The organism is Algoriella sp., assembly GCF_036647415.1.
Taxonomy (GTDB): domain Bacteria; phylum Bacteroidota; class Bacteroidia; order Flavobacteriales; family Weeksellaceae; genus Empedobacter.
Window position 1 is genome coordinate 1 of the sequence record NZ_JAVXKG010000027.1, and the last position, 51,628, is coordinate 51,628.

General features: G+C 31.2%; 56 protein-coding genes and 2 pseudogenes. 30 read left to right on the top strand and 28 right to left on the bottom strand.

Going from position 1 to position 51,628, the window contains the following annotated elements:
- Positions 1 to 53: 53 nt before the first annotated feature.
- Positions 54 to 878, bottom strand: coding sequence for a DUF5694 domain-containing protein (locus tag RSC72_RS11365; protein ID WP_332546025.1), 825 nt, complete (start codon positions 876 to 878; stop codon positions 54 to 56).
- 141 nt (positions 879 to 1,019) lie between these two features.
- Between RSC72_RS11365 and RSC72_RS11370 the strand changes: the two genes are divergently transcribed.
- Positions 1,020 to 2,093: a sensor histidine kinase gene (locus RSC72_RS11370; RefSeq protein ID WP_332546026.1), complete on the top strand. Its 1,074-nt coding sequence runs from the start codon at positions 1,020 to 1,022 to the stop codon at positions 2,091 to 2,093.
- Positions 2,080 to 2,757 (top strand): LytR/AlgR family response regulator transcription factor, encoded by a 678-nt coding sequence (locus RSC72_RS11375; protein WP_332546028.1) that lies wholly within the window; start codon positions 2,080 to 2,082, stop codon positions 2,755 to 2,757. Before RSC72_RS11370 ends, RSC72_RS11375 begins: the two co-directional genes overlap by 14 nt.
- Positions 2,758 to 2,902: 145 nt before the next feature.
- Here RSC72_RS11375 and aroC read toward each other — a convergent pair whose 3' ends face one another.
- The gene (gene aroC / locus RSC72_RS11380; protein WP_442878322.1) at positions 2,903 to 3,961 is read right to left on the bottom strand and encodes a chorismate synthase; all 1,059 of its coding nucleotides are present in this window, start codon (positions 3,959 to 3,961) and stop codon (positions 2,903 to 2,905) included.
- An 8-nt stretch (positions 3,962 to 3,969) separates the two neighbouring features.
- Positions 3,970 to 5,043, bottom strand: coding sequence for a 3-oxoacyl-ACP synthase III family protein (locus RSC72_RS11385; RefSeq protein WP_332546029.1), 1,074 nt, complete (start codon positions 5,041 to 5,043; stop codon positions 3,970 to 3,972).
- A 123-nt stretch (positions 5,044 to 5,166) separates the two neighbouring features.
- Between RSC72_RS11385 and RSC72_RS11390 the strand changes: the two genes are divergently transcribed.
- From RSC72_RS11390 to RSC72_RS11435, 10 genes are all read left to right on the top strand, one after another.
- On the top strand, positions 5,167 to 5,730 hold the full coding sequence (locus tag RSC72_RS11390) for a hypothetical protein (RefSeq protein ID WP_332546031.1): 564 nt from the start codon (positions 5,167 to 5,169) through the stop codon (positions 5,728 to 5,730).
- Positions 5,731 to 5,755: 25 nt separating this feature from the next.
- The gene (ubiE, locus tag RSC72_RS11395; RefSeq protein ID WP_332546032.1) at positions 5,756 to 6,496 is read left to right on the top strand and encodes a bifunctional demethylmenaquinone methyltransferase/2-methoxy-6-polyprenyl-1,4-benzoquinol methylase UbiE; all 741 of its coding nucleotides are present in this window, start codon (positions 5,756 to 5,758) and stop codon (positions 6,494 to 6,496) included.
- 26 nt (positions 6,497 to 6,522) lie between these two features.
- Entirely contained in the window at positions 6,523 to 7,293 is a 771-nt protein-coding gene (gene porT, locus RSC72_RS11400; RefSeq protein WP_332546033.1) for a type IX secretion/gliding motility protein PorT/SprT, read from the top strand.
- Between the two features lie 30 nt (positions 7,294 to 7,323).
- Positions 7,324 to 8,463 (top strand): acyl-CoA dehydrogenase family protein, encoded by a 1,140-nt coding sequence (locus RSC72_RS11405; protein WP_332546035.1) that lies wholly within the window; start codon positions 7,324 to 7,326, stop codon positions 8,461 to 8,463.
- Positions 8,464 to 8,586: 123 nt separating this feature from the next.
- Positions 8,587 to 9,447: a fumarylacetoacetate hydrolase family protein gene (locus tag RSC72_RS11410; RefSeq protein ID WP_332546037.1), complete on the top strand. Its 861-nt coding sequence runs from the start codon at positions 8,587 to 8,589 to the stop codon at positions 9,445 to 9,447.
- A 176-nt stretch (positions 9,448 to 9,623) separates the two neighbouring features.
- On the top strand, positions 9,624 to 10,079 hold the full coding sequence (rplM, locus tag RSC72_RS11415) for a 50S ribosomal protein L13 (protein WP_332578514.1): 456 nt from the start codon (positions 9,624 to 9,626) through the stop codon (positions 10,077 to 10,079).
- Between the two features lie 9 nt (positions 10,080 to 10,088).
- On the top strand, positions 10,089 to 10,475 hold the full coding sequence (rpsI, locus tag RSC72_RS11420; protein WP_332546040.1) for a 30S ribosomal protein S9: 387 nt from the start codon (positions 10,089 to 10,091) through the stop codon (positions 10,473 to 10,475).
- Between the two features lie 124 nt (positions 10,476 to 10,599).
- The gene (gene rpsB, locus RSC72_RS11425) at positions 10,600 to 11,346 is read left to right on the top strand and encodes a 30S ribosomal protein S2 (RefSeq protein ID WP_332578515.1); all 747 of its coding nucleotides are present in this window, start codon (positions 10,600 to 10,602) and stop codon (positions 11,344 to 11,346) included.
- Positions 11,347 to 11,461: 115 nt separating this feature from the next.
- The gene (tsf, locus tag RSC72_RS11430) at positions 11,462 to 12,286 is read left to right on the top strand and encodes a translation elongation factor Ts (protein WP_332546041.1); all 825 of its coding nucleotides are present in this window, start codon (positions 11,462 to 11,464) and stop codon (positions 12,284 to 12,286) included.
- Between the two features lie 128 nt (positions 12,287 to 12,414).
- Positions 12,415 to 12,738 carry a T9SS type A sorting domain-containing protein gene (locus RSC72_RS11435; RefSeq protein ID WP_332546042.1) on the top strand — a complete coding sequence of 108 codons (324 nt, stop codon included), beginning with the start codon at positions 12,415 to 12,417 and terminating at the stop codon, positions 12,736 to 12,738.
- Between the two features lie 79 nt (positions 12,739 to 12,817).
- Here the strand turns inward: RSC72_RS11435 and RSC72_RS11440 are convergent, their stop codons facing one another.
- Positions 12,818 to 13,594, bottom strand: coding sequence for a superoxide dismutase (locus RSC72_RS11440; protein WP_332546044.1), 777 nt, complete (start codon positions 13,592 to 13,594; stop codon positions 12,818 to 12,820).
- A gap of 175 nt (positions 13,595 to 13,769) precedes the next feature.
- On the opposite strand from RSC72_RS11440, the gene RSC72_RS11445 reads away from it, so the two are divergent.
- Complete coding sequence (locus tag RSC72_RS11445; RefSeq protein WP_332578516.1) at positions 13,770 to 14,555, top strand: hypothetical protein; 786 nt, start codon at positions 13,770 to 13,772, stop codon at positions 14,553 to 14,555.
- 51 nt (positions 14,556 to 14,606) lie between these two features.
- Here the strand turns inward: RSC72_RS11445 and hemE are convergent, their stop codons facing one another.
- Genes hemE through hemA form a run of 4 tightly spaced genes read right to left on the bottom strand, consistent with a single transcriptional unit; the run spans position 14,607 to position 18,519 of the window.
- Positions 14,607 to 15,635: a uroporphyrinogen decarboxylase gene (gene hemE / locus RSC72_RS11450; protein WP_332544372.1), complete on the bottom strand. Its 1,029-nt coding sequence runs from the start codon at positions 15,633 to 15,635 to the stop codon at positions 14,607 to 14,609.
- Complete coding sequence (locus RSC72_RS11455) at positions 15,622 to 16,299, bottom strand: uroporphyrinogen-III synthase (RefSeq protein ID WP_332544374.1); 678 nt, start codon at positions 16,297 to 16,299, stop codon at positions 15,622 to 15,624. Before RSC72_RS11455 ends, hemE begins: the two co-directional genes overlap by 14 nt.
- Entirely contained in the window at positions 16,299 to 17,225 is a 927-nt protein-coding gene (gene hemC / locus RSC72_RS11460) for a hydroxymethylbilane synthase (RefSeq protein WP_332544375.1), read from the bottom strand. Before hemC ends, RSC72_RS11455 begins: the two co-directional genes overlap by 1 nt.
- Positions 17,226 to 17,232: 7 nt before the next feature.
- Entirely contained in the window at positions 17,233 to 18,519 is a 1,287-nt protein-coding gene (gene hemA / locus RSC72_RS11465; protein ID WP_332544376.1) for a glutamyl-tRNA reductase, read from the bottom strand.
- A 157-nt stretch (positions 18,520 to 18,676) separates the two neighbouring features.
- Here hemA and RSC72_RS11470 point away from each other — a divergent pair, with 157 nt between their 5' ends.
- Positions 18,677 to 19,555, top strand: coding sequence for an AraC family transcriptional regulator (locus RSC72_RS11470; protein WP_332544377.1), 879 nt, complete (start codon positions 18,677 to 18,679; stop codon positions 19,553 to 19,555).
- Between the two features lie 79 nt (positions 19,556 to 19,634).
- Positions 19,635 to 20,687: an endonuclease gene (locus RSC72_RS11475; protein WP_332544379.1), complete on the top strand. Its 1,053-nt coding sequence runs from the start codon at positions 19,635 to 19,637 to the stop codon at positions 20,685 to 20,687.
- Positions 20,688 to 20,752: 65 nt separating this feature from the next.
- On the opposite strand, the gene RSC72_RS11480 is transcribed toward RSC72_RS11475, so the two are convergent.
- The 3 genes from RSC72_RS11480 to ruvB form a co-directional block, all read right to left on the bottom strand.
- The gene (locus RSC72_RS11480) at positions 20,753 to 21,271 is read right to left on the bottom strand and encodes a hypothetical protein (RefSeq protein WP_332544380.1); all 519 of its coding nucleotides are present in this window, start codon (positions 21,269 to 21,271) and stop codon (positions 20,753 to 20,755) included.
- A gap of 13 nt (positions 21,272 to 21,284) precedes the next feature.
- Positions 21,285 to 21,977: an SH3 domain-containing protein gene (locus RSC72_RS11485; protein ID WP_332544381.1), complete on the bottom strand. Its 693-nt coding sequence runs from the start codon at positions 21,975 to 21,977 to the stop codon at positions 21,285 to 21,287.
- A gap of 314 nt (positions 21,978 to 22,291) precedes the next feature.
- Positions 22,292 to 23,329 (bottom strand): Holliday junction branch migration DNA helicase RuvB, encoded by a 1,038-nt coding sequence (ruvB, locus tag RSC72_RS11490; protein ID WP_332544382.1) that lies wholly within the window; start codon positions 23,327 to 23,329, stop codon positions 22,292 to 22,294.
- Positions 23,330 to 23,437: 108 nt separating this feature from the next.
- Between ruvB and hemH the strand changes: the two genes are divergently transcribed.
- The 7 genes from hemH (at position 23,438) to hutI (ending at position 29,364) form a co-directional block, all read left to right on the top strand.
- Complete coding sequence (gene hemH / locus RSC72_RS11495) at positions 23,438 to 24,421, top strand: ferrochelatase (protein ID WP_332544383.1); 984 nt, start codon at positions 23,438 to 23,440, stop codon at positions 24,419 to 24,421.
- Positions 24,422 to 24,499: 78 nt separating this feature from the next.
- Positions 24,500 to 25,594 (top strand): DUF3078 domain-containing protein, encoded by a 1,095-nt coding sequence (locus RSC72_RS11500; protein ID WP_332544384.1) that lies wholly within the window; start codon positions 24,500 to 24,502, stop codon positions 25,592 to 25,594.
- A gap of 33 nt (positions 25,595 to 25,627) precedes the next feature.
- Entirely contained in the window at positions 25,628 to 26,680 is a 1,053-nt protein-coding gene (locus RSC72_RS11505) for a DUF3078 domain-containing protein (protein WP_332544385.1), read from the top strand.
- Positions 26,681 to 26,750: 70 nt separating this feature from the next.
- Positions 26,751 to 26,960 (top strand): hypothetical protein, encoded by a 210-nt coding sequence (locus RSC72_RS11510; protein WP_332544387.1) that lies wholly within the window; start codon positions 26,751 to 26,753, stop codon positions 26,958 to 26,960.
- Between the two features lie 6 nt (positions 26,961 to 26,966).
- Entirely contained in the window at positions 26,967 to 27,497 is a 531-nt protein-coding gene (locus RSC72_RS11515; RefSeq protein ID WP_332544388.1) for a GNAT family N-acetyltransferase, read from the top strand.
- 19 nt (positions 27,498 to 27,516) lie between these two features.
- Positions 27,517 to 28,017 (top strand): hypothetical protein, encoded by a 501-nt coding sequence (locus RSC72_RS11520; RefSeq protein ID WP_332544389.1) that lies wholly within the window; start codon positions 27,517 to 27,519, stop codon positions 28,015 to 28,017.
- A 117-nt stretch (positions 28,018 to 28,134) separates the two neighbouring features.
- Positions 28,135 to 29,364: an imidazolonepropionase gene (hutI, locus tag RSC72_RS11525; protein WP_332544390.1), complete on the top strand. Its 1,230-nt coding sequence runs from the start codon at positions 28,135 to 28,137 to the stop codon at positions 29,362 to 29,364.
- Here hutI and RSC72_RS11530 read toward each other — a convergent pair.
- Positions 29,354 to 30,664 carry a DUF4026 domain-containing protein gene (locus RSC72_RS11530; protein WP_332544392.1) on the bottom strand — a complete coding sequence of 437 codons (1,311 nt, stop codon included), beginning with the start codon at positions 30,662 to 30,664 and terminating at the stop codon, positions 29,354 to 29,356. The genes hutI and RSC72_RS11530 overlap by 11 nt on opposite strands.
- A 150-nt stretch (positions 30,665 to 30,814) precedes the next feature.
- Here RSC72_RS11530 and RSC72_RS11535 point away from each other — a divergent pair, with 150 nt between their 5' ends.
- The 4 genes from RSC72_RS11535 to RSC72_RS11550 all read left to right on the top strand — a co-directional run bounded on the left by RSC72_RS11535 (position 30,815) and on the right by RSC72_RS11550 (position 33,892).
- Positions 30,815 to 31,675, top strand: coding sequence for a YicC/YloC family endoribonuclease (locus tag RSC72_RS11535; RefSeq protein WP_332544393.1), 861 nt, complete (start codon positions 30,815 to 30,817; stop codon positions 31,673 to 31,675).
- Positions 31,675 to 32,241 carry a guanylate kinase gene (gmk, locus tag RSC72_RS11540; RefSeq protein WP_332566285.1) on the top strand — a complete coding sequence of 189 codons (567 nt, stop codon included), beginning with the start codon at positions 31,675 to 31,677 and terminating at the stop codon, positions 32,239 to 32,241. The genes RSC72_RS11535 and gmk overlap by 1 nt, the downstream gene beginning before the upstream one ends.
- 79 nt (positions 32,242 to 32,320) lie before the next feature.
- Positions 32,321 to 33,058: a hypothetical protein gene (locus RSC72_RS11545; RefSeq protein WP_332544395.1), complete on the top strand. Its 738-nt coding sequence runs from the start codon at positions 32,321 to 32,323 to the stop codon at positions 33,056 to 33,058.
- Between the two features lie 63 nt (positions 33,059 to 33,121).
- The gene (locus RSC72_RS11550) at positions 33,122 to 33,892 is read left to right on the top strand and encodes an alpha/beta fold hydrolase (protein ID WP_332544396.1); all 771 of its coding nucleotides are present in this window, start codon (positions 33,122 to 33,124) and stop codon (positions 33,890 to 33,892) included.
- 34 nt (positions 33,893 to 33,926) lie between these two features.
- Here RSC72_RS11550 and RSC72_RS11555 read toward each other — a convergent pair whose 3' ends face one another.
- Complete coding sequence (locus RSC72_RS11555) at positions 33,927 to 34,688, bottom strand: C40 family peptidase (protein ID WP_332544397.1); 762 nt, start codon at positions 34,686 to 34,688, stop codon at positions 33,927 to 33,929.
- Positions 34,688 to 35,335: an O-methyltransferase gene (locus tag RSC72_RS11560; protein ID WP_332544398.1), complete on the bottom strand. Its 648-nt coding sequence runs from the start codon at positions 35,333 to 35,335 to the stop codon at positions 34,688 to 34,690. Before RSC72_RS11560 ends, RSC72_RS11555 begins: the two co-directional genes overlap by 1 nt.
- A gap of 142 nt (positions 35,336 to 35,477) precedes the next feature.
- On the opposite strand from RSC72_RS11560, the pseudogene RSC72_RS15850 reads away from it, so the two are divergent.
- From RSC72_RS15850 to RSC72_RS11570, 3 genes and pseudogenes are all read left to right on the top strand, one after another.
- Positions 35,478 to 35,615: pseudogene (locus RSC72_RS15850) on the top strand (TM2 domain-containing protein); the annotation flags it as partial.
- Positions 35,616 to 35,639: 24 nt separating this feature from the next.
- Entirely contained in the window at positions 35,640 to 35,987 is a 348-nt protein-coding gene (locus tag RSC72_RS11565; RefSeq protein ID WP_332544399.1) for a hypothetical protein, read from the top strand.
- Complete coding sequence (locus RSC72_RS11570) at positions 35,974 to 36,729, top strand: DUF2971 domain-containing protein (RefSeq protein ID WP_332544400.1); 756 nt, start codon at positions 35,974 to 35,976, stop codon at positions 36,727 to 36,729. Before RSC72_RS11565 ends, RSC72_RS11570 begins: the two co-directional genes overlap by 14 nt.
- 52 nt (positions 36,730 to 36,781) lie before the next feature.
- On the opposite strand, the gene acs is transcribed toward RSC72_RS11570, so the two are convergent.
- The 3 genes from acs to mutS all read right to left on the bottom strand — a co-directional run bounded on the left by acs (position 36,782) and on the right by mutS (position 42,152).
- Positions 36,782 to 38,686: an acetate--CoA ligase gene (acs, locus tag RSC72_RS11575; RefSeq protein WP_332544402.1), complete on the bottom strand. Its 1,905-nt coding sequence runs from the start codon at positions 38,684 to 38,686 to the stop codon at positions 36,782 to 36,784.
- Positions 38,687 to 38,781: 95 nt separating this feature from the next.
- Entirely contained in the window at positions 38,782 to 39,585 is an 804-nt protein-coding gene (locus RSC72_RS11580) for a M48 family metallopeptidase (protein ID WP_332544403.1), read from the bottom strand.
- A gap of 11 nt (positions 39,586 to 39,596) precedes the next feature.
- A complete protein-coding gene (mutS, locus tag RSC72_RS11585) occupies positions 39,597 to 42,152 on the bottom strand; it encodes a DNA mismatch repair protein MutS (RefSeq protein ID WP_332544405.1) in 2,556 nt (851 codons plus the stop codon).
- Positions 42,153 to 42,232: 80 nt separating this feature from the next.
- Between mutS and RSC72_RS11590 the strand changes: the two genes are divergently transcribed.
- On the top strand, positions 42,233 to 42,763 hold the full coding sequence (locus RSC72_RS11590) for an RNA methyltransferase (protein ID WP_332544406.1): 531 nt from the start codon (positions 42,233 to 42,235) through the stop codon (positions 42,761 to 42,763).
- Between the two features lie 126 nt (positions 42,764 to 42,889).
- On the opposite strand, the gene RSC72_RS11595 is transcribed toward RSC72_RS11590, so the two are convergent.
- The 11 genes and pseudogenes from RSC72_RS11595 to RSC72_RS11645 form a co-directional block, all read right to left on the bottom strand.
- On the bottom strand, positions 42,890 to 43,342 hold the full coding sequence (locus tag RSC72_RS11595; protein WP_332544409.1) for a GNAT family N-acetyltransferase: 453 nt from the start codon (positions 43,340 to 43,342) through the stop codon (positions 42,890 to 42,892).
- A gap of 338 nt (positions 43,343 to 43,680) precedes the next feature.
- Entirely contained in the window at positions 43,681 to 45,048 is a 1,368-nt protein-coding gene (dgt, locus tag RSC72_RS11600; protein ID WP_332544411.1) for a dGTP triphosphohydrolase, read from the bottom strand.
- 97 nt (positions 45,049 to 45,145) lie between these two features.
- A complete protein-coding gene (locus RSC72_RS11605) occupies positions 45,146 to 45,739 on the bottom strand; it encodes a hypothetical protein (RefSeq protein WP_332544412.1) in 594 nt (197 codons plus the stop codon).
- Between the two features lie 30 nt (positions 45,740 to 45,769).
- Positions 45,770 to 46,579: a TPM domain-containing protein gene (locus tag RSC72_RS11610; RefSeq protein ID WP_332544413.1), complete on the bottom strand. Its 810-nt coding sequence runs from the start codon at positions 46,577 to 46,579 to the stop codon at positions 45,770 to 45,772.
- Positions 46,560 to 47,000, bottom strand: coding sequence for a TPM domain-containing protein (locus RSC72_RS11615; protein ID WP_332544415.1), 441 nt, complete (start codon positions 46,998 to 47,000; stop codon positions 46,560 to 46,562). Before RSC72_RS11615 ends, RSC72_RS11610 begins: the two co-directional genes overlap by 20 nt.
- Before the next feature lie 5 nt (positions 47,001 to 47,005).
- Positions 47,006 to 47,608, bottom strand: a complete 603-nt coding sequence (locus tag RSC72_RS11620) for a LemA family protein (RefSeq protein WP_332544417.1) — start codon at positions 47,606 to 47,608, stop codon at positions 47,006 to 47,008.
- A 110-nt stretch (positions 47,609 to 47,718) separates the two neighbouring features.
- A complete protein-coding gene (locus RSC72_RS11625; RefSeq protein ID WP_332544419.1) occupies positions 47,719 to 48,186 on the bottom strand; it encodes an ABC transporter ATPase in 468 nt (155 codons plus the stop codon).
- 210 nt (positions 48,187 to 48,396) lie between these two features.
- Entirely contained in the window at positions 48,397 to 49,185 is a 789-nt protein-coding gene (locus RSC72_RS11630) for a (Fe-S)-binding protein (protein WP_332545552.1), read from the bottom strand.
- 30 nt (positions 49,186 to 49,215) lie between these two features.
- Positions 49,216 to 49,644, bottom strand: a complete 429-nt coding sequence (locus RSC72_RS11635; RefSeq protein ID WP_332545550.1) for an LNS2 domain-containing protein — start codon at positions 49,642 to 49,644, stop codon at positions 49,216 to 49,218.
- Between the two features lie 64 nt (positions 49,645 to 49,708).
- A complete protein-coding gene (locus RSC72_RS11640) occupies positions 49,709 to 51,034 on the bottom strand; it encodes a (Fe-S)-binding protein (RefSeq protein WP_332545554.1) in 1,326 nt (441 codons plus the stop codon).
- Positions 51,035 to 51,083: 49 nt separating this feature from the next.
- Positions 51,084 to 51,628, bottom strand: a pseudogene (locus tag RSC72_RS11645) (MlaD family protein); the annotation flags it as partial.

Sequence of the window (51,628 nt, forward strand, 5' to 3'; positions counted from 1 at the left end):
ATTTATGTATTTTTAATCACTGAAAAAATGTATCTATTTTTCAGGACTAGTCATTACTTTATATAATCTAATGTATTTACTTCTTTAAATTTTGGTGATCGTCTCAAAAAATCTTTGAAGAATGCAGTATGTGTAGCTCCCATTAATACAAAAACACGATCATCTTTGGTAATTGGAACATTGTTCATATTAGAAAACATAGCTAGATTTCTGTGGTAATATTTTGCTGCTTGCTCCGCACCTATTGGATATTTTTTATACGAAACCGTTGTTAACATATCTGCATTAACTGCAACAGAAAAATCTAAAAAATCTGGTTGATTATAATATTGTAATAACTCTTTTAACTTCACCTCCTTTTTTGTTATACCATTTTTTGTTTCATTACTTCGCATCATTTCGATGTATTTTTTGAATGTAGTCGAATCATCTTGCTCTTTCAACAAATCTCCAAGCATATAAAGATAATCTTCTTGATAATTAATTCCGTAAATCTTCTTCGATCCGCTTAATCTACCAACTTCATAAGCCAATAATTCGACTTCATTCGGGTTTTCAAACTTCATTTTAGGATCAAGTAAATAATCTTGAAAAAGTTTATTCAACATTTTATTACGAGAAGGATTTTGTTCTACTAAAATAATTGTAGGTTTAAAAGCTGCAATCTGCTTTGCAATTTCATGTATTTGGCGAATATTATCTTGATTATTCTCGTCAAATTCAGTCGTGCTTGCATCTGGCGTATATCCCATGTGAAATGTTCCCATATTAAGAACTGGAATTGCATCATCAAATTTTGTTTGAAAATTGAATTTTGTTTGCGCTGATAAATTGATTGAACTAAGAACTGTAACGATTGTAATAAATAAATTTTTCATTTTATATATGTTTAATTTTGATTCAAATTTCAATCAATCTTACATTTTCAGCCATTATTTATCGACGAACACATCCTAATAATCGACGAATCTTAATTAATCGAAAAAATAATCGAACTACTTTTACAAAAACTAATTTCAATGGATCAAAAAAATCATTTACCATCACTTTCCAAAACAAAAGAATTGATTATACTGATTATTTTTTGGATCGTTTATACTTTATTTTATTTCATAAGAATTAAGTACAGTAAAGAAACAAGCATACCTATTGTTCTTGTAAAGGAAAACAATCAATTATTTGGTATTACAATGTTTTTTGTAGAAATGATTACATTTTCTATTATTTATTTCTTCATTCTTCCAAAACTATTTAACTTCAGAAATTGGAAAAAAACCTTGTTACTTATTTTCTTTTCGTTCTTAACATTTATACTTGTTCGTTATTCAATAGAACAAATAATAACAGATTTGCTATTCGGAATCGTCAACTACCACGAAAAAACACCTTTATGGGAATATGCTTTCGAGAATTTATATTACGGCACTAGCATTATTTTTATCACAATTTTCTTATGGTCAATGATCCATTTAATCAAAACATTACAACAAAATATAGCAATTGAACAAGAAAAAAATGATGCTGAAATCAAATTTTTGAAAGCACAGATTAATCCACATTTTTTGTTTAATACACTAAATAACATTTACAGTTTGGTAAGTATAAATTCGGATAAATCGTTGAAAGCAATCGAAAATCTAAGTGCTATTATGCGTTTTACAACATACGAAACCAATAAAGATAAAATTGAAATTAAGAACGAGATTGATTACATCAATCAGTATTTAGCTTTAGAACAAATTCGTTATGGTGATAATTTTTACATCAACAAAAACATCGAAATAGAAAATAATTCAGCACAAATTCATCCCTATATTTTGTCGCCTTTAATAGAAAATGCAATCAAACATGGAATTGTAAAAAAAGAGGAAACTCCCATTTTAATCAATATAAAGTCTACTCCAACTTTTGTTGAAATTTCTGTTGAGAATAAAATTAATCAACATCAAAAAGATGAAATTTCTGGAATTGGTTTAACAAATTTGAAGCGAAGATTAAATCATTATTTTGGAAATAATTATCAATTTGAAATCAAAAATAATTACGAAACGTTTTATATTTATTTAAAATTTCCTATTAATGCCGAAAATTAATTGTATTATTTTAGATGATGAGCCTTTGGCTGTAGAATTACTAAAAAAACACGCTTCCGAAAACGAAAATTTGAATGTTTTATTTGCCACAACCGAAGTTTTTGAAGCAATAGATTTCCTAAAAAATAATAAAGTTGAAGTTATTTTTACGGATATACAAATGCCAGAATTAACAGGAATTCAATTGATGAAAATTCTTGATAAATCGCAAAAATTTATTGTAACAACTGCTTATCCAAATTACGCGTTAGAGAGTTTTAATTTTCATGTGATTGATTATTTATTGAAACCAATCACAAAAGAACGATTTGATTTGGCTGTAAAAAAATACACAGAACTTTTTGCTCAACAAGTAACAAATTCGGCTTCCTATTTATTTGTAAAAGCAGATGGAAAGCAGGTTAAAATTAATTTTTCGGACTTAATTTATGTAGAAGGTCTGAAAGATTATATCCGAATTCATACCAAAAACGAAAAGATTATGGTTTTAGAAACGATGAAATCTTTTGAAAATAAATTACCCATAAACTTCAAGCGAATTCATCGTTCATATATTATTAACCTTGATTTTTTAACTTCTATTGATGGAAATTCTGTGTATCTGAATCAGAAAATAATTCCGATTGGCGAAACATATAGAAAGGATATTAAAGATTTTGGTTGATTAATAATTAATCCAAAAAATAATGTAAGTGTCATTTCGAGTTTATCGAGAAATCTGATTGTATACTATTTATATAAAAATTCTTCGACAAGCTCAGAATGACAATCAATAAAAAATCCGTTCTTCTGAGAACGGATTTCATTTTTTATATATTTCTTGTACGTTGTATCAGCGTCATGTCAGCCAAAACCATCGCAGCTAAACTTTCTACAATTGGTACAGCTCTTGGTACAACAGATGGATCGTGACGACCTTTTCCGTGCATTTCTACCATTTCGCCATCAGCATTCAAAGTTGTTTGCGCTTGCATTAATGTCGCAACTGGCTTGAAAGCTACTTTGAAATAAATATCCATTCCATTCGAAACTCCACCTTGTATTCCACCAGAATAATTGGTTTTTGTTGTTCCGTCTTGGTTAAATTGATCGTTCATTTCAGAACCTGTCATTTTAGTTGAAGCAAAACCTTCGCCGTATTCAAAACCTTTTACAGCGTTTATCGACATCATTGCTTGTCCTAAACGTGCATGCAATTTATCAAAAATTGGTTCTCCCAATCCTACAGGAACATTTTGTATCACACAAGTAACTTCTCCTCCAATCGTGTTTCCTTCTTTGCGAATTTCTTTGATACGATCAATCATTTTTTCAGCCATATCCAAATCTGGACATCGAACTGGTGTTTCTTCTATTTTAGAAAAATCTAATTTAGAATAATCATTATCCAATTTCAATTCGCCAATACTACTTACATAAGCTGTAATTTTGATTGTTGGAATGATATGTTTCGCAACCGCACCACCAACTACCCAATTTGCAGTTTCGCGCGCAGAAGTTCTTCCTCCACCTCTATGGTCGCGAACGCCATATTTAGTTTCGTATGTATAATCTGCATGTGATGGACGAAAAACACCTTTGATATGATCGTAATCGTGAGATTTTTGATTATCATTCGGAATAATAAAACCAATTGAAGCTCCCGTTGTTTTTCCTTCAAAAATACCAGAAAGAAATTGAACTGTATCTGGTTCTTTACGTTGTGTAACAATTGCAGACTGCCCTGGTTTACGACGGTCTAATTGAGCTTGAATCCATTCAAAATCTAATGTTATTCCGCTTGGAATACCATCTATTACACCACCAATTGCTATACCATGACTTTCGCCAAATGTTGAAATTTTATATAATCTTCCGAATGAGTTCACGTTTATTTTTATTTATCGAATTGGTAAATCACCGCATTAATATTCATACTTGCTCCTACTGAAGCCATCAATATTTTATCGTTTGCATGAAATTGATGTGGTGCTAATTTATTTTCTTTGATTAAATCAAACATTGTTGGTACCGTTGCTACAGATGTATTTCCTAAAAACTGTACAGTCATTGGATCTACATTTTCTGGAATTCCGATTCCATATAATTTATACAAACGCTCTATCATTGCATGGTCCATTTTTGCATTTGCTTGGTGCAATAATATTTTATCGATATCTGTAATTGATAAAGAAGATTCGTCTAATAATTCTTTGATAGCAGCAGGTACATTTTTTAACACGAATTCGTAAACTTTACGTCCTTTCATGTTTATATTTTTAATAGAACCTACATAATCTGGATTTAAAGATGATCCATTAACCAAATAATTCATCTCATCTCCATTATATGATAATGTTGCATGATTTAGAATTCCGTATTTATGTTCATCTTCTTTTGCTTCTAGTACAACAGCTGCTGCTCCATCTGCAAAAATCATAGCGGTACGATCGTGTGGATCTACAGCTCTCGATAAAGTATCAGAACCGATAACCAAAATCTTTTTAGCTATTTTAGCTTGTATAAATTGATGTGCTAAGATTAAAGATTCTATCCAACCTGGGCAACCAAAAGTCATATCATAAGGTTTACATTTCAGGTTTTTGATTCCTAAATTGTGTTTTACCTTTGCAGATATTGAAGGCATAATATCAATTTGACGCGCAACTGGATCTATATCTCCAAAATTATGTGCACAAATTACATAGTCTAATTCTTCAGGATCAATACCAGCTTTTTCGATTGCAATTTTTGCCGCTTTTGTTGCGATATCCGAATTGTTCAAATCGTCTTCTACGTATCTCCTTTCTCTTATTTCTGTAATATCTTCAAATTTTCTCGTAATTTCTTCGCCACTTTTAGCTATAATTTCACCACTATCGTCATAGAATTTATAATCAATAAAATGTTCGTTCGTAACAATTCTATTTGGTAAATAATGTCCCGAACCGGTAATTACAGAGTTTATCATAGGAATATTGTTCAGCTTTATAAAAAAATAATAGCAGCAAAGTTACGCATTTCATTAAAAATAGTAAATAAAAATATGCATTAACTCATACCATAATTGCTAAAGTATAATTAATTTAGCAGCATGAAAAAAAATCCGTCATTAATTGGACTTTTAAGTGTTTGTGGATTAGCCGTTTTGGTTTTTTTATTTTACAATGTATTTTTAAACAAAAAAGATGGTTATGTTATTGGTAATCCATCTAACCAAACAATTACAATTAACATCAATAATAAAGATTATACTGTTGCTCCTCAGCAACAAGCAAGAATTGAACTACCAAAAGGTAAAACAAAGATTGTTTACACGTTTAATAATAAAAAAACTGATACAATAGTAGAAATTACACGTGGCAACGGTTTTATTAATCCTACAAAACAAGAATATATTACATTTACACGACCTTATGGTATTCGTAAAAACAAAGATTCTATCTTCTTATCACATCACCTTACAATAGACAACAAAGTTTATCAGGGTATTATAGAAAAATCATCTCAATTATATATCGAAAATTTTTATTATAACATCGATCAAGATTATCCTAAGATGTTTATAAAAAGTACTGGAAGCGAAAAGGCAACAGACTTATCAAAGATTTTTAATAAAGAGGATTTTAAACAATTTTATTTCGAGAATTACGAATAAAATTTAGATTTTATAACTTTACAATATGACAAATCATCAACACGATACAGTAAAACCTTACGAAGCTTCGGAATTAACGAAGAAAAAACAAGTCGAACAAATGTTTGATAATATCTCGCCAAAATATGATTTATTAAATCGTGTTTTATCTATGGGTATTGATATTCAATGGCGAAAAGATGTCATCAAAATGGTAAAAGCCTCAGAACCAAAAACAATTTTAGACATTGCAACGGGAACGGGAGATTTAGCTATTATGATGGGAAAAAATACCAATGCAAAAATTACTGGTTTAGATTTATCTGCAGGTATGTTAGATGTTGGTCGTAAAAAAGTAAAAGAAGCAGGTTTAGAAAATCGTATCACAATGGTACAAGGAGATTCAGAAAATTTACCTTTCGAGGATAATACTTTTGATTGTGCTACAGTTTCTTTCGGTGTTCGTAATTTTGAAAATCTTGAAAAAGGTTTAGCCGAAATTAACCGCGTTTTAAAACCAGGAGGAACCTTTGTTATCTTAGAATTTTCGTATCCTACAACATTTCCGATGAAACAATTGTATACATTTTATTCTAAAAATATATTACCTGCAATTGGTAAATTAGTTTCTAAAGATCAAAGTGCATATACCTATTTACCAGATTCTGTACGTGCTTTTCCACATGGAGAAGAAATGAAAAATATCTTGAAAAATGTAAATTTTAATCAACCTATTGATAAAAAACTTACTTTTGGTATCGCAAGCATTTACAAAAGTATAAAATAAAACTGCTTGTTAATCGTTGAAAGTCTATGAGAAAAAATCTTTTAATCGCATTATCATTCGCTGCAGCAAGTATAGCAAATGCTCAGTTCCGTCCAAATAATGACAGAAGTGAAAACAGAACAGAAACAGACCAAAAAAAGTTTAGTTTCGGTTATTTCTTGGGTACAAATATGATGAGCTATAAGATTGTTCCTAAAGCACAAGACAATCCTTTACCTGGCGCACCACAAACACCAGATGATGATGGTGTCAACCAATACGGATTAGTTTATCTTGACCAAGAATCTAAAGCAGGTTTTTCTGTTGGATTGATTGCTAGAATGCGTGTTAACGATTACGTCGATTTAAAAGTTGAACCAGGTTTACATTTTGCTCAACGAATTTTACATTTTAATAATTATATTGACCCAACAGATGTAACAAAAGTTCAACGTGAAGTAAAATCGACTTACATCGAAATTCCTTTGTTATTAAATTTTCATGGCGATCGTTGGTTCAATACACGTCCTTATATACAAGGAGGTTTAGGTTATGCTATGAATCTACAATCTAACGAAGACAAAGAAGACGATAACGCAACAGGATTATTTAGAACAACAACCAATAACTTTAACTGGCAAGCAGAAATCGGAATAGAAATTTATTTCAAACGTTTCAAACTTACACCAGCACTAAAAGGAATGTTCTTCTTTAATAACGAATTAGTTCCAGATAAAGCAACTACTGAACCATATTGGGCAGGAAGTTTAAACTCTTTATCAACAAGAGCATTAGTATTCTCGTTAAAGTTTGAATAAAAATAAAAAAAAACCATAAATAAATATCACATGAACTTTCAATTATCAGAAGAGCAATTAATGATTCAACAAGCTGCTCGTGACTTTGCTAAAGCAGAGTTATTACCAGGAGTTATAGAACGCGACGAAACGTCTACATTTCCTTACGAAGCAGTTAAAAAAATGGGAGAACTAGGATTCTTAGGAATGATGGTTGACCCAAAATATGGAGGATCAGGTTTAGATAGTGTTTCTTATGTAATTGCAATGGAAGAAATAGCAAAAGTAGATGCTTCTGCAGCTGTTGTAATGTCGGTAAACAACTCGTTAGTTTGTGCCGGAATGGAAAAATATTGTAGCGAAGAACAAAAAGAAAAATATTTAGTTCCTTTAGCTTCAGGACAAGTAATTGGTGCATTCTGTTTATCAGAACCAGATGCAGGTTCTGATGCAACTTCTCAAAAAACTACTGCTGTAGATATGGGAGATTATTATTTAATGAACGGAACTAAAAACTGGATTACAAATGGTAACAATGCTTCTACTTATTTAGTAATTGCACAAACAGACCCAGAAAAAGGACACAAAGGTATCAATGCTTTTATTGTAGAAAAAGGATGGGAAGGTTTTGAAATTGGACCAAAAGAACAAAAAATGGGAATTCGTGGATCAGATACACATTCATTATTTTTTAATGATGTTAAAGTTCCTAAAGAAAATCGTATTGGAGAAGACGGATTTGGTTTTGCATTCGCCATGAATGTTTTGAACGGAGGTCGTATCGGTATTGCATCTCAAGCTTTAGGTATTGCACAAGGTGCTTACGAATTGGCTTTAGAATACGCAAAAATTCGTAAAGCTTTCAAAACTGAAATTATCAATCACCAAGCAGTTGCATTTAAATTAGCTGATATGGCTACAAGTATTGCTGCGTCACGTTTACTTTGTTTTAAAGCTGCTGTAGAAAAAGACGAAGGGAAAGATATTTCTGTTTCTGGAGCTATGGCAAAATTATTTGCCTCTCAAACGGCAAATGATGTAGCAACAGAAGCTGTACAAATACACGGTGGTAATGGTTACGTAAGAGAATACCATGTAGAACGTATGATGCGTGATGCAAAAATTACTCAAATTTATGAAGGAACTTCAGAAATTCAAAAAATTGTAATTTCAAGAGGTATCGCAAAGTAATTTCAAATAAATACATTACTTAATTATCTATACAAGACATCTGTTACTGACAGATGTCTTTTTTTATTTAAAAATTACAAAAAGTAATCGTCGTATATTTGTGGCGGAAAAAATATAAAGAAGATGAAAATTTTTAGATTCGGACCAAAAGGTCAAGAAAAATCAGGAATCATCATTGATGATAAAAAGTTTGATGTTTCAGCATCTGGAATTGTGTATGACGAAGATTTCTTTGGAAATGATGAACAGCATATTGCATTACAAAAATATGTTGATCAAAACATCAACAGTTTACCTTTAGTAGATGACAGTGTACGTGTAGGTGCGCCTTTAACTCGTCCAGGTAAAATTGTTTGTGTAGGTTTAAACTTTGATGATCACGTAAAAGAAACTGGTTTAGAGCAACAAGCAGAACCAATTATGTTTATCAAAGCAAACCAATCTTTTAACGGTCCACAAGACGGAATTATGCAGCCGAATGGATCTACAAAAATGGATTGGGAAACAGAATTATGTATCGTTATTGGTAAAAAAGCTAACAATGTTACAGAAGAAGAGGCAATGAATCACGTATATGGTTATGCGTTGATTAATGATATCTCAGAACGCGCTTTCCAAACAGAACGCGGTGGTACTTGGGACAAAGGAAAAGGTTGCGATACATTTGCTCCAATAGGGCCATACATTGCTACAAAAGAAGAAATAGCAGATGTAAATAATTTACGCATTTGGTTAAAATTGAATGGTGAATTGATGCAAGATGGAAGTACAAGTGACTTTATTTATCAAATTCCTAAATTAATCTCTTACCTATCTCAATTTATGTCATTCTTACCAGGAGACATTATCTCTACAGGATCTCCTGCAGGATCTGGAATGGGAAAAACACCACAAGTTTGGTTAAAACCAGGCGACGTTATTGAGTATGGTATTGAAGGATTGGGTTCTACAACACAAACAATCTTACCATTCGCTAAAAATTAATTGGCATTCTCAATTAATTAACTTATTTTTGCAGACGTTTTACAATACGTTTCAGGGTACTGAATAGTAGAAATGACGAATAATTCCTAAAAATATTTTGGGAAAAGGGAATCATTTTGTACATTTGCACCCCGATCGGATTGTCGGTAATTTATAAAATATTAAAAATCAAGATAGTGGACACGTTAAGTTACAAAACTACATCAGCCAACAAAGAAACTGCTCAGAAAGAATGGGTAGTTGTGGACGCTTCTGACTTATCATTAGGTCGTTTAGCCTCTGGCGTTGCGAAACTAATTAGAGGGAAGCACAAAACAAACTTTACTCCTCATGCAGATTGTGGAGATTATGTTATTGTTTTAAACGCAGACAAAATTCAATTAACAGGTAACAAATGGGATGACAAATTATACATTCGTCACACAGGTTACCCAGGTGGACAAAGATCATTAACTGCAAAAGAAGTTTTTGCTAAAGATCCTGTACGCTTAATTGAAAAGTCAATCAAAGGAATGTTACCTAAAAACAAATTAGGTAGTAAATTATTGACTAATTTACATGTATTTGTTGGTAATGAGCACAATCACGAAGCTCAACAACCAAAACAAATCGATATTAACGAATATTTATAATCTTATTCAATGGCAATAGTTCATAAAATCGGACGTAGAAAAACATCTGTTGCTCGTGTATATTTACAAGAAGGTAATGGAGAAATCTTCATTAACGGACGCGAGTTAGCAAGCTACTTCCCTACAGCAGTATTACAATACAAAGTACAGCAAGCATTTTTACTTACAGGTACAACTGATAAATACAATGTAGATATCAAAGTATTTGGTGGAGGAAACACTGGTCAAGCTGAAGCAATTCGTTTAGCAATTTCTAGAGCTTTATGTGAAATCGACGCAGATTTTCGTTTACAATTAAAACCAGAAGGGTTATTAACACGTGACCCACGTATGGTTGAACGTAAGAAATTCGGTCAAAAGAAAGCGCGTAAGAAATTCCAATTCTCTAAACGTTAATTATTTCAATTTATTAAAAAATCCATTTTCCGTTGGTTTAGCATCTAAACAAATAAGGCGAGATTATATCAACCACTTCTTTGTTGCTTGTTGAGATAACGGAACGTAAACTAAAAAAAAGAAAATGGCAAAAGTAAATGTAAAGGACTTATTAAATGCAGGTGTGCATTTTGGTCACTTAACAAGAAAATGGAATCCGGCTATGGCTCCTTATATTTTTATGGAGAAAAACGGAATCCACATCATCGACCTTCACAAAACTGCAGTGAAATTAGATGAAGCATCTGAAGCTTTGGGAAAAATTGCTGCATCAGGACGTAAAGTTCTTTTCGTTGCAACTAAAAAACAAGCAAAAGATGTTGTAGCTAAGCATGCTGAAGAAATTAACATGCCTTATATTACAGAACGTTGGCCTGGTGGAATGTTAACAAACTTTGTTACTATTCGTAAAGCAGTTAAAAAAATGAATTCAATCGATCGTATGAAAAAAGACGGTACGTTTGAAACACTATCTAAAAAAGAAAGATTACAAGTTGATCGTCAAAGATTGTCTTTAGAGAAAAACTTAGGTTCTATCGCTGATATGACTCGTTTACCATCTGCAGTTTTTATTGTTGATATTGTACGTGAGCACATCGCTATAGCTGAAGCACAAAAATTAGGTATTCCAATTTTTGCAATGGTGGATACAAATACTGACCCTCGTCAAGTAGATTTCCCAATCCCTGCAAATGATGATGCTTCTAAATCTATCGATATCATCTTAACTACAGTAGCTGATTCTATCAAAGCTGGTTTATCAACACGTAAAGCAGAAAAAGAAAAAGCGAAAGAAGATAAAGAAGAAGGAGCTGAAACTAAAGAAGCTTAACATTAATTTGATGATCAATTCATCGATATAATATACATTGTAGCTCCTATACCACTTTGTGGTGTATGAGCTACTTTTATTTAAAATATTAAGAAACAAAATAAAAAATATTACTATGAGCTACAAAGCAACAGCCGCTGAGGTAAGTAAATTAAGAAACGCAACTGGTGCGGGAATGATGGACTCTAAAAAAGCTTTAGAAGAAGCAGCAGGAGATTTTGATAAAGCTGTAGAAGTTTTACGTAAACAAGGACAAAAAGTTGCTGCTAAAAGAGCTGACCGTGATTCTTCTGAAGGTGCAGTTATCGCTAAAGTTAACGGTGACCAAACTAAAGGTATCGTTATCGCTTTAAATTGTGAGACTGACTTCGTTGCTAAAAATGAAGCTTTCGTTGCTATGGCTAACGAAATTGCTGATTTAGCTATCACAGTTAATTCTAAAGAAGAATTATTAGCTTTACCATACGCTGGAATTACAGTTGGTGAAAAATTAATCGAACAAACAGGTGTTATTGGAGAAAAAATCGAAATCGGTACTTTCCAAGTAATCGAAGGTGCTATCGTTAATTCTTACATCCACGCTGGTAACAAAATTGGTGCAGTAGTTTCTTTATCTGCTAATGTAGAAGGTGCTTCTGAAGTTGCTCGTGACATTGCTATGCAAGTTGCTGCAATGAACCCAGTAGCATTAGATGAAACATCTGTAGTACAATCTGTAATTGACACTGAATTATCTATCGCTAGAGAAACTTTAGCTGCTGAAGGTAAACCAGAAAACATGATCGAAAATATTGCTCAAGGTAAATTACAAAAATTCTTCAAAGAGAATACTTTAGTTCACCAAGCTTCTATCAAAGATGGAAAAACTTCTATTCAAGATGTAGTAAAAGCAGTTAACGCTGATTTAAAAGTTACAGGATTTATCCGTTACAGCTTATAATAAGTTAAAAAGTTAACTATATATCATAAAGTGATGCTAATTTTAGCATCACTTTTTTATTTGGTATAAGTTTTGAAATGATTGGTATTATAAAATTTTATTTTTATATTTGTTAGGATTAGAGGCTTATGAAAAACATTATACTTATTATATCTTTCTTTTTATTTACAATTGGAACTGCTACAGCCCAATCTCGATTTGATCAAGATAAGGCCAGTGTTAGTATTTATCCTAACCCTGCAAGTTCTACATTTACAATAAAATTTGATAATCCAACTAAAGTTAGTTCGGTTTCGATATATTCTATTATCGGAAATGAGGTAGTGAATAAAAAGATGGACGGGACAGTACGTGTAAATTTTAATATACAAAACCTGAAAAAAGGAAAATATATTGTACGCGTTTTTAATGATGATGGAACAACAGAGACACAATCTCTGATAAAAAATTAAATTCTAGATTTAGATCATAAAAAAAAGCTTCTCAATTTTTTTGAGAAGCTTTTTTTTATATTTATAAACGATCAAAAAACTATTTTGCCTTTCTATAGTTTTCTTCTACTTGTTTCCAATCCAAAACACTGTTAAAAGCTTTCAAATACTCATCACGTTTGTTTTGATATTTCAGATAATAAGCATGTTCCCAAACATCAATTCCTAAAATTGGTGTTCCAGCAACCTCCGCACCTGGCATCAATGGATTATCTTGATTTGCTGTACTTGTAACCGCCAAACTTCCGTCCGCTTTTACAACCAACCAAGCCCAACCAGAACCAAAACGTTTTGCTCCTGCATCATCCAATTGCTTCATTAATTCTTCTGTTGAACCAAAAGTAGCATCAATCTTCGTTTTAAGATCTCCTGTAGGCGCTTTTTGTGGCGTTGGTGACATGATATCAAAATATAGCATGTGATTATAGTAACCTCCCGCATTATTGCGTAACGCACCATTTTTCATATCCAATGTTTTCAGAATCTCTACAATATCATTCGATTTTATATTTGATTCTTTTAATGCCACATTCAGTTTGTTGATATAGCCTAAATAATGTTTAGAATAATGAATTTCCATTGTTTTAGCATCAATGTATTCATTCAATTCATCATAACCATATTTCAACGGTTTGATTTGAAAAGTACCTGGATCAGCTTTCACATCAGTCGGATTTCCTACTGGTACTTCCGACTTTACTGTATCCATTTTCACAGTTTCATTACTTGTTGTAGTAGCTGCATCTTTCTTCGCATCACAAGATTGCGCAAAAAATAACACACCTATTACAGACATTAATAACATACCCTTTTTCATATTATGTCTACGTAGTTTAAATTTAAAATATCTAATATTCTACTAAAATATACTAAAACTATCGAATATAAAATTCATTTCTTTTAATTTTCTGTTAAAATGGAGATTATCATCTAAATCAATAAAGGTAATTTGTTTGTATATTTGATTCAATTAATTCTATAACAATAAAAAAATGGAAGAAATAGTTTCAATAATATTTTTAATTTGTATTCTTATTTTACTTTATAAAATTTTTAAATCTAAAAAAGAAGAAGAAATTAATCAAATCATAAAAGAGAAAATCAAATTAGGTACTAAAAATTTAAAAAATAATGCTGAAAATATTAATGATAAAATCAAATTAGAGGTTAGAAGTTTCAAAAAAAATACTGAAATTAAAATATCAAATTCATATTTAATAGGTTCTAATTGGTATTTGGAAGAAAATAATAATATTATATACACTTTTAGATCTAATAACGATTTATTAATAACTACAAATGGAATTGTAAAAAAATGTCATTATGAATATATTGTTGATAATAACTCCTTAATCATTACAATTGATAATATTACAGAAATGTATTTTATAGTTAATATAAAAGATGATAAATTAATATTACATAAAATATCAAATAAAGAAATTCTAGTCTTTAGTAATTTAACTAAGTTAAAAGATAATATAAAAGGTGAATTTAGAAAATTTGAAAATCAGATAAATAAAATAAATGACAATTCTAAAGTCAACTTTATGGATTATTATGATAGAATGAATTTATTAGAAGCAAAAATAAGAATGAATTATGATTCAGATGAGTTAGAGTATATAAGATTCATAACTGGTAAATATTACAAATCAGATAAAAAAATATATAAAAATTACAATAAGTGGGTTAATACTTATTCTGATGCTAATCCTGAATTAAAAAATAGTTTATATGATTATATAATTATGCTTGAAGATAAGTATAAAAAATAACAAAAAATCCGAAGAATAATCTTCGGATTTTTTTGTGTTGCTCAAATTAATTTAAGCTTTCTTATAATTTACAACAGCTTCTATAAAAGCTTGTGCATTTTCTACTGGAATATTCGGTAAAATTCCGTGACCAAGATTGGCAATATACTTATATGTACCAAAATCGTCAATCATTTCTTTTACCATTGCTTGTATTGTTTCTGGTGGCGATAACAAACGAGAAGGATCAAAATTACCTTGTAATGTCTTTTTGAAACCTGTAAACTCACGCGCTAATTGTGGCGTAATTGTCCAATCAACTCCCAAAGCAGAAGCTTTAGAATCGGCCATTTTTTCTAAAGCAAACCAACAACCTTTTGCAAAAACGGTTACAGGAACAACTTTAGAAACTTCGTTTACAATTTGCTCGATGTATTTCCAAGAAAATTCATCATAATCTTTTGGCGATAACATTCCACCCCAAGAATCAAAAATCTGAATAACATTTGCGCCATGTTCTACTTTTTTCAATAAATATTGAATCGTAGTTTGTGTTATTTTTTCTAATAATTGATGCGCCGCAATTGGATTTTGGAAACAAAAACCTTTCGCTTTATCAAAAGATTTAGAACCTTGCCCTTCTACAGCATAACACAACAACGTCCAAGGAGAACCTGCAAAACCAATCAATGGAATTTTATCGTCCAACTCTTTTTTTGTAATATCCATCGCCGCATATACGTATCCTAACTCTTCTTCAACATCAGGAATATATACTTTTTCTACATCTGCAGCAGTACGAATAGGATTTTCTAACCATGGACCAACGCCAGGTTTCATCTCAAAATTCATTCCCATTGCTTGTGGAACAACCAAAATATCCGAAAAGATAATTGCTGCATCCAAAGGAAAACGACGAATTGGTTGAACTGTAATTTCAGCCGCTAATTCTGGCGTTTGACAACGTGTAAAGAAATCATATTTATCTCTTAATTCGATAAACTCTGGTAAATATCTTCCCGCTTGGCGCATCATCCACACTGGCGGACGCTCTACTTCCTCTCCTCTCAATGCTTTTAAAAGCAAATCATTTTTTATCATTGATGTATTCTTTTATATTTTCGATAACTACTTCCACCAAAGGCGTTTTTGCAGTTATAATTGTATAGTTTGGATAAACTTCTTGTATCGCAGAAGTTGTTGTATTTCCGATTGTAAAAATACGTGAACTTTCTGAAATTTCATTTTCTTGATGAAAAGCTTTGAACGACAATGGACTGAAAAAAGCATAAACATCAAAAGTTTCATTCAATTTATATTTAATTTGTTTTGAATGATAAGTGATAATTTGATTGACTTCATGATTAACTTTCGATAATTCATCTACCAACAAATCTCGACGAGAAGCGCCACACAAAAAATTCCATTTCGAATTATATTTTCCCGAAATCAACTGTTTTGCTAAATCTTCTGCATAATCTTCAATCAAAATAACTTCTCTGTTCTGCACTTTCAATTTTTCCGCTGTTTTTTGACCTACAACAAAAAAATGACCATTCAAATTCAAATCCTGAATGGCATTTACTGTATTTTGACTCGTCACGATGAATTGATTAACTGAATAATCAATTTGCTCAGCTATTTCATTCTTCGAAGTCAATTCGATTTGTAAAGTTGGTTTGCAAACTACTTTTACATCAGCTCCAAATTCTTTTTCAAGGATTTCAGGAGAAATTGACTTAGTAAATAAAACTTTCGTTCGCACTATTTCGCTCCAATTTCTTTTTTAATTTCTTCAATCATTTTTGCAGCACCTTGCGCAATACATTCTTCAGCAAATTCTCGACCTTTTGTCAAATATTCATCTGCTTTGAATTGTCTTTCTATTGAAATCATCTCTTGTCCATCAATTGATAAAATTGCTCCTTTGAACGAGTAATTTTCTTCATCAATTTGTTCTACTAATGCTCCAATTGGTGCTGTACAACCACCTTCTAATACATTAAGGAATTGACGTTCTACTGTTGCAAAAAGTTCACATTGATGATTATTAATCTCATTCAAATCAAAACCTTCTTTCGCAACAATTCCTAAAATTCCTTGTGATGGTGCGGCAATCATCCAATCAATAATTTTATAATGAAGACCTTTTTCAGCCAATTCATTCAAAATTTCCGAACGATCTAATCCTGCCATAGCAAAAACAGCTCCGTCCCAATCTGTATTATCTTGTAATTTTTGTAAACGCAATTGTACGTTTCCACGTAAATCTACAATTGTATCGTTAGGATATTTATGATTCCAGAATGCTTTACGACGCAAAGATCCAGTTGCGATAATACGGTGTTCTTTTTCAAAAATTTCTTCTGATTTGTACACCAAAATATCCGCCGAACTTGCACGCTCCGGATAAGCAATCAACGCTAAGGTTTCGGGTAAAACGGTTGGTACATCTTTTAACGAATGTACGGCAATGTCTACCTTATCATTTAGCAAAGCAATGTCCAAAGAACGTGTAAAAACGCCCGTTAAACCTAAAGAATAAATGGGTTGTTTTAGATTATCATCGCCTTCAGAAGTTATTGCAACAATTTCTGTTTCGTGACCTCTTGCCTCAAGAATAGAAGCAACTTTATTGGCTTGCCAAAGTGCTAATGGACTTTGACGTGTACCAATTCTTATCGTTTTCATGATTGTATTAAGCTTGTTTTAAATGAAACATTTTCTCTATTAACTGAATCGTTTCGTCTGCACTTTCTTTATTTTCGATCAAATAAGATGCAAATTGATTGGTAATTTTTTGAATTACTTTTTCAGTTAAAATTGTTTCATTTTCGTCGATGTTTACATTATCTTTTTTCAAATTATTTAATGCAAATTCTTGAAAAAAGTCTAATCTATCTTTGAAAGATTGAATCGCAGGAACCAATTCTCTGGTTTCTAACCATTCATAAAATTCTGAAGAATGTTCATCTATAATTGCTAAAGCCTCTGGAATTGCGTTACGACGTTGAGCAATTGTATCGTCTACCATTTTTGATAATCCGTCTACATTTACCAACTGAATTGTTTCGCGAGAAGCCAATGTGTGAATTACGTTTTCTGGAACTGACATATCGATGATTGTCATTTCTTTGTCAAACGGAATCATATCTTCTGTAACCGTATAACTTCCTGCGCCTGTTGCAACAATTAAAATATCGGTTTTTTGTAACTCCTCTTTTAATTCGCTGTGATCTTTTACTGTAATATCGTATTTAAGACCAAGAACATCTGCTTTTTCTTTGGTACGATTGATAAGTGTAATGTTTGTATTTGGATAATGTTTTACCAAATTAGCACACGTATTACGACCAATTTTACCAATTCCGTACAACAAAATATTTTTGTCGACCAAGTTTCCTTGTGTTGCTTGTATAAAATTAACCGCAGAATAAGCGACAGATGCAGAACCATTACTCAAAAAAGTTTCGTTCTTCACTTTTTTACTAATTTGGATTGCTGTGTTTACCAAACGTTCTAAAAAAGCATTTGATGCGCCTTGTTTTTTGAAACGAGAAAACCAAATTTTGATTTGTCCGATGATATCAAAATCACCTAAAATCTGACTTTCTAATCCCGAAGAAACTCGGAATAAATGATTAATCGCTTCTTCTCCCTCTTTTACCATCATAAACTGACGGAATTCCTCTGCATTACCTTCTGTGTATTTACAATATTGCTCCACGATTTGATCATCATTTTCTGCAAAACCATAAAACTCAGTACGATTACAAGTTGATACAACAAAAAAGTTTTCTAAACCATTTGATTTAGAATCTTCTGCAAACGTAGCTACTTGTTCCGGAAAAAATGTAAATTTACCTCGCGTTACAGCGTCAGCTTTCTCATAACTGATTCCGATTGCGTAAAATTTTTCTTCCGTTTTGTTTCCTTTAATTGTCATTTCTTCAAATACTGATACAAAAGTACTTTCAAAACCCATGTGAAAATAACTTTAAAAAGAAAAAATAACGCTAAAAATTAAACTATCCTTTTTTAGAATTATTATAAATTAATGTTTTATATTTGTGTGTAAACCATTATAAAGAGAGTACTTGACAAATGTCAGCTTTTTTATATGACAAACCTCATCATTCGAAATGAATTTAAAAAATACCCATAAAAGTAAAATTAACGAATATAAATTGTCTACAGACGTATTTATTGCTCAAATAGATAACTTTACAGCTTCTACAGATACCATTCTGAAAGGAATTGACAAGCGATATATACAATTCTATTTTTGCACAAAAGGCTCTGTTACATTTAATTTCAATAATGGTATTTATAAAATAAATTTACAAGAAGGCAAAAGTTTTTTGTTTTATTATCCAACTTTAGATATTCCACTTTCATTGAATATTAATGCGGAAAGTAAGGTGTATATTGTGGTTTTGTCTATTCAGAAATTACATCAATTATTTGCTGAATATCAAATAGAAAATGATTTGATTGCATCTATGACACAAGAAAAATTTTATATCGAACGAGAAATTGTTCCATCAATCAGATTGGTTTTGAATCAAATTGAGCAAATGAAACTTTCGCCTCAATTTCAGAATTTATTTTTGATTGGTAAAATGTATGAATTATTTACACTTTATTTCTCTGAAATGGAAAATCATTCGGAAAATTGTCCTTTCTTAAATAATGAAAACGAAGGTAAACGAATCAAAGAAATCAAAGATTATTTGTTAGCCGATTTCAAAAATCCACCAACCATAAAAGAATTGTGCGAAAAATTTTCTATCTCAGAATATCATTTGAAAGAAGGTTTTAAAGAACTTTACAATTCGACTATTTATGGTTATTTATTAGACAAAAAACTAGAATTTGCTTTGCATAAATTAGAAGAAAATAAATTAAAAGTAAAAGATATTGCATTTGAGATTGGTTACGAAAATCCATCTCATTTTATATCAGCATTTAAAAAGAAATATAGCTTAACACCTAAGCAATATGTAAAACAATTTCAATAGAATTTAATCTTAAATTCACTTATTAAACAATTATTATCATTTATAAATACTTAATTTTGCTAACTATTATTACGTATTTATGAAAAAAATTATACTCTTTTTATTTCCTTTTTCACTATTTGCACAAATACCAGATTATTATGAAGGTATTGATTTTAAAGCAAATGGTACTAATGTAAAAACAGAACTTCACGACTTGATTAATACAACGCATCGCGCTGTTAGTTACACGCCAGGTGTTTGGAATATTTTGGACAAGTCTGATTTGGACTTAGATTCTAAAGATCGTGTTTTATTAATTTACGGTTTTACAGATAATTCGACAATATATGCCGAACAAAGAACTCGTGATGTAAATAACAAAAATAATAGTTCGGGTGGAAGTACAATCGGAAAATGGGAAAGAGAACATGTTTATCCAAAATCTTTGGCTATTCCTAAATTAGAAACTGACATTCCTGGAACTGGAACCGATGCGCATAATTTACGTGCCGTAGATCGTCAAATAAATTCGACAAGAAGTAACAATCCTTATCGTGAAAAATGGGCCATAGATGTTACTGGTCAAGCAAAATTAAGCAACGGTGGTTTTTATCCTGGAGATGAATGGATAGGCGACGTTTCGCGTATTATAATGTATATGTATGTACATTATGGTATGGAAACTAATCCACAAGCTGTCGCATATAATAATGTTACAAGCAATCAAGATTTTATGCCTGATATGTTCTTAAAATGGAACACAATGGATAAAGTTTCTGAATTTGAAAAAGTAAGAAACGAAGTTATTGCAGAAACACAAGGAAGTCGTAATCCTTTTATAGACAATCCATATTTAGCAACATTAATTTGGGGTGGAGATAATGCCGAAAATACATGGTCAGAATTATCAACTATTAATTATGATCTACAAGAAATAAATGTTGAAGTTTCTCCAAATCCTACTACAGAAAAAATTACAATTAATGCAAAAACATTTGTTGATGCTAATTTATATGATATCACAGGAAAATTATTAGCAACAAATCTTGGTAAAGAAATTAACCTTTCTAATTATCCGACTGGTATTTATATTATTGCCGTTCACCTAGAAAACGGAAATATTGTTACAAAAAGAATTATCAAAAAATAATTTCAATAAAAAAATCCAACTCATTGAGTTGGATTTTTTTGTTATATTATAATTTATTCTATTTACTAACAACCTTCGTTATACATCACATCAAAAGATGTAACTTTATCATTTACAAGATAAAATTGTAAAGTAGAACCTGTATCTTGATCTTCAATATTAAAATATCTAAACGCTTTTGTTCTTTTATCTGTTTTATCGTCGTAACCATCATAAATAGAAATGTTCAAATTTTTATATTTTGATAATAATTCATCTAAAGTAGAACCAACCTTAATTCCAGAAAGTGTTTTTAGACTAGAATCTGATGACTTTATAGTATATACGGTTAAAGTAGAAGAACCTGCTCCCTCTTCTCCATTTGTTGTCAATCCAATTTTATATGTAATTCCTTTCGAAACAATTGTTACATCTCCATCAGGATAGCCATATTCATTCAATTTTATTTTAAATTTTTGTCCTGTCAACTTTTCTAATTCTGTCAACTTCATTCCAAGTTTTATATCATTAATTCTTGTTGTAGAAACTTGTGCTTGTAAAGCAATTCCGGCAATAAAAGCTGCCATAAATAACATTTTTTTCATAGTATTTAGTATTTTAAGCATAAAAATTAATTTGAGCAATATATTTCACAATTTTACCATTCTCCAAAACCCAAATCGCATCATAAACTCCTGCTCCATCGCTAAAAGTTCCGAACAAATAATATTGACTTAACGCTTTATTGTACGTTAATTTCATCTTATCAAGATTGGCATTATATAAATTTGTGTAATTATCTTTTGGAATAATGATTTCTTTTCCTTTGAAATTAATTTTGAATGATTTGTATTCCGTTTGTGGTAAAATTCCGTCCGATCCCAAAAATTCTTTTCCATCAATCGCATAAATAAAATTATTCTCTTGGTGAATTTTATGATTTTTTGAATTGAATTTCTGCGTTTGAATCTCAATATTATAATCTGAAATTGAAAATTCAATCAAATTATCAGAATACTTAGTTGGTTTTATATGTTCAAAATCTTCAATTTTCTTGATTCTATCTTTATAAATATATCCGCTCGCTTCAGTTTTATATTCAACCAAAAACCATTTCGAAGATTCCAAACCTTCATCTTCTTCATCAAAAATAGGTAAAACTGTATTTGAATTTACTTTCGTTAAAATTTTTGAAGAAGTTGATTGCTCATCTCGTACATTTACAAAGCCATCTTCATCTTGTACAATTCCAAACTGAGCTTGTATAAAATAAGACGAAAATAAAGCGATAAAAAGTAAACCTTTCTTCATTTTTTGGTTTGATTTATTTGACGTAAAGTTAGCAAAATCTGAACCAAAATTATATCACTAATTATAGTCATTTTAGGAAATAAATGTTTCGTTTTAAATCAAAAAAATTAGTAATTATAAAAAAAATCCCAACGCTTTTTCTTTTGATGCGTTGGGATTTATTATATTTTGATATGTTCTTCTGTTGGAAGATATGATTTTAAATAATCAATTATTTTCAAAGTCATTCGATTATGAAACAGTTCTACAGTTCTGAATACCATTATTCATTAATTCTTCGACAAGCTCAGAATGACAGCAAACTTAGAACAAATTTACAAATCAAACATATCTGTTTGTGGTGAATTTTCTCCGCGGTATTTTACACCTATATGTGTATACGCTTTTTCTGTCGCTACACGTCCACGAGCGGTTCTCATTAAATAACCTTCTTGTATAAGATAAGGTTCATAAACCTCTTCAAGTGTTCCTCCATTTTCTCCAACTGCAGTAGCTATTGTAGTTATACCAACTGGACCTCCTTTAAATTTTTGAATAATTGTAGATAAAATTCTATTGTCCATTTCATCTAAACCATTGTCATCAACTTTCAGTGCTTTTAAAGAGAATTCTGCAATCGATTTGTCTATACTACCATTCCCTTTTATTTGCGCAAAATCTCGTGTTCTTCTTAATAATGCATTTGCAATACGAGGTGTTCCTCTACTGCGACCTGCTATTTCTATTGCCGCTTCAAAATCGATTGGTGTGCCTAATATACGAGAAGAACGGTCTACAATTGTGCTTAATAATTCGACATTATAATATTCGAATCTAAAATTAATTCCGAAACGAGCACGTAATGGTGCAGTCAATAATCCCGAACGGGTTGTTGCTCCAATTAATGTAAAAGGATTAAGACCAATCTGAACCGAGCGTGCATTTGGTCCAGACTCTATCATAATATCAATCTTGAAATCTTCCATTGCAGAATATAAATATTCTTCGATTATAGGAGACATACGATGAATTTCATCAATAAATAAGACATCATTCTCTTCCAAATTCGTCAACAAACCAGCCAAATCACTCGGTTTATCTAAAACTGGACCAGAGGTAATTTTAATTCCAACACCCAATTCGTTTGCAATAATATTTGCCAATGTTGTTTTTCCCAAACCCGGAGGTCCGTGCAACAACACATGATCTAATGCTTCGCCACGAAGTTTAGATGCTTTTACAAATATTTCTAAATTTTCTAAAATATGCGCTTGTCCAGCAAAATCATCAAAACTTTGCGGACGAACGGTATTCTCTTGATTTAAATCGTCATCTGGATAAAATTCTTTATCTGGATTTAATAAATCTGACATAAATGATGATATAAATTATTATGATAATTTTACGAAGGTGAAATTAAATAATCCTACGTACTTTTACAGCTACAAAGAACGCAATATTTTTTTAGATAAAAAGAATTTATGAGCAAAGGAATATTATTAGTGAATTTAGGTTCACCAGATTCTACTAAAGTTGAAGATGTAAGAACTTATTTACGCGAATTTTTGATGGATAAGAAGGTTTTAGACTCGCCATGGATTATCCGTAAAGCGATTGTTGAATTATTTATTTTACCAAAAAGACCGATAAAGTCTGCGGAAGCATATCGTAAAATTTGGACAAAAGATGGTTCTCCATTAATCGTTATTTCAAAAATTCTACGTGAAATGGTACAAAAACAAATGGATATTCCGGTTGTTTTGGCCATGAGATACAAAAATCCATCAATAGAAGTTGGTTTACAAGAGTTGTATGATAAAGGTGTGCGCGATATTTTAGTTGTTCCTCTTTATCCTCAGTATACAATGTCTTCTACAGAAACTGTTGCGGATAAAGTATTAGAAATTCAGAAAAAGAAATTTAAAGATACTGAAATCAATTTCTTAAAAGCTTTTTACAATCATCCAGATTATATCAAAGTTTTAGCAGAATCTATAAAAGAAAAATTACCTGAAAACTTTGATAAGCTTTTATTTTCTTATCATGGTATACCAGAACGCCACGATAACAAAGCTATTGATGCTTCGAAACGTACAAAATTACCAATAGAAACGTATCGTAATCAGTGTTTTGAAACAACACGTTTGGTTACCGAATATTTACAATTACCAGAAGATAAATATTTCACTTCTTTTCAATCTCGTTTAGGTAGAGATCCTTGGATTAAACCTTATACAGATCATGTATTAGAAGAATTTCCAGAACAAGGTGTTAAAAATTTAGCGATTTGTACACCTGCCTTTGTTTCGGATTGTTTAGAAACTTTAGAAGAAATTTCTATGGAAGGAAGAGAAGAATTCTTAAAAGCTGGAGGAGAACAGTTTACTTACATTCCATGTCTTAATGATCGCCAAGATTGGGTAGATGTTTTAGTGAAATGGCTAAAAGGTTGGCAAAATAATTAAAAACGCCTTTAGGCTTACAAAATAAATTAAATATCTTTGTTTGGAATTTTTCAATTTTAAACAAAGATATTTTTTTTAATGCGACTAATTTTTTCCGTCATATTTTTAGTATTGTCCTTATTTACTTCGGCTCAATTTTTAGATACCAGTGGTAATCTAATTATTGATGGTCGTAAATACCTAAAATCTAAAGTAGATACAACAGGAAGAGCTTCGGGTTGGGAAATTTATGGAACAAATACACTAACAGTCAACCAAAATACATTTTCTAATTGGATGGCTGGAGGAGAGAACTCTGTTTCTCTGAATGCAAAAGTTGATTATGAGTTTAATTATCGTAAAAAGAAACATTTTTGGGATAATCGCTTTATTCTAGAATATGGTTTTCTTGATAATAAAACCAACGGTACTCGTAAAACGACAGATAATATCAATATCACGACTTCTTACGGTTATCTAATCAGAGAAAAATGGTACCTAACCTCATCGCTTAATATTCGTTCACAATTTTCAGCAGGATATGATTATACACCAAATCCCAAGAAAAAATTATCTAATCTTTTTGCTCCAGGGTATGTAACTATTGGTATTGGTGCAAATTATACGCCCAATTCTAATTTTTCTATTAGTTTTCATCCAATAACATCACGAACAACAATTGTTGCAGACAAAGATTTGCAAACAAAAGGTAATTATGGATTAAAAAATGATGGCGATGCTTTACTATTTGAAATCGGAGCATATTTAGGAGGTCGTTATAAATTAAAACTTTTTGACAATGTAACTTATGATAATAATATTGGTGTTTTCTCTAATTATTCTCACAAATTCTATAACCTAGATATTGTATATGCTGGATTATTAGACATGAAAATCAATAATTTTATGTCAACACAACTAACTATTAATTTAATTTACGATGAAGATCAAGTAAAGCAAACCCAGTTTAAACAAGCCCTAGGAATTGGTTTAACGTATAAAATAGATAGCACAAAAAAAGACGTAAAAAAACGAAAACGCAAAAAAGAAATCTTACAATATTTTGATACATCGCAAGTTTATCCAGTTATTATCCCTAAAATAAAACTGAATAAACAAAACTATGACCAAGTTTTTGATAAAAATACTGTTGATGAAAAGTCAACGTATATGAAATCAGAATCAATATTTTAGATTAAATTAGCCTAAACAAATCAACTTAATTATATGAAAAAAATATTATTCTCATTAGCACTTATAGCAACTACTACAGCTTTTGCACAAACAGTAAAAGATGGTAAAGTTGCCACTGATAGTAAACGTTATCTTAAAGATCAAAAATTTGACGGTCGCCAACCTGGTTGGTTCGTTTCTGGTAATAACTCTCTTTTATTCTCTCAAAGTGCGTTTTCTAACTGGGTTGCAGGAGGTGTAAACTCTTTTGCGCTAAATGGAGGTTTGGATTATGAATTTAATCTAACCAAAGAAAAACACATTTGGGATAATAGAATCGTTTTGGGATACGGAATACAAGCCAATGAAGGTGAAAGTTCTCGCAAAACAAACGATGTTATAGACCTTACTTCATCTTACGGTTACAGCATCGGTAATCATTGGTATTTGGCTGCAGCAATGAATTTCCGCACACAATTTACAGAAGGTTATGATTATTCACTTGATCCTAAAGTTAAAATATCAAACCTAATGGCTCCAGGATATTTAAGTTTAGGTTTGGGAGCAGATTATAAACCAAACGAGAATTTTCAAGTAAATATTCATCCATTTACACCGAGAGTAACATTTGTTTTAGACAAAGATTTACAGACAAAAGGAACATTTGGTCTTAAAAATGATGGAGACAAAACTTTGTTTGAATTTGGAGCATACGTAGGGGCTCGCTACAAATTACAAATTATGGAAGGAATTTCGTACGATAATCGTGTAGGTATTTATGCAGATTATCTTAAAAAATTCGGAAATATGGACGTTGCTTATCAAGGAATATTAGATTTGAAGGTAAACAAATTTGTTTCAGCTCAGGTTTCTATAAATCTATTGTATGATGAAGATCAAATTAAGAAAACACAGATCAAACAAACTTTAGGGATAGGATTCAATTATAAATTTGATAACACTCCTCCAAAAGTAGAAGAAGCTCCAGCAACAGCTTTTATACAAGAACAACCAATTTTTGAAGAAAAAAAGGATACTCTAGAAATAGCTACAAACGTATTGCGAAGAGAACCAATTCTTAATGAAACAAAATTAGTAACACAATAAATTTTTAAACCTGCTTATAACAAGCAGGTTTTTTATTTTTCTTATTTTTACACCTCAATAAAAAAATAAAATGACTAAAAATATTTTCGGTACACTAATTCCTCAAATTGTTATTATTATTTGGGCAGCTTACGAATTATCTTTTGCTTTAACTCAAAACGATACAAATACAGTAATTATTAGCGCAATTGTTATTCTAATTTTTTCTATTATTTCTATTATAGCATTGGTTAAAGTTGTAAAATACCCAAACAACCCGACTTATTTGAATAAAAAATAAATTGACATGAATCTAATTCTTAAAACAGAACGATTAATTTTAAGACCAATTAAATTTGAAGATTATTCTGATGTTCATCAATTGCATTCGCTTGCAGAAGTTGATGAGTACAATACTTTAGGAATTCCAGAAAATGAAGAAGAAACAATTCTTCATGTTAAAAAGTTAATAGATTCTAATCAAACAGAACCACCTTTAGCATATACATTTGTTATCGAAAATGACAACCAATTTGCTGGATTAATTTCCCTAAACTTAGGTCGAGCTAAATACAAAAATGCAGAAATTTGGTTCAAATTACATCCAATTTTTTGGAACAAAGGATTCGCAACAGAAGCCTTAAAAGAAATTATTTCTTTTGGATTTAATTCTTTAAATCTACACAGAATTGAAGCTGGTTGTGCAGTTGACAACATTGGTTCTTATAAAGTTCTTGAAAAAGTTGGTATGACAAGAGAAGCGCATACAAGACAATTACTTCCTCTAAAATCTGGTTGGGCAGATAATTATGGCTACGCAATTTTATCAACGGATTGATTAAAAATATTTTGATAAAATGACCTTTCGCGAATTAACAATTTCTACTTTAGCTAAACGATTTTTACATCTTTTTGATAGTATCGAATTGGTTAATTGGTCAATTGAAATTCTAAAATTAGGATACGAATCAGATGATTTATATATTCTTGGAGGCTTAGATAATGAAGATACAATTATAAGAGAAAATTATTTCTTTAAAAGTTTAAATGATTTAAATTTTATAATTAATGATAAAGATTCTATCTTAAAAGAATATGCATTCTATGTTTCGAAAAATTTTATTAATAATGTTTTAACTCAGGATACTGCTATAAACACAATGTATCATATTTATTCTGAATTAGATTATGATTTAGATTTAGAAATTTTCTATCAAATTACGATAGATTTAGAAATACTTGAAGATATCGGATATTCACCTTTCGTAAATATAACTTTGGATAATAAGGATGAATTTATTTTTAAGAAATTTCAAGAATATTACTCAAAATACAAACCTATTTACGATTCTCAATAAGTCATTCCAAATTCATTTTAGAATCGCAGATAATTATTATCAGAAGCTGAAACAAGTTCCACAAGACAGCGACTTCTCCTTTAAATTTCGTAAAATTGTAGAATCAAATCACAAAAAATGAAATTAATAGGTCCTTTCAAACAAATTATTACACTTGCCAATCTACCTTTAAAAGGAAAACTTAACGATAATCAACTCGAAATTATAGAAAACGGAGGAATCATTGTTGATGAAGAAAAAATAATAGAAGTTGGAGATTTCGAATTACTTTCTCAAAATAATTCAACCATCGAAATAGAACGAATAGAATCGGAACAAATTCTTCTTCCTGGCTTTGTAGATTCGCATACACACATTTGTTTTGGAGGAAATCGCGCCAAAGATTTTGCGATGCGTTTGGATGGAAAAACCTATTTAGAAATTGCCGAAAGTGGCGGTGGAATTTGGTCTACAGTAACACAAACACGCAATAAAACAGTTGATGAACTGAAAGATATTACACTAAAAAATAGTGTACAATTAACAAAACAAGGAATTACAACTGCGGAAGTAAAATCTGGTTATGCCTTGTCTGTAGAAGGCGAAATAAAAATGTTAGAAGCCATAAATATGGCAAATCAAGAAACTGAAATTGATTTGATTCCAACATTTTTAGGCGCTCACATGAAACCAAAAGATTTTGAAGGTTCTAACAGAGAATATTTAGAAATATTAATAAAAGAAGTTTTTCCGAAATTAAAATCCGATCAACTTGCTAATCGTATCGATATTTTTGTAGAACAATCTGCTTTTTCGGTAGAAGAAGGTGATTATTATTTGAATGAAGCGCAAAAACAAGGTTTTGAAATTACAATACATGCCGATCAGTTTACTCCTGGTGGAAGTTCTTTAGCAACAAAATACAATGCTTTGAGTGCCGATCATTTAGAATTTTCAGGAGAAGAAGAAGTAAAAAATCTTGCAAATTCTGACGTTGTAGCAACAGTTTTACCTGGCGCATCAATCGGTTTGGGAATGCAATATTCGCCTGCTCGCAAATTATTAGACGCTGGTTGTTGCGTCGCAATTGCCTCAGATTGGAATCCTGGCTCTGCTCCTATGGGAAATCTACTTACGCAAGCGTCAATCTTAGCAACTTTCGAAAAATTATCTATGGCAGAAGTTTTAGCTGCAATTACTTTTCGTGCTGCTAAAGCTTTGAATTTAGCTGATCGCGGAACAATAGAAAAAGGTAAAAAAGCCGATTTTATCAGCTTCTCTACCTTGGATTATCGTAATATTATCTATTATCAAGGACAATTACAACCAACGCATGTTTGGAAAAATGGCGCATTGATTAATCAATAGTGTAAATATTATCAGGAGTGATGGTGTTTGTCGGCGTGTAAATTAACCAATCGGTAATCATTTCTTGCGGATAAAGACCTTCATCTCCTTCATTCAAACCTTCTACAGCATAAGGACGATTTAAACAAACACCAAAAATTTCGTTGTTTTCATTGATTCCGTACACATCAAACCAAATGTGTTCCTTATTCATTTCATGATCAACATCAAACCCTAATTTGATTAAAAATCGATAATAATTTTCTTCATCTGCTTCTGGATTAAAATACGTGTTAAATGCTTTTTTATACGATTCAAAACGTTGATAAGCCAAGGCTGACATTCGTTCCGTTTCCTGATCGCTGATAAAGAAAATAGGATTATCTGCAATTGTCGCCGCATAAACTTCTGGTGTCAATGTATTTCCTTCTTGCACCGCTAACAAAACGCCACAAGGTTCGTAATTTTCGTTTTCTGGCTGACGTTCATTATAACCTCCTGGAATAGCTACAGGATAATCTTTTACCACATCTTCCCAACGTTTCCAACAAAATGTTATATCCAAACCATCATAACCAATATTAAATTCTTCATTTTCTGACGAACGAAAATCTGGTTTGATAAACGCATTTACAATCATATCCAAAGCCGAATTCATCTGCTCTACTCCATCTTTGATGTTCAACATTTCCAATTCCACAGAACCACAACGATGCAAACCATGCGTATGCATCCAATACACGCGATTACCATTTTCGTCCTCATCATAAACGCTATGAATCACATATAAATACGAAGGCGCAGGCGGAATTTCTGACTCTGCTGTTACTTTCGTCCATTTACCAGAAAGCAAACGATTAGGCATAAAATCTACAACAATAGATGGATTTTCAACAATTGCTTGTATAATTTTTAATTGTAAATGAAAACTATCCAATGCATCATTTCCAAAATACATTACAGATTCTAAATAAAAATCTTGTTGAGTCGCAATTTCCATTTCTTCGTCCGAAATCATATTTCCGAAACCAAATTCAGAATAATCGTTACTTCTCGCATCCACAACATACAAATTCACATCAAATTCTTCTTCCAAATAAGACACTATAAGTTGGTATTCTTGCTTCACAGTACCATTTTCGTCTTTATCAATCTCGATTACATCAAAATTGATTAATTGAAAATAATCAGTTGATTTCAAACTTTCTTCGATTGATTCTGTCGAGAATATAAAATCTTTAGACGAAGGAAAAATTCCCATTGTAGACGGCAAACTCAATCCATCTTCTGCGATTCCTTTGTACAATTCTTTATTTGTCATAGTATAATTATAGTTTGATTTTTTCTAAAGATAAATGTTTTAAGTTCATCAAAATTTTAGCAAAATGTTAAACTTTAAAATGATTAAAGATGATAATTCAGTTCGCATTACGGTAATTTATTGTAATTTTGCCTGGATAATTATTCAATTATGATAACATCTATGACAGGTTTCGGTAAGGCCGTTTTGGAATTACCTGAAAAAAAAATAACGATAGAAATCCGTTCTCTTAACAGTAAAACACTTGATTTGAATACAAGATTTCCTTCTTTTTATCGTGAAAAAGAATTAGAAATCAGAAATATTATTTCAGAAAAAATACAGCGCGGAAAAGTTGATTTTTCTATGATGGTTGAGTTAAATCCAGCTGCAAGAAATCAAAAAGTAAATGCAGATTTAATCAAAAGCTATATTCAAGAGTTCAAAAATATTACACCAACTGTTACAGATGGCGAATTGTTGCCAGTTGTAATGCGTTTGCCAGACGTAATTTCTTACACACAAGATGATTTAGGCGAAGATGAATGGAATCAAATTCGTGCAACTATTATTACTGCAATAGATGCTTTGAATGAATTTAGATTAGATGAAGGTAAAGTTTTAGAAAAATATATTACATCAAATCTTACTAATATTCTTGATCTTTTAACACAAGTTGTTCCTTTTGAAATTGAAAGAATTACGACGATAAAAGAGCGTTTTGCGAAACGATTAGAAGAAGTAAAAGTAGAAATTGATCAAAATCGTTTTGAACAAGAATTGATTTTTTATTTAGAGAAATTAGATATTACAGAAGAAAAAGTTCGTCTTAAAAATCATTGCGAATATTTCTTGAAAGAATTGGAAGGAAATGAATCTAACGGTAAAAAATTAGGTTTTATTTCGCAAGAAATTGGTCGTGAAATAAATACATTAGGTTCAAAATCAAATCATTCTGAAATGCAAAAAATTGTTGTTCAAATGAAAGATGAATTAGAAAAAATCAAAGAACAAACTTTAAACATTTTATAATGAAAAAAGGAAAATTAATCGTCTTTTCAGCTCCATCAGGTGCAGGTAAAACAACTTTGGTTCGTCACGCTTTAGATTCTATCAGTAATCTAAAATTTTCAATCTCTTGTACAACAAGAGATAAAAGAGAAGGTGAAGTTCACGGAAAAGATTATTATTTTACATCGCCAGAAGATTTTAAAGCGAAAATTGCGAACGACGAATTTGTAGAACACGAAGAAGTTTACCACGATAATTTTTACGGAACATTAAAATCTGAAGTTGATAAAATTACCGCAGAAGGTATTTCTGTTATTTTTGATATTGATGTAATTGGTGCATTGAATATTAAAAAACTGTACGGAGATGAGTGTTTAACCGTATTTGTAAATCCTCCGTCTTTAGAAATTCTGAAAGAGCGTTTGATTTCTCGTAACACAGAAAGCGAAGATAAATTGAAACAACGCATAGATAAAGCGGGAATTGAGATGGAAAAAGCGAAGGAATTTGATGTGATTTTGTTGAATGACGATTTGGAAACTGCAAAAGCAAAAACAATCGAAATTATTACAGATTTTATTAAATAAAATTTCAAAAACTATATAAAGCCTTAATCTAATTTATGTTTAAGGCTTTTTTTATATATTTAGAAAAAATATCTCTTTTATGAAATTATTTTCTATTGTTATTATTGCCTTATTAATTCAAACTAATTTACTTTTTGCTCAAAAAATAGGTTTTATAGAAAGTTATAATCCGATTTTAAAACATGCTCACTTAAAAAATTATACAGCTACAAAATTTGACGTAAAACATACTGAAAATTTAGAATATAATATTTCTCCCTATATAGATTCCTTATTTCAAGAGAACAATATTAACGTAACAAAATACAATGATTTTAATTTTTCTGTTTTTGAAAAAATATCTTCAAATTATCCGACAGCAAGTACTAATTTTCCTAACAAGAAAATAATATCTGCACTAAATCAATTTTGTATTAATAAAAGGATTGATTATCTAATAATTATTGACCGAAATGATATTTATACTGCATTTGATCCTTACAAAAATACGTTTGACGACACGTTTGATTTTGGAATAACAACACATGATGGGACAAAAAAGAGAATCTATTTTTACAATAAATTAAGAATCATGTATTATAATTTTAAAACTGGAAAATTAGAAATGGCTTTTTCAGGTTTTAAAAATGATGGATTATTAAACAGTGAATGGAAATCAGCAAAATTTGAGACAAATTCATTTGATCTTAAAACTAAAAATTTAACTCAACCGAAAGAAAGTCAATCTTTATTTTTAGACGAATACAAAAAAAGATTAAAAATAGAATTTGAAAGAATGGGTGAAAAACTTAAAAAAGATATTAATTCTACAAAATAAAAACTGCCTCGAATCAAACATTCGAGGCAGTTTTATTATCTTTAAAATCTATTAAAACAAAAAATGAATTCCGAAAATATTCTTCAAATCAACGATTCAAAAATTTATTATGAATACCATGAAATTGATTCAAAACGACCTACTTTAATTTTCTTGCATGATTCTTTAGGTTCTACTCAACTTTGGCGAGATTTTCCGAAAGAAGTTGCTGAAAAAACAAATTGTAATTTGTTTGTTTATGATAGAAAAGGTTATGGAAAGTCTTCTCCATTTATAATTTCTCAACGCGAAATAACGTATATGCATGATGAAGCAGATTTTTTGCATGAGATAATTAATCACTTTAATTTCAACGAAATTATTTTGTTTGGACATAGCGATGGTGGAACGATTTCTTTACTTTACGCAGCTAAATATCACGAAAGTTTAAAAGGAATTGTTGTCGTTGGTTCGCATGTTGTGGTGGAAGATGTAACGCTGAACGGAATTAGAGAAGCTATAAAAGCATACAAAGAATCCAATCTGAAAGAGCGTTTGACCAAATATCACGGTGAGAACACACAGAAAGTTTTTGAGATGTGGACGGAAACTTGGTTACGACCAGATTTTATTGATTTTGATATTCGCGAGGAATTAAAAAATATAATATGCCCAACATTGGTTATTCAGGGAATTGATGATGAATTTGGATCGATAAAACAAGTTGACGGAATTATAGAAAATGTAAAAGGACAAAAAGAAAGTTTTCTTGTTCCTGACGCCAAACATACGCCTTACAAAGAAAATAGAGAACTTACATTGAACAAAACTGTTGAGTTTATTGATTCTCTTTAAATAAAAAAAATCGCCCTAGTTGGCGATTTTAATATTATATAATCTTACGAATACATCTTAATTTGTGCGAATATTTCTGAGAATCGGTATTGAAAATTCCATTCGAATCGATTGGGTCAATGCGAACTTTTCCGTGTGCATGAAGAATTTTTCCATTACCACACATAATTCCAACATGTATTATCTTACCATCAGCATTGTCAAAAAAAGCTAAATCGCCCGATTCGGCTTCTTCTACAAAACTCAAAACTTCGCCCATTTCGGCTTGTTCATAAGCATCGCGAGGAAGTTTATAACCGCCAATTTTGTACACTTGCTGCGTTAATCCAGAACAATCTATCCCGAAAGACGATTTTCCGCCCCATAAATAAGGCACATTAAGATAAGCTTTAGCAATCTCTACTAATTGTTCTTTTGATTTTTTACCAGACGTATAAACACCAAAATATTCTAAATTCTTTGGTCCAATACTTATTTTATTATCACTCAAATTTCTTACTTCTGCTCCAATAGTCAATGTCATGGGCAATCCATTTTCAGTTGCGTGATTATATGGGTTAATCGCAAATTTCTCAACAAGAGTTGAATTATATTCTTCTTCAGAAATTTCTATTATTTGTTTCGGATCCAACCAACCTTCATAGCCGTCAAAAGCAAGTTTTACTTTTGTCCACTTCTCTAATTCTTCTAAAACAATTAATTTTTCTCCAAACAAAACTTGACTCACCATTTCTGATGAATCTCTTGCTTCTGCGCGTAATGGCGCTACACTTATTTGGCAAATGGCGAACTTCATTATTTCTTTCGGATTAATGTAATACCATCACGAATCGGTAAAATAATAGACTCTACACGCTCGTCTTTTGTTATCATCTCATTAAATTCTTTCAAGATTTTTGTCGAAGGATCTTTTTTATCTTCTTCCTCCAACATTACTTTTCCGTACCACAACACATTATCTACCAACATTGTTCCACCTGGACGTAAAAGTTCTAAAACTTTCTCAAAATAATAAGGATAACTTTCTTTATCGGCATCAATAAAAGCTAAATCTACAGAATTTTTCTCAATTGTTTCTAATTCTAAACGCGCATCATTGATTCTGAAATCAATTTTTGACGAAAATTCTGACTCATCAAAATATTTGCGACACAAATATTCTAATTCATCATTTTTATCCATCGTGATAATTGTTCCATCCGAAGTTAAACCTTCCGCCAAACACAACGTTGCGTAACCTGTAAAAGTTCCTAATTCTAAAATCTTACGTGGCGCCAAAATCTTAGCTAAAATACTCAACAAACGACCTTGGTATTCACCCGAAATCATGTGTGGTTGTGTTGTTGATTGATATGTTTCAACACGTAAACGGCTCAAGATTTCTGGTTCTTGATCGACGTGATGATTCAAATAAGATTCTAATAGTGGTGAAATGTTTATCATGCCATTTAAAAAGTCTACAAAAATAACAAAAATGTGGTTAATATGGGCTATATAAAAGGAATTAAGATGAGAAATTTAGAATTATTAACTCTTTAATTCTCCATAATTTTAATAAATTTGAAAAAATGAACTTTCTAGAGAAATGAAAAATAAATTTACTGTTGGATTATTAGCTCTATACTTAGGCTCTTTTGGGATACATAGATTTTATTTAAACGATAAAAAGGGTATATATTATATACTTTTATGCTGGACTCTCATTCCTTTTATAATTTCCATTTTTGAAGCTTTTAAATATTTCATGATGGATGATGAATTGTTTGATGATAAATACAATTCTAACCTATCTAAAGAACATTTCTTTCTAAATATTCAAAAAGAAGTAGATGCATATTATGAATATATAAATCAAACAGATTTATATGAAATCGAACATGGAGTTTGGAACGAATCCTCATATTTTCATACTTTCCAATTACTAATCAATAAATTCAGAATAATTGTATCTGTTCCTGCTAATGAAATTAAAAATCATACTCCAGAATTTCACAAATTATCGAATGAATTAAATAAATTAAATTTAGAAACATCTTCTCCAAAAATAGATTACTTCAGTTATTTATCAACACATTTAAAAGATGAAATTATTTAAATACAAAGGAATTGAATTAAATGACAAAGAATATCCTAAAACATTTTTAAGAGATATTAATTGCTTTTTAAATAATAAAATATGGTTTTCTAAAATTGAACATTTAAATGATCCATTTGAAGGTGGCTATAAAGTTAATTTTCTTCAAAATAAATTACTTGAAAAAAGTTTAGGAGAAACAGTGGTAAATGACTTAATTGTTTCTAGAGAAAAATTGTTAAAAACCAAAAAAGATACTTTAGGAATTCTATCACTAACTACTGATAATAAAAATTTATTGATGTGGTCTCATTACACTAATAATCATAAAGGCTATTGTTTAGAATTTGATTTAAATATTCATGATTTTAAATTTAATCCATTTAATGAATTCGATTTAAGAAAAGTAAATTATAATAATGTTCCTCATCTTGATAATATTTTAGATAAAGATTATTTAAAAAATATAACGATTAAATCTAAAGATTGGATTTATGAAAAAGAGTACAGATTTATTTCTACAATTTATGGAGAACTTAATTATAGTGAAAATTGTCTAAAATCAATTTTTATTGGGGCAAATTGTAGTAGTGAAAATGAAATTATGTTATATATGCTAGCTTATCATAAAAAATGTAAACTTTATAAAGCTAAGTTTTATAATGGATCTTTCGATCTATATTTTCAAGAACTAGATTTAAATAATATTTCTAAAAATATAAATTTTGATAATTTATTAAATAATTTCAAAACATTATTATAAACTAAAAGAGTTGATTATGAAAACCAACTCTTTTCTAAAATGTTTATATACTTTAAACTTTTCCTTTCTGAATAACCGTTACAACATCTGGATCTAATAAAGTTGATGTATCACCAAAATCAGTTTCATCACTTGCAATTTTTCTCAAAATACGACGCATAATTTTTCCGCTTCGTGTTTTTGGTAATCCTGGGACAAACTGTATTTTATCTGGTTTTGCAATTGCACCAATCAATTTAGAAACCTCATCTTTTATTTCTTTTTCTAATTCTGGTGTTGCTACTACTCCATCTTGTAAAATAACATACGCATACAGCGCATTTCCTTTTATATCGTGTGGAAAACCAACCACCGCACTTTCCGCAACCGCTTCGTGCTGATTAATCGCATTTTCTACTGGTGCTGTACCTAAATTATGTCCAGAAACAATTACCACATCATCTACACGACCTGTAATTCTGTAATTGTCCATCGCATCGCGATAAGCTCCATCTCCTGTAAAATAATAACCTGGAAAAGTTGAAAAATAGGTTTCTATAAATCGTTTGTGATCGCCATAAATTGTTCTTGCCATAGACGGCCAAGGAAATTTAATCGCTAAACGACCTTCTGCTTTTTCGTTTATAGTTTCAACTTCTTTCCCATTTTCGTCCATCAAAACGGGCTGAATTCCTGGCAATGGTAAAGTTGCAAAAGTTGGACGAAGTGGCGTAATTCCAGCCAAAGGCGAAATCATAATTGCTCCCGTTTCGGTTTGCCACCATGTATCTACAATAGGGCAATTTCCTTTTCCGACATAATCATTTAGCCAATGCCAAGCTTCTTCGTTGATTGGTTCGCCAACCGATCCTAAAACTTTAAGACTTGATAAATCATATTTTTCAACATACTCTAACGATTCACGCGCTAACGAACGAACTGCTGTTGGAGCAGTATAGAAATGTGTTACTTTTAATTTTTCGACAATTTCCCAAAAACGTCCAAAATCTGGAAAACTTGGAATTCCTTCGAACATGACAGAAGTTACACCGCACGCTAATGGTCCGTAAATGATATAACTATGTCCCGTAATCCAACCAATATCGGCTGTACACCAATAAATATCACTTGGAGACATCTGAAAAATATTATCAAATGAATAGGCAGTTTCTACCATATATCCTCCACACGTATGCACCATTCCTTTGGGTTTTCCCGTAGAACCAGATGTATAAAGAATAAATAATGGATCTTCTGCATCCATAATTTCTGCTGGACAATTGTCATCCACTTTATGCATTTCATCCATCCAAAATTTATCACGTCCGCCAACCATAGAAGTAGGTTCGATAGCACGACGATAAACAATACATGTTTGGATAGAAGGAGAATCTTTTAACGCTTCGTCTACAATAGCTTTTAGATTAATTGGTTTTGTACCACGGTAAACTTCGTTTGCTGTAACCAAAACTTTACATTGCGCATCATTAATACGAGATGCAATTGCGGAAGAAGAAAAACCTGCAAAAACAATAGAATGTACCGCTCCAATACGCGCACAAGCAAGCATTGCAATAGATAATTCGGGAATCATTGGCATGTAAATACAAACACGATCTCCTTTCTGAATTCCATTATTTTTTAGCACATTCGCAAATTGAGAAACTTTAGAATGAAGTTGACGATACGTAATAATTCGAGATTCTTCTAATGGATTATTTGGCTCCCAAATAAGCGCTGTTTTGTTTCCATTTTTCTCTAAATGTCTGTCCAAAACATTTTCGGTAATATTTAATTTACCACCTTGAAACCATTTGAAATCTGCTGTTTCAAAATTATATTCAAGTGTTTTGTTCCATTTCTGATGCCAAACAAAATTATCCGCTATTTTATCCCAAAATTTATCTGGATCCTTCAAACTTTTTTTATATTCTTTCTTATATTCAGAAAAAGAATTAATTCTAAAATCTTTACTCATTATTTTTGTGGTATTTTTGAATACACAATATAAAAAAAGCGAGTCAATTTATCAAATTAACTCGCTATTATTTTAAAAATGAATAAATACCGTACTTATTTTCCTTTGTATGGACTTGCATTATAATAAGAAAGAGCTGTAGGTAAAGCTTCTTTTATTTTTGCAATACGTGTAGCATCTGAAGGGTGAGTACTCAAAAATTCAGATGCACTTGCACCTCCACTTTTTGCTGACATTCTTTCCCAAAAAGGAATTGCTTGTGAAGGATCATAACCAGCCATAGCCATAAGATATAATCCTGTAACATCTGCATCTAATTCCATTTTACGAGAATAATTTAATAAACCTACTTGCGTACCTACTGGATATAATTTATCAAAAACTGCTGCGTAATTTGAGTTAGAAATAGAACCACCTACAATTTGTCCTAAGCCTTGAGCCGCCATTTGTTGTGAAGCTTGCTCTGCACTATGACCAGCTAATGCATGTCCAATTTCATGTCCTAAAACTACTGCCAAACCAGTTGCATCTTTAGTTACTGGTAAAATTCCTGAATAAACTGCCACCTTTCCTCCTGGCATACACCATGCATTTACTTCATTTGCATTCAATAAAGTAAATTGCCATTGATAACCATCTAATTGAGATGAAATTCCTTTTTGTTTATAATATTCATTCGCAGCATATTTCAGACGTTCACCAACAGTTTGTACCATTTTTGCATCTTTAGTTCCAGAAATTACTTTTCCTTCTGCTAATACTTTTGAATATTGTGTAAATGCGGTTGGAAATAATTCTGTATTAGAAACCAATGACAAAGATTTACGTCCTGTAACTGGATTTGTAGCACAAGCTGCTAAGACTAAAGCACCTGCTGCTGTTAAGAGTATTTTTTTCATATTTTTAAGGTTTATTTACCGAGTTTCTTTTTTATTTCGTTCAATTTCATCAATGCTTCAACAGGTGTTAAGGTATTGATATCTGTATTAAGAATTTCTTCTCTTATCGATTCTAAAATTGGATCATCTAACTGAAAAAAGCTTAATTGCATATTATCTTGCGTTATTTTTTCTGTTTTATTCGAGATTCCTTCATCTGTTTTTGTTGCTTCCAAAACTTTCAACACATCATTTGCCCTATCTACCACACGCTTTGGCATACCAGCCATCTTTGCAACATGTATACCAAAACTATGTTCGCTACCTCCAGGAACCAATTTTCTCAAAAATAAAATCGTATCTTTTGTTTCTTTGATACTGACATTAAAATTTTTGATTCGCTCCATTGATTTTGACATTTCATTCAATTCATGATAATGTGTTGCAAACAATGTTTTCGGTTTCAAAGGATTTTGATGAAGAAATTCTGCAATCGCCCACGCAATCGAAATTCCATCATAAGTAGAAGTTCCTCTACCAATTTCATCCAACAAAATCAAACTTCGTTCCGAAATATTATTTAAGATACTCGCCGTTTCATTCATCTCTACCATAAATGTCGATTCTCCCGACGAAATATTATCCGAAGCACCAACGCGCGTAAAAACTTTATCAACAATTCCTAAATCAGCAGATTCGGCAGGCACAAAACTTCCCATTTGCGCCATCAAAACAATCAAAGCAGTTTGACGTAAAAGAGCCGATTTACCAGACATATTTGGTCCAGTAATCATAATAATTTGTTGATTATCGGTGTTTAATTCAACATTATTCGACACATATTGTTCACCAATTGGCAATTGTTGCTCGATAACTGCATGTCGACCTTCTTTTATATTTAGATCAAAACTATCATTTAGATTAGGTTTTGTGTAATTATTTTTTTCAGAAATTTCTGCAAAAGTTGATAAAACATCTAAAAAAGCAATTGCTTTTGCTGTTTGTTGTATTGGTAAAAGTTTGGTAATAATATCTTGTAATAATTCAATAAATAATTGATTTTCTATTCCAAGAATTTTTTCTTCTGCACCAAGAATTTGTGTTTCGTATTCTTTTAATTCTTCTGTAATATAGCGCTCTGCGTTGACCAAGGTTTGTTTACGAATCCATTCTTCTGGTACTTTATCTTTGTGTGTATTTCTGACTTCGATGTAATACCCAAAAACATTATTGAAAGCAATTTTTAACGAAGAAATTCCCGTACGTTCTGTTTCTCGTTGACACATTTTATCCAAATAATCTTTCCCAGAAAACTGAATTTCTCGTAAACGATCCAATTCTTCCGAAACACCTTCTCTAATTACATTTCCTTTCACAATTTGATGCGGAGGTTCGTCAGAAAGCGTATCAAAAATAGTTTGAGTCAACTCTTCAAGTGGTTCTATTCGTGTAAATAAATCCGAAACTTCTTTGATATTTGATTGCTCTGCAATGATTTTTATTTCTTCCGAAATTTTAAGACTTTGTGCCAATTGTTGCAATTGACGAGGTGTAATTTTACCAGTCGAAACTTTTCCAGCTAAACGTTCTAAATCCGTTAATTGTCCTAATTTCTCACGTAAATCGTATCGAATATCTCCAAATTTATTGAAATATTCAACTATATTTTGACGACGTTGAATTGATTTTAAATCTTTCAGAACCATTACCATCCAACGATTTAGCAAACGCGCGCCCATCGGAGTTTTGGTATCATCTAAAATATTCAATAATGTGACACCTTTTGGATGTGGCGAATAAACTAACTCAAGATTACGAATTGTAAATGGATCCATCCACACAAAACTTTCTTGGTTAAGTCGTTGAATTGATGTAATATGTTGAATTTCGAAATGATGCGTATCATCCAAATAAGCTAAAATCGCACCAGCAGAAATAATTCCTTCTTTTAAATCTTCAATTCCAAAACCTTTTAAATTTGTTGTTTTGAAAAGTTTGGTTAATTTATCAATTGCAAAATCATATTGAAACGCCCAATCATCTAACAAAAATTTACTTTTTACATCAGAAAAATTATATTTCACGCGTTTTTGATAAATCACTTCACTTGGACGAAATGACTGAATAATTTTGGAAACTTGGTCTTCATTTCCTTCCGAAACTAAAAATTCTCCCGTCGAAACATCTAACAAAGAAATACCAAACAACTTATCACCTTGATGAACTGCCATCAAAAAATTATTCGATTTTGATGATAAAACCTCATCTTGTAGCGCAACTCCAGGCGTTATTAATTCTGTAACACCACGTTTTACAATTCCTTTTACCGTTTTTGGATCTTCTAATTGGTCGCAAATTGCGACACGCAATCCAGCTTTTACCAATTTTGGCAAATAGGTATTCAAACTATGATGCGGAAATCCTGCCAAAGCACTATTATCCGAACCATTTGCTCTTTTTGTTAAAACGATATCTAAAATTCGTGAAGCTTTCACAGCATCATCTCCAAATGTCTCGTAAAAATCCCCTACGCGAAACAACAACATGGCATCAGGATACTTTGTCTTGATACTGTTATATTGTTTCATAAGAGGAGTTTCCTTATTCTTTACTACTTTTGTCAAATTATTAAGAATTTTGAACAGCTAAGTTAGTTAAAAACGAAGTGATGAGAAAACTAAAATTAGACGAATTAGGTCGCGTTTCGGCGGAAGAATATAAAGTAATTGAGAAACATCCGATTGTTGTGGTGTTGGATAATGTAAGAAGTATGCACAATGTTGGTGCTGTTTTTAGAACTTCTGATGCTTTTTTGATTGATAAAATTTATTTGTGTGGAATTACGGCAACGCCACCGCACAAGGAAATTCACAAGACGGCAATTGGTGCAGAAAATTCGGTTGATTGGGAATATGTAAAAGATTCGAACGAATTAATCAAAAAACTGAAAGAAGATGATTATCAAATTGTAACTATTGAGCAAACAGAAGGTTCTGTTTTATTGAATGAACTTGAAGTTGATCAATCAAAAAAATATGCCATCGTGATGGGAAATGAGGTTGATGGTGTACAACAATCTATTATTGATGAATGTGATACGTGTATTGAAATTCCTCAATCTGGAACAAAACATTCATTAAATGTTTCGGTTTGTACCGGAATTATTTTGTGGAAATGGTACGAAGGTTTTATGAAATAGCGTTAAGCGAAACTAAAAACTCCAACTTATATTGTCACATTGAGCTTGTCGAAATGTAGGTGATTCTTCGACAGGCTCAGAATGACAAAACTCCAACTTTATAAAAAGTTGGAGTTTTTTGTTTTTTTAGAAATTTACTGAAACATTAATCCATTCTGGATCAAAATCAGCGTTATATTTTTTATAGAAATTGATTGCAGGCTCGTTCCAATCCAAAACTTGCCAAACCATTCCGTGGTAATTATTTGCTTTTCCATAAACAATTAATTCGTCCAATAATAATTTTCCGATTCCAGAACCACGCATTTTCTCCGTTACAATTAAATCTTCTAAATATAATCTGCGTCCTTTCCATGTAGAATATCTGTCATAATGTAACGCAATTCCTTCCACATTTCCATCAACTTCTGCAACCAAAGAACCCCAAACTGGTTTTTCTCCAAAACCGCATTCTTCCATTTCTTCTAAGGTTACGGTTACTTCATCTGGCGCTTTTTCATACAAAGCTAATTCTTTAATCAATTCTAAAATTCGAGGGCAATCTTCTTTTTTTGCTTCTCGTATTGTTACATTTTTCATTATTGTGTTATATTATTTTTTTCTTCTTATAGATTCTTCGACAGGCTCAGAATGACAATTGTATTCATATCTTTTTAATTATTATTCATTTTTGTCTTGATACAAAAACGAATCAAAAAAATCAAGGTTATAAATCTATTTGACTAAAAATTTATTTAGTTTCGGGAATAATTTAAAAATTCGCTATCACTCATTAAATTATTCTAATCCTTCACTACATAAATTTTCTTAACGTCATAGATTTAGATACCAATTTTCACTTTGTTTAATAATTCTAATAAAATGTTGAAACGAGTTCAGCATGACGAAATTCTAAATTCGTACTTCTAATTTCTAACTTAAATCGTCATTCCAATTTCGATTCCTTTGATACGGCGATACAATTCTGTTGCATAATTATCCGTCATTCCAGAAACATAATCCAAAATTCCCATTACTTTTTGATATTTTGTTCCTTTTTCATACAAAAATTGAGCTGGAACCAAACGCAATGCTTTTTTCTCAAACGTTTTGCGTTCTTTTTCATCTTTAAGAATTGGAGGAATAAATTGTGAAAGTAACTCTGACATTACATTATAACCCGCATTTTCTATCTCGAGAACTGAACGATGATTGTAAATATTCTCAATCGAAAAACGTTGAATTTCGTCTAATACTCTTTTTGTAACTTGTTCTGTTTCATTTTTGATGACATCTAATAAAGCCGTTTTGAATTCACCTTTTACAATTTGATCAAAATTATTTTGGTAAACTTCAACCGATTTTTGCGTTAATAAATTAATCGATTTTGCACGTAAATACGCAATTCTATCATTTTTATCTGAAATAGATTTCAACGTATTTTTTGTTTTATCAATTTGAGAAGGATCTAATGATTCGACCAAATTCAAGAATAATTTTCGACATTTATCATGGTCAATAATTCCTAAACGTTGCGAATCTTCAACATCAATTATCGAATAACAAATATCGTCAGCCGCCTCTACCAACCATACAAATGGATGTCGCTTGTAAATAATTGGCGAATCTTGCTCCAAAATCATATTTGTTTTTTCAGCAATTGTTCGGAATGCTTCTTTTTGTGCTTGAAAAAATCCAAATTTCTTACGATGTAACTGCGTTTTATCTTTCGCAACCGATTCACATGGATATTTTGCAATCGCAGCCAACGTAGAATACGTTAAACGCAAACCACCTTCGGATTTTCCGTTTTGTTGCTGCGTTAAAATTCGGATTGCATTTGCATTTCCTTCAAAATTGATTAAATCTGCCCATTCTGCTTCTGTAAAAAATGGTTTCAAATCTGTTTCGTGGCGATCAAAATAAGACGCAATCGCATCTTCGCCCGAATGTCCAAACGCAGGATTTCCGATATCATGGCATAAACAACCCGCAGAAATGACATCGTGAATGCTGTATTTATAAAATTCGTGGGATTGATCTGATAAATTATAATTTTCTGAAATAAATTTTCCAACCAAATTTCCCATCGAACGCCCAACCGAAGAAACCTCTAACGAATGCGTTAACCGATTGTGGACAAAAACACTTCCTGGCAAAGGAAAAACTTGCGTTTTGTTTTGCAAACGACGAAATGCAGACGAAAAAATAATACGGTCATAATCGCGCTGATATTCTGAGCGAGCATCCGACGTATCGTTTGTATTACTGCGTTGATTGGAATAAATATGATTTAGAATTTCCATAAATTAAATTAGAAAACTAAGGTACTTAATAAAGTTTAGGTATAAAAAAATCCGAACGGTTTCGTTCGGATTTTGTATTATTTTGTTAATTACATTATTATTTTTTATTAGAAATTTTATCTAACAAATCACTTTTTTCACTAATAAGTAAAAATGCAGTCATCATTTCCATACCTGCATCACCTGAAATATTAACATTAGTCTTTTCAGAAAACTGATGAATAAATTCACCTGAATTTAAATCATATAATCTAAATTTTGAACTTCCAAATGTCATTCCTCCTTGTTGACTAACATTAAAAACAATTGGAAAAATAAGTAAATCTGCATTTAGAAATTTATTTTTAATATATTCAATTTCACTTACATTAATTATAGTTTTCAAATTTGGAAACTCTTTCAAATCTTTTGTTTTATAGTCTTTTACTGCAACTTTCTTTAATATATCAAGTAATTCAGGAGTTAAATTTGTTCTTAGATTTGACACATCTAAATATGCTAAATTTAAAGTATCTTTTAAAATATCATTAATAATTTCATCGTTCTTTTTAAAATCATTCTGAATGATTGGAACAAATGCTACTAATTTCTTCTCCTCTCCAAATAAATAATTTTTATTAAACACTTTTTGAGAAAATAATGGTATAGAACCAATTAAAATTAATAGAAAACTGAAAATTAATTTTCGCATAAATTTATTTTTAAAAAAAAAAAATCATTACTACCAACTACCAGAAGCACCGCCGCCGCCAGTACTTCCGCCACCAAATCCACCAAATCCGCCACCAGATGATCCACCACCCCATGAACCTCCGCCAGAAGAACCGAAACCGCCTCCAAAAACAGAACTTCCTGTATTCATAATGATAATATCGTCTAATAAACTTCTTTTTCTACCACCATTTCCACCATTGTTTCCTCCTTTGCCTTTTGAAATTATAATGAAAATAAAGATAAAAAATCCTATTGCGAAAATGATCGGAACCCAATCTAATTCTGGTTCTTTCGATTTTGGTTTGTCTTGTTTATACTTTCCTGAAAAAGCCTGAAAAATAGAGTTTACTCCTGCATCTATTCCGCCAGCATAATCGCCTTGCTTGAAATGTGGAATAATTACATTGTCAATAATCGATTTGTTGATACTTGGTGGTAAATAAATCTGAGCCGCATATCCCGTTCTGATTGTAATCTTACGATCTTGCTCGCTCAAAACAATAACAACTCCATTATCTTTCCCTTTTGTACCAACACCCCAATTTTCAAGAATTTCACTACCAAAAGTTTCTAACGGATAACCATTTAGAGATTCAACCGTCAACACCAAAATTTGCGTCGAAGTAGAATCGTCATAGGCTACCAATTTATCTTCTAAATCTTTTAGTTGCATTGCATCAAAAACATGCGCATAATCTTGCACCAATTTTTGTGGTGGATTTTTCATATTAACTAATTCTTCGGGAGTTTGCCCAAAAACAGTTAAAATGGAAAGAAAAAATGTTAGAAAAAAGTATTTAATTGTAGCTAATTTCATCTGGTAATTCGTTTACATCATCCTTTTGGTGAGGAAAATATTTTTTTAGTGCTTTGCCCGTTTTTTTAATTCCTTCACAAAGACCTTTTACATAATGTTCTTTTTTGAAATGCTTGAGAACATCATTTTTGATCTCGTCCCAAAAATCATCTGGTGTTGCATTGTTAATTCCTTCGTCACCAATAATCGTAAAACTGTGATCGGTTGGTGAAACATGAAACAATACACCATTTCTGTCTTTGGTTTTATGCATTTCTAATTGCTCAAAAACCTCGAAAGCTTTGTCAAAATGATTAGTAGAAGATTCGAATTCTATATGAATTCGAATCTCACCACTTGTATTTTTCTCTGCTTTTTGTATGGCTTCGATTATTTTTTTTTCATCTTTTGAAGAAAGAAATTTGTTTTTCTTTTTTCCCATAATGATTAGAATTCTACTTTAGGAGCATTTTCAGATCCAGCAGCTGCTTTGAAATAACCTTTTTTCGTAGCACCTGTAAAACCAGCGATTAAACTATTAGGAAAAGTAACAATCATATTATTAAATTTCTCTGCAGCATCGTTGTATTTTTTTCTTTCAAATAAAACTTCTTGTTCAATACTTGATAATTCCGCTTGTAAAGCTGTAAAGTTTTGATTGAATTTAATGTCTGGATATCTTTCAACAGAAACCATTAAACGGCTTAATGTAGAACCTAATTGATCTTGTGCTTGTTGGAATTTCGCAATATTTGCATCAGTTAATTGGCTTGCATCATCAATTTTAATTTGATTAGATGTCGCTTTTGCACGTGCATCCATTACCGCTGTTAAGGTTTCTTTCTCCATATTAGCTGCACCTTTTACAGTATTAACTAAATTCGGAATTAAATCTGAACGTTTTTGATACGTATTCTCTACGTTTGACCATTGTTTTTGTACACCTTGATCTGTTGTTTTGATGCTATTTGAAATTCCAATTCCCCAGAATACAACTCCTGCTAAAAGAAGAAGAATAACACCACCAATAAGACATCCTTTGCTTTTCATAGTTTTTAAATTTATTAATAAGTAAAAATAGTATTTTTTTGATATCATTTAACAAAAATAAAGCCGAGCTTATGAAAACTCGGCTTTGTAAATATTTTATGGTAAGAATCTTAGTTTAACAAGGTTTTTGCCCAACTTTCTTCTAATGGAACTAACCAATTTTGTTTGAAATCGTGTAAAGATGAAATTCCGTTATTGAAAACTTTTACATTTTTTATCTCACCATCTTTCACTTTTTGTTTGAAAGTTGGTAATTTCTCAATCAAAACTTCTTCATTATTTTCATAAGAAACTAACATTCTGTTCAATAAATCAAATTGATAATCTGCATCAAGTTCGCGCACCAATTTTGTTAATTTATCGATAGAACATCCACTCGCAGTTGCTTGGTTTTCGTCTACACCAACTACAATAAATTGATCGTAAGGCAATTCAAAATCAGCTAAAAGTTCAGCTCCATGCGCATTCCAATCTGCAATAAAATTATTTAGTTTAGAATTGATTATTTCTTTTTCTTCTGTTGAGAATTTACGATTGGCTTGAAAAATCCAAATTCTTGAATCGTCTGCTAAATTCATTTTTCCCTTGTTTATAATTATTGTTCAAAGATACGGAAATTTTAGATGTTAGATGTTAGATGTTAGATGTTAGATGTTAGATGTTAGATGTTAGATGTTAGAAAGTTAAATTTTTACATAACAAAAAACCATCTCTTCGAGATGGTTTTTCAATTTTATTTATATCTAACCACATAGTAACATAGATTTCTATTGTGATTAAAAATTAGATTATAAATCTTTTGCTTCCATTATCAATTCAGCTAAATCTTTTACAACAACTGTTGATTCTTTTTCGAAGTGTTTTACTCCATCAGTCATCATTGTATTACAGAATGGACAACCCGTTGCGATAATTTGTGGTTCTTTTTCTAAGGCTTCTTCTGTACGTTCGATATTAATGTCTTTGTTTCCTTTTTCTGGTTCTTTGAACATTTGCGCTCCACCAGCTCCACAACATAATCCACGTGTTTTACAACGTTTCATTTCGACTAATTCAGCATCTAATTTTTCAATTAGTTCACGAGGCGCTTCGTACACATCGTTACCGCGACCTAAATAGCAAGGATCATGAAAAGTGATTCGTTTTCCTTTGAAAACCTCACCTTCTATCTTTAATTTATCTTGATTAATTAATTGTTGAAGATATTGCGAATGGTGTAAAACCTCATAATCTCCACCTAAACTTGGATATTCATTTTTCAATGTATTGAAACAATGCGGACAAGTTGTGACAATTTTTTTAACGTCATAAGCATTCAAAACTTCAATGTTCATCATGGCTTGCATTTGGAAAACAAATTCGTTACCAGCGCGTTTTGCAGGATCGCCCGTACATGATTCTTCTGTACCTAAAACTGCAAATTCTATTCCGATGTTATTTAATATTTTAACAAATGCACGTGTTATTTTTTTTGCTCTGTCATCAAAACTTCCGGCGCAACCAACCCAGAACAAAACTTCTGGTTGTTTACCTTCGGCCATATATTGAGCCATTGTTTTAACTGTAATATCTGACATAATTTTGTGTATTATTAGATTGGATTTGGTTTAATGTTTACCGTCATCAAAAACTTGAATTGAGACATTTTTTTCGACCAAATCTGTAAATTTACCATTGTATCGTGTCGCTTTTACTAAATGATTGTCTACCCAATGGTAATTTCCTCCACGAGGTTTTCCCATTAAAAGTCCATGATATTTAAACCCATGCTTGTTCAACCAAATTTCAGTGTACTCACGATGTTCTTCTGTTCGAGATGTGAAAAATGTGATAATATGTCCGTCATCGTACCATTTGTTTAGCGTTAACAAAGCATCAGGATAAACTTCTGCTGTTAACATACGTTCTGGTTCTTCGTTTGGAATATCATCGCAAATTGTTCCATCTATATCAATTAAATAATTTTTGACATTATCTGGTAAAATAGGACTCACTCTTTCTCCGTTTTCTATCTTTTCTTCCAAAAAATCTTCCATAATTATGTTGTGTTTATTTGTGTAATTAATAGTTTCGAAAATGAGTAATTGTATTTTACAGTTGTTATTCGTTTGCCCAGTTTAATCTATCTGCTGTGTTAAATTGCCAAGGAGCTCCATTGTTTTCGACATTTGTCATCATCATGTTCAACTCGTTTGGTGCAGCAGATTGTTCCATAACCAAATAACGACGTAAATCAACAATAATTGATAATGGATCGATATTGATAGGACAAGCTTGCGTACAAGCGTTACATGAAGTACACGCCCATAATTCTTCTGGTGAAATGTAATCGTTAACTAACATTTTACCATCATCTACAAAACTACCGTTTGTATCAATGTTTTTGCTCACTTCCTCTAAACGGTCGCGTGTGTCCATCATAATTTTACGAGGAGATAATTTTTTTCCTGTCAAATTTGCTGGACATTCGGACGTACAACGACCACACTCTGTACATGTGTAGGCATTAAGTAATTGTATTCTATTCAAATCAAAAACATCTTTAGCACCAAATGTTTCTGGCTCTCCTTGTGGTTCCGTAGGTGCAGCGTAAGGATCTGCATTTGGATCCATCATCATTTTTACCTCAGCTGTAACTGATTGTAAATTATTGAATTCTCCTTTTGGTTCTAATTTAGAAAACCATGTGTTTGGAAAAGCCAAAATGATGTGTAAATGTTTTGAATAATATAAATAATTTAAGAAAAAGAAGATTCCGATGATGTGAAACCACCATGCTGCTCTTTCTACAATTGTAATAAATGTGATGTCGTTAAATTGACGAATAATCGGTGCTGTTAACCATGAAGAAATTGGAAAAGAACCTGCTTTTGTGTAATGCTCGGCACCCATTTGTTGTAAAACTTGATCTGCTCCATTCATTGTAAATAATGCCAACATAAATGCAACTTCCATAAAAAGAATGTAGTTTGCATCGTCTTTTGGCCAACCTTTCATTTCTGGTTTCCAGAAACGAGCAAGTTTTACAATGTTTCTTCTGCACCAAAAAATGATACAAGAAACCATTACTAAGAACGCAAGAATTTCGAAGAAACCAATCATTCCGTTATAGAAACTTCCCATGAAACTTAGTACACGGTGTGTTCCGAAAATACCGTCTATCATGATTTCTAAGACTTCGATGTTGATTAAAACGAATCCTACATAAACAAAAATATGTAGAATACCTGCTAACGGACGAACCGTCATTTTTCCTTGTCCTAAGGCGACACGAGCCATCGTTTTCCACCTTTCTAATGGATGGTCAGAACGATCGATTTCTTTTCCTAATTTGATATTACGTATCAGGCGTTTTACATTTTGTGCAAAAAACCAAAAACTGCCTATCATAAGCAAGAGAAAGATTACATTTGGAATGTATTTCATCATTTTTATTCGTCTTTTTTTGTGAGTTTTTGAGTATTATATTTTCGTCTTACGGTTGTACTTGTTGTTTTTTTCCGAAAACAGAAATATTAACATAACGACTTGGGTTTTTCTTTAAATCTTCAACCAAAGAATTCATGTTTTTTATTGTCGCTTCCAATTCGTTTGCAATTCCGTCGTCTTTTGCCAATTTACCCAAAGATCCTTTTCCATTGTTCATATCTTCCAACAATGTATTTAGGTTTTTAGATGCATTTTCGAAATTCTTAATAACCTGTTCTAATTCTAATGAATTTAATTTATCAGCCGTTTTTCCAAATTTATCAACTGTTGTTTTTGCAGAAGCTAATGTTGCGTTTGCATTGCTAAGAGTTGAATTTAGTGTTTTTTCATTTGTTTTAATCAAATTATTTGCACTATTTGATGTTGCTGTTAAGGATTGTGCTGTTTTATCGAATGAATCAACTGTATGATTTAGATTTTTCAACATTGCTTTAATATCCTGTTGAGTATCTGCGTCTAATACTTTATTTACACTTCCTAATGTTTGGTTAAAGCTTAATAAAACACTGTCTAATTTGACTTGTGTTGGTG

Excerpts from the sequence above, each read along its gene's own strand:
- hemC (WP_332544375.1), bottom strand. The coding sequence starts at position 17,225 with ATGAAAACGATAAGAATTGGTACACGTCAAAGTCCATTAGCACTTTGG.
- RSC72_RS11615 (WP_332544415.1), bottom strand. The coding sequence starts at position 47,000 with ATGGGAAAAAAGAAAAACAAATTTCTTTCTTCAAAAGATGAAAAAAAA.
- RSC72_RS11625 (WP_332544419.1), bottom strand. The coding sequence starts at position 48,186 with ATGAATTTAGCAGACGATTCAAGAATTTGGATTTTTCAAGCCAATCGT.
- ruvB (WP_332544382.1), bottom strand. The coding sequence starts at position 23,329 with ATGTCAGATTTATTAAATCCAGATAAAGAATTTTATCCAGATGACGAT.
- RSC72_RS11500 (WP_332544384.1), top strand. The coding sequence starts at position 24,500 with ATGCGACTAATTTTTTCCGTCATATTTTTAGTATTGTCCTTATTTACT.
- rpsI (WP_332546040.1), top strand. The coding sequence starts at position 10,089 with ATGGCAATAGTTCATAAAATCGGACGTAGAAAAACATCTGTTGCTCGT.
- RSC72_RS11620 (WP_332544417.1), bottom strand. The coding sequence starts at position 47,608 with ATGAAAAGCAAAGGATGTCTTATTGGTGGTGTTATTCTTCTTCTTTTA.
- RSC72_RS11545 (WP_332544395.1), top strand. The coding sequence starts at position 32,321 with ATGAAATTATTTTCTATTGTTATTATTGCCTTATTAATTCAAACTAAT.
- RSC72_RS11590 (WP_332544406.1), top strand. The coding sequence starts at position 42,233 with ATGAGAAAACTAAAATTAGACGAATTAGGTCGCGTTTCGGCGGAAGAA.
- RSC72_RS11370 (WP_332546026.1), top strand. The coding sequence starts at position 1,020 with ATGGATCAAAAAAATCATTTACCATCACTTTCCAAAACAAAAGAATTG.
- RSC72_RS11375 (WP_332546028.1), top strand. The coding sequence starts at position 2,080 with ATGCCGAAAATTAATTGTATTATTTTAGATGATGAGCCTTTGGCTGTA.
- RSC72_RS11470 (WP_332544377.1), top strand. The coding sequence starts at position 18,677 with ATGAATTTAAAAAATACCCATAAAAGTAAAATTAACGAATATAAATTG.
- RSC72_RS11570 (WP_332544400.1), top strand. The coding sequence starts at position 35,974 with ATGAAATTATTTAAATACAAAGGAATTGAATTAAATGACAAAGAATAT.
- RSC72_RS11605 (WP_332544412.1), bottom strand. The coding sequence starts at position 45,739 with ATGCGAAAATTAATTTTCAGTTTTCTATTAATTTTAATTGGTTCTATA.
- RSC72_RS11365 (WP_332546025.1), bottom strand. The coding sequence starts at position 878 with ATGAAAAATTTATTTATTACAATCGTTACAGTTCTTAGTTCAATCAAT.
- hemA (WP_332544376.1), bottom strand. The coding sequence starts at position 18,519 with ATGGGTTTTGAAAGTACTTTTGTATCAGTATTTGAAGAAATGACAATT.
- hemH (WP_332544383.1), top strand. The coding sequence starts at position 23,438 with ATGAGCAAAGGAATATTATTAGTGAATTTAGGTTCACCAGATTCTACT.
- RSC72_RS11560 (WP_332544398.1), bottom strand. The coding sequence starts at position 35,335 with ATGATAAACATTTCACCACTATTAGAATCTTATTTGAATCATCACGTC.
- porT (WP_332546033.1), top strand. The coding sequence starts at position 6,523 with ATGAGAAAAAATCTTTTAATCGCATTATCATTCGCTGCAGCAAGTATA.
- RSC72_RS11480 (WP_332544380.1), bottom strand. The coding sequence starts at position 21,271 with ATGAAAAAAATGTTATTTATGGCAGCTTTTATTGCCGGAATTGCTTTA.
- RSC72_RS11410 (WP_332546037.1), top strand. The coding sequence starts at position 8,587 with ATGAAAATTTTTAGATTCGGACCAAAAGGTCAAGAAAAATCAGGAATC.
- acs (WP_332544402.1), bottom strand. The coding sequence starts at position 38,686 with ATGAGTAAAGATTTTAGAATTAATTCTTTTTCTGAATATAAGAAAGAA.
- RSC72_RS11385 (WP_332546029.1), bottom strand. The coding sequence starts at position 5,043 with ATGATAAACTCTGTAATTACCGGTTCGGGACATTATTTACCAAATAGA.
- RSC72_RS11595 (WP_332544409.1), bottom strand. The coding sequence starts at position 43,342 with ATGAAAAATGTAACAATACGAGAAGCAAAAAAAGAAGATTGCCCTCGA.
- RSC72_RS11440 (WP_332546044.1), bottom strand. The coding sequence starts at position 13,594 with ATGAAAAAGGGTATGTTATTAATGTCTGTAATAGGTGTGTTATTTTTT.
- rpsB (WP_332578515.1), top strand. The coding sequence starts at position 10,600 with ATGGCAAAAGTAAATGTAAAGGACTTATTAAATGCAGGTGTGCATTTT.
- RSC72_RS11630 (WP_332545552.1), bottom strand. The coding sequence starts at position 49,185 with ATGTCAGATATTACAGTTAAAACAATGGCTCAATATATGGCCGAAGGT.
- RSC72_RS11390 (WP_332546031.1), top strand. The coding sequence starts at position 5,167 with ATGAAAAAAAATCCGTCATTAATTGGACTTTTAAGTGTTTGTGGATTA.
- ubiE (WP_332546032.1), top strand. The coding sequence starts at position 5,756 with ATGACAAATCATCAACACGATACAGTAAAACCTTACGAAGCTTCGGAA.
- tsf (WP_332546041.1), top strand. The coding sequence starts at position 11,462 with ATGAGCTACAAAGCAACAGCCGCTGAGGTAAGTAAATTAAGAAACGCA.
- RSC72_RS11580 (WP_332544403.1), bottom strand. The coding sequence starts at position 39,585 with ATGAAAAAAATACTCTTAACAGCAGCAGGTGCTTTAGTCTTAGCAGCT.
- hemE (WP_332544372.1), bottom strand. The coding sequence starts at position 15,635 with ATGATAAAAAATGATTTGCTTTTAAAAGCATTGAGAGGAGAGGAAGTA.
- dgt (WP_332544411.1), bottom strand. The coding sequence starts at position 45,048 with ATGGAAATTCTAAATCATATTTATTCCAATCAACGCAGTAATACAAAC.
- RSC72_RS11565 (WP_332544399.1), top strand. The coding sequence starts at position 35,640 with ATGGATGATGAATTGTTTGATGATAAATACAATTCTAACCTATCTAAA.
- RSC72_RS11520 (WP_332544389.1), top strand. The coding sequence starts at position 27,517 with ATGACCTTTCGCGAATTAACAATTTCTACTTTAGCTAAACGATTTTTA.
- hutI (WP_332544390.1), top strand. The coding sequence starts at position 28,135 with ATGAAATTAATAGGTCCTTTCAAACAAATTATTACACTTGCCAATCTA.
- RSC72_RS11515 (WP_332544388.1), top strand. The coding sequence starts at position 26,967 with ATGAATCTAATTCTTAAAACAGAACGATTAATTTTAAGACCAATTAAA.
- RSC72_RS11635 (WP_332545550.1), bottom strand. The coding sequence starts at position 49,644 with ATGGAAGATTTTTTGGAAGAAAAGATAGAAAACGGAGAAAGAGTGAGT.
- RSC72_RS11505 (WP_332544385.1), top strand. The coding sequence starts at position 25,628 with ATGAAAAAAATATTATTCTCATTAGCACTTATAGCAACTACTACAGCT.
- RSC72_RS11485 (WP_332544381.1), bottom strand. The coding sequence starts at position 21,977 with ATGAAGAAAGGTTTACTTTTTATCGCTTTATTTTCGTCTTATTTTATA.
- RSC72_RS11530 (WP_332544392.1), bottom strand. The coding sequence starts at position 30,664 with ATGACAAATAAAGAATTGTACAAAGGAATCGCAGAAGATGGATTGAGT.
- RSC72_RS11510 (WP_332544387.1), top strand. The coding sequence starts at position 26,751 with ATGACTAAAAATATTTTCGGTACACTAATTCCTCAAATTGTTATTATT.
- RSC72_RS11550 (WP_332544396.1), top strand. The coding sequence starts at position 33,122 with ATGAATTCCGAAAATATTCTTCAAATCAACGATTCAAAAATTTATTAT.
- RSC72_RS11535 (WP_332544393.1), top strand. The coding sequence starts at position 30,815 with ATGATAACATCTATGACAGGTTTCGGTAAGGCCGTTTTGGAATTACCT.
- gmk (WP_332566285.1), top strand. The coding sequence starts at position 31,675 with ATGAAAAAAGGAAAATTAATCGTCTTTTCAGCTCCATCAGGTGCAGGT.
- RSC72_RS11475 (WP_332544379.1), top strand. The coding sequence starts at position 19,635 with ATGAAAAAAATTATACTCTTTTTATTTCCTTTTTCACTATTTGCACAA.
- RSC72_RS11640 (WP_332545554.1), bottom strand. The coding sequence starts at position 51,034 with ATGAAATACATTCCAAATGTAATCTTTCTCTTGCTTATGATAGGCAGT.
- RSC72_RS11555 (WP_332544397.1), bottom strand. The coding sequence starts at position 34,688 with ATGAAGTTCGCCATTTGCCAAATAAGTGTAGCGCCATTACGCGCAGAA.
- RSC72_RS11435 (WP_332546042.1), top strand. The coding sequence starts at position 12,415 with ATGAAAAACATTATACTTATTATATCTTTCTTTTTATTTACAATTGGA.
- RSC72_RS11445 (WP_332578516.1), top strand. The coding sequence starts at position 13,770 with ATGGAAGAAATAGTTTCAATAATATTTTTAATTTGTATTCTTATTTTA.
- mutS (WP_332544405.1), bottom strand. The coding sequence starts at position 42,152 with ATGAAACAATATAACAGTATCAAGACAAAGTATCCTGATGCCATGTTG.
- RSC72_RS11610 (WP_332544413.1), bottom strand. The coding sequence starts at position 46,579 with ATGAAATTAGCTACAATTAAATACTTTTTTCTAACATTTTTTCTTTCC.
- RSC72_RS11405 (WP_332546035.1), top strand. The coding sequence starts at position 7,324 with ATGAACTTTCAATTATCAGAAGAGCAATTAATGATTCAACAAGCTGCT.